Below are 56,650 nucleotides of genomic sequence, written 5' to 3'. Positions count from 1 at the left end.
GACGAGACCGCGTACTCAAAATCCAAGCTCTGACCAGAATTCAGTGCTTGAATGTCTGGATCGTCATTGTCGACGAAGAAATCCCAGTTCCCGTCTTCATCCATCGAAAAGCTGCTGCCAAAGCCGAGGCTCGTATCATTGGAAACGACGGTCCAGTCCCCGGTGTCATCCCCAAGAAAGTAGTTGATATCGCCACTTGTCGTCAGAAGACCGCCGACGACATCAGTGTCTTCTGTGACAGAACCCGTATCTGGGATTGGAACGCCCATATGCCTACGCTCTATCTAGCCCAGGCGGGTCAATGAAAGAGGACCGAAAAGCCCGGTGTGTGCGGCCCCCACTTTTGACCTCAACAAGCTTTCTGATTTTCCTATCCGCGCCGATCCGGGCAAAGGAAAACGCCTCACTTGGTGGGTTTCGCACCAGATTTCGTGCGATGTCTTTGCCGTGTCCGAATGGCGCAATAATGTCCAGAAACCAAAGATGCTCCCCGGAATTCCATTCTTTGGCCTTCGGCGGGCAGTGGTCGGTAAACATTCTGGATGAAACCCGCGATGACAGCCGGGCCCAGATGAGCGCGGCACAGGGCTGGTTGGTTGACGTGCGAAATATGCGAACAGATTTATGCTCAATAGCTGGCAGGAACAAACGGTTGAGAAGCTCCGCCGAGTAGGATTTGTGAAGCGGACAATGCGCCGCCAATAGCGACAACGCACCATAAGTCGCCATGCTCTCAGGCAAAGGCGGGCTGGGAAAGTCTCCCTTTTTATTAACGTCCTGGATGAGCATTGATGCCCTCCGTAGATGTAAACAGGTGGTCTATAACGCTGCGACCACGAGTGCGTTCAACCAAAAACATAGAATCCATTGAAGGCTCCAATTGGGCAAAGCCGTGTCCATTGTTTGCGATTTGGAAACAGACAACGGGCTCAACGCAGGTGGTTCAAAACACCACAAGGCCCCCCTTCGGGCTCGACGCCTCAGTCCCAAAACTCCGGTCATGCCGCATACAGCCGTTGCTCAAAACGCATCCATGAAATGAATTGTGGGTTTACTGCGTCGACAGTGATAGCTCGAAGGATACCGGTCTTTATCTGCGAAAGGAGAGCGCATGCCCGACAGAATTCAAATCCTAGAGGATATCTGCAAACAAGCCGGGCGTTTGGCTCTCAAGTATTTCCGCGAACAAGACACGCTTGTGATCGACCACAAAGGACATCAGGACTTTGTCTCGCAGGCAGATCGCAATGTCGAGTTGTTGACGCGCGATCTGTTGGCCAAGGCTTTTCCCCAAGACGCCATTGTCGGCGAAGAGCACGCTCCGACCCCCGGCACCTCTGGGTTCACCTGGGTCATCGATCCGATCGACGGCACCACGAACTTCATCAACGGAATTCCGGCATGGACGGTTGTCGTTGCGGGCGTTCGCGGCGCCGAAACCGAATGCGGGGTCATCCACGATCCGGCAAACGACGAAACGTTTGTCGCTGTAAAAGGCGAAGGCGCAAAGCTGAATGGAGCGCCGCTGAAACTCGAAGATTCACGGAAGATTTCCGAAGGCACAGTTGGCATCGGATACTCCAACCGAGTGAACAACCAAGGGATTGTTCGCCTCGTTGCGGCTTTGGTTGATGAAGGATCAATGTTCTATCGGAACGCGTCGGGGGCTCTTTCCTTGGCCTATGTCGCTGCGGGGCGGCTTTTGGGGTACTCCGAAGAGCACATGAACGCTTGGGATTGCGTTGCGGGTCAACTTATTGTTGCCGAGGCCGGAGGCTGCGTAGAGGTGCAGAACGCGGACGACATGATACGCGATGGCGGACGTGTCGTTGTGGGAACGCCTGCCGTATTTGATCGGCTACTTGAGCTGTCCAAAACAGCTTTCGAGCAAACTGATTAAGCCTCCGGCAGCAATACCGGCCCTTTTTGAGAAAACCCGACGGTCACGTCAGTGCCAACTTCCAGCGGCGTGTCCACGTCTTCGTGGACAGCGAACATAGAACCGAAACTGGCCTCAAGCGTGTATTCCATCCGCACACCGACATAGGTCGCCTTGGCTACGGTCGCCTTGAAACCATCTTGCGCACCAATCACCAATCTGGATGGGCGAACAGCAAGTTTTGCGGCGCCCACTGCTAGCCCTCGGGCTGGGAGCACATGAGCGTAGCTCTCAATGGAAATCGTCGCCATATCGCCATCCAAGCTCTCGATGGTACAGGGCAAGATGTTCGCTTCTCCGATAAAATCGGCAACAAAGCGGTCAACAGGCGCATCGTACAGACTGCGCGGCGTGCCAATCTGAGCGATGGAGGCGTTGCGCATAACCACGATTTCATCAGAGACGGCCAGCGCCTCTTCCTGATCGTGGGTGACATAGACAACCGTGAGGCCAAGGTCTTGTTGAATGGCGCGGATATCTTCGCGCACCTGACGGCGCAGTTTTGCATCAAGGTTGGACAGCGGCTCGTCAAACAACAGAACCTGCGGCTCCAACACCAGCGCACGCGCGACGGCGACCCTTTGCTGCTGACCACCCGAAAGCTCACTGGGCAAACGTGTGTCGAATCCCTTCAGCCCAACAAGCTCCAATCCGGCCAGCGCACGGTCGCGCGTTTCCGATTTCGAGTATCCAGAAAATGTCAGGCCATAAGACACGTTTTCCAGCACGCTCATATGAGGAAACAGCGCGTAGGACTGGAATACCATCGACACATCGCGATCTGTCGCGGGCAACGTTGTGACATCGCGGTCGCCGATCAGAATGCGCCCCGACGTTGCCATTTCCAAACCTGCAATCATACGCAACGTCGTCGTTTTCCCGCAGCCCGAAGGCCCAAGCAAGGTCACAAGCTTGCCCGCCTCCACATGCAGATCGATGTTGTCCACAGCGACAACGTCGCGTCCAAAGCTTTTGGTCACGTTCTCGAAACGAACCGGGGCGGCTTTACTGGCAATAAGTGTTTCGCTCATGTTTGTTCCTTTGCCCCGAATTGCGTGCGGCGTCCGATTTTCGTCCGCCCGACCAACACCTGTAGCAGGCCGACCGCAGCAAGCATGACGAAGATCAGCGTTGTGGAATAGGCGATCGCAAGGCCGTAATCGTTGTTCTCAACACGACCGATAATATAGCTCGTCGCCATGTCGTACTCTGCTGAGACCAGAAAGATCACGGCAGAAATCGCAGTCATGGCGCGCACAAAACTGTAAACCAGTGCTGCCAGAATTGCGGGCTTCAAAAGCGGCAAGATCACCCGCCGGAAGGTTTGCCACGAATTCGCACCAAGCGTGAGAGAGCTTTCGTCCAGCGATTTGTCGAGCTGGCTCATCGAAGCGATGCCAGCGCGGACCCCAACAGGCATGTTCCGAAAGATGAAGCTTACAATAAGTATGATGCCCGTACCGGTGATCTCAATCGGCGGCACGTTAAAGGCCAGAATGTAACTGACCCCGATAACTGTTCCCGGGATCGCAAAGCTCAGCATCGTTCCAAACTCGAACGCGTTTTTGCCTGCGAAAGACTGCCGTGTCAGCAGATAGGCCGTGATAAGACCAACGGCGGCCGTCAATGGCGCAGCGGCCGCAGCAATATAGATCGTCGTCCAGAAACTATCCCATGCCGCGCCTGTCCAGCGGATGCCTGTTTCTTCGAAGCGCACAGAAAACGCGGTGACATAGTGTTTGAAGGTGAGCGTGTTGTTGACGCCCCAAAGTTCGACCACGCTGCCGTAAAGGATCATGCCGTACACAACGACCGTGAACAGACCCCAGACGCCTGCCGCGATGAAAACAGGGACAGCAAGGCCGTTTGGCATCAGCGGATGGACACCAGCGTCGCCCTTGCCGGAAACGGTTGTATAACTCTTTTTGCCAAGCCACATGCGCTGCGCATAGAAGGCGGAGAGTGTGAAAAACAAAAGCACCATCGCAAGGACAGCGGCGCGGCCCTGATCATACTGAGCGCCAACAATTGCAAAGAATATCTCGGTCGACAGAACATCAAAATTGCCGCCCAGAACCAGGGGATTGCCGAAATCCGCCATGCTCTCAATAAAGCCCAGCAGAAAGGCATTTGCCAGCCCCGGCCGCATCAACGGCAGCGAAACTGTACGGAACGTTTGCCAACGGTTCGCACGCAGCGTCTGCGCGGCCTCCTCCATCGACGGCGACACCCCTTCGACAACGCCAATAAGGACAAGGAACGCAATGGGCGTAAAGGCGAGCGTTTGTGCAATAAGCACGCCGGGCATGCCATAAAGCCAGCGTGTCGGCTGGACCCCAAACAGATCGGCAAAGAACTGCGTGACCGTCCCGGACAGACCGAACAGCAGGATCAGGGCAAGGCCAATAACAAAGGGCGGCGTGATGATCGGCAGAACCGTCAACGCGCGCAGTGCCCGTTTGTAGCGGAAGCCCGAGCGCGTCACGACAAGCGCGAACACCAGCCCCAGAACAGTGGTCAGGATGCCAACCGTGATGGCGAGGAAAAGCGAGTTCCAAGCAGCCCCACAACGCCCCCCAGACAAACAGCCAAGGCCCCAAAGACGGTCATCAAAAAACTTGGACGCAAAGACCAAAGCAGAGTAGCCACCTTCCTCTGTGATGAAAGCGGCCAAAAGCATCTTTGCAATCGGGAAGAACACGAAAACCGTGACGATAACGATCACGCCACCAATCGCGCTGACAACAAAGACATCTCCGTTAATCGCACCCCGTGCAGCGATGCCTTGGGTGAACAGGAACAGGTACGCCGAGGCCAGCAACAGCGCGCCGTATCCCATACCAAACTGGCGGTCGCCAAGGTCTCCAAACAGCGCCGTCAGCCATTCAAAATTAAACCCCCTGATGCCGATGCCAAAGCCCTGAGCAATCAGCCACCCAAAGCCAATGGCCCCGGACGCAATCAGTATCTTTGCATAGAGCGGATCACTCTTTTTGCGGCGAAGCGCAAAAAGCGACGTGATCAACGGCAGTATAAGCGGCGCCAGCCAGAGCTTTTCGCCCTGTCCAATCAAAAACGCCGCAGGCGCGTAATCCTCATCAAAGGGATAGCCATCAACCAACCATTCAAACGCAAAGAATCCGTCTTCGACCCCGTACCAGGGCAAAATACAGAACCCGACCCACCCGGCGACGATCCAAAAGATCAAGGCCAGATGGGCGGTCATTTCAGTTGAAACGTTTCGCAAGTTTTACTGCGGCAACGTCGAGACGTCTTCGTCCCATTTCTGCAGCAGACGCTTGCGCTCGGCAGACGAGCCATAGGTCTTAAAGTCATAGTCGATCAAAGTAATCGTCGACATGTCCGGCGCAGACGGTGACGTCTCGGCACCAGTGTTCGACGGCACCTGGAACGCGTTCACTTCCAGCGCGAGGTTCTGCGCATCCGTGGACAAGGCCCAGTCATAGAACTTCTTGGCTTCGTCCTCATTTCGCGCGCCTTCAATGATCGACATCGAACCGATTTCATATCCAGTGCCCTCACAAGGTGCGACGACCTTCACAGGGAAACCCGAAACAGCCTGCTTCACCGCGTCGTGCATGAACACAATTCCGATGGTGTTTTCACCACGACCCGCCGCTTTGATCGGGGCAGAGCCGGACTTGGTGTACTGGTTGATGTTGGCATGAAGGCCTTTCATGAACTCAAAGCCCTCGTCTTCACCAAACAGCTGCACCATCGAGGCGAGCGTCGTATAGGCCGTTCCCGATGAATTGGGGTTCGCCATTTGAACGTGGCCTTTGTACTCAGGCTTCAAAAGGTCCTTCCAGCACGATGGCTCGGGCAGGTTGTTGGCAGCCAAAAGGTCGGTGTTATACCCATAGCCAAGCGCACCAGAATAAATCCCGATTGTTTTGTCACCAGCGGATGTCGCCTGACTGATCGCCCAGTCATGCAACTGGTCTCGCATCGGTGACACGTAGGCCATTGTCAGGTTCTCCTCGGCAGCTTGCAAATGCGGATCGCCCGTACCACCCCACCAAACGTCCCCTTTTGGGTTGGCAGATTCGGCTTTGATCTGCGCAAAGGTCTCGCCGGACGATTTGCGGGTCATGTTCACGTCAATGCCTGTGGCGTCTTCAAAGCTTCGCGCCATCAGCTGGCACCAGTCTTCTTGCGCCGAGCAATACAGCGTCAGTTTGTCAGCCTGCGCCGCAGATACGCCTGCGCCCAGCGCGACGATAGACGTCAGCGCAAGTGTGCTTAATCTCTTCATGGTAATCCTCCCTTGGTCGGGCTTAAGGCCCGGTATTAATCTCCTGTCACCGCCACCTTTGGCCGGACAAGACGTGTCGGAACGTCACATTTTTCGTGATCATGGCCCAACAGTATCAGCGTAACGAGTTTTACTGGTTTGGGAAGATAAATTACTCTGAGAGAGGTTGGGGCTTGCGGCGCTTTACGTGACCCGGGTTCAGGTTCAAACGATCACTGCGGCCAGGCGAATGAATATAAAGAACGTTGGGATTGCCGAACTTTTTTAACGCCTCGCACCTCTTGCGAAACCCTACGCAGGCGTTTTTGAGGCACAATTTTATGGCCGCCCGGCAACTCATGCCTCAGAGGCTCAAGGCAGTTGAGGCAAACACCACAAGGCCCCGCTGCCCCCCCTTTCGGGCTTAACGCCTCGAACCGGAACTTCTGGGCCAAAGGGGTGTCGATGATGTCAGGCTTTGTTGACGACCTCGAAGCGTTCAAGGGCCAAGGCCTGTATCGACACAGCAAACAGACACCCTAACTTGCCAAAAATGCCCGCATCACCCGTTCGGCCCCCTCCGGATCATCGCGGTGCGCGCCGTGCCCGCAGCCCCCAAACATCTCAAGGGTCGCGTTTTGGCCTACCGCCTTGGCGATCTCCTCTGAACAGATCGGCGGCGTCACCGGGTCTAGCGCTCCGCCCATCACCAATGTCGGGCAGGTGATCTGCGCCAGTTCAGGCCGCATATCCATACCCATCATCTCAGCAGTAAAGAAATGCACCGCAACCTCCGGGCGCTCGATCGCGCGGCCGCGAAATGTGGCTGCGCCCGGATCATAGGACTGGGTGTAGTGGGGCAGACAGGTCTCTCCATAGACCTCATAGCGCTCCAATGATGGGGCTGAGAAAAAGGCGTGCGATGCCTCTGCGGCCGCGTCCCCGCCAAGGCGGCGCATCATATCTACTGCTGCGTCCAGCCGAAACTGTGCCGCCGTGGACGACAGAATAACTTTGGATGGCCCTTCGGGATGACGCGCGGCGTAGTGCATCGCGACCATGCCGCCAAAAGACTGACCAAACACAACCGGCTTTTCGATGCCCAAAGCGATACAAAACGCAGCAATATCATCGGCCCACTGATCCAGCGTCCACGTCTCAATGTCTCCGGTCGAACGGCCACAGCCCCGGTGATCCAGATAGACCACCTGATGCGTGTCCGCGAAGCGGTCAAAATAGGGGCGCAGAGTGGTGTGATCATAGCCCGGACCACCATGCAGAACCAACAGCGTGGGCCGCTCCTTCATCGCGTCCGGGGTCAGTTCCAACCCGGTACCAATCACGTCAAAAAAGATACGCGCGGTCTCAAGTTCGATGAACATTCAATGTCACTCCATCTGGCGAATTTTGCACCCGGCACCGGTTAGTTCCCGAGCCGCAAGTCTTAACAGTACATGAACACGCTTCTGTAACCCATTGAAAATACGTGGGTAGGCGCATGTCCCAGCGTGGGACACCTCACTTCAACTGGGAATCCTTGCTGCCCCGCCGGTTGATCCCGCCACGCCGCTGAAAGGCCGCGTCCCGCTGCGCCACACAGTCCACACACAGCTTCACTCCCGGCACCGCAACACGGCGCGCCTCAGGGATCGGCTCCTCACATTCTGCACAGAATTCAAGGCTCTCACCCACCGGCGCCCGCCGCCCCTTCATCCGGGCCAACTCGTCTGAAATCGATGCCTCTATCTGCTCGGACACCGCGCCGTCCTTGGCCCAACCACCTGCCATGATCTCTCCTTCATCCCGCCGGCAAAACTCTCCCCGAGGAACAGTTCACCCACCCCGCGCCTTGGCAAAGACCGCATCAATCAAGCTCTGCGTGCCGCGCGCATCTTCCAGATGCCACGGATACGCCGCCCCGTCACGCACATGCGCCCCAAAGGCCTCGACCTGCAGCACGTACTGGTTCACGCCCGGAAACCGCTGTTCCGTGATCGCAGGGGGTTGATCTGCTGACCCTGCATTCTTTTGCAACTCCAATCGCGCCGTCCCAAACACACCTGCATTGAACGGGGCTGTCATCTTGATCACCCCTTCTGTGCCGACAAAAGTCATCTGCTGAAATGGATGCATCCGCATTGAGTTGACCCAGTGCGCCGAAAACGTCGGGAACCGCGCCGAGACACGGGCCAGCACGTCCACCCCATTCTCGAAATCGACATCCGCATGGGTGATCACATTCGGCTCCTCCCCGCTCAGCCAGCGGGTGGCCCCATAGGTGTACACACCGATATCTGGAATGCCGCCCCCACCGGTGTCGGGCTTGTTGCGCACGTTTCCGGGGTCAGATGCGTTGTCATAGCAAAACAGTCCCTCGACATGAATAAGCTGACCGATCTCGCCCGCCTGATAGAGCGCGCGCGCATGCTGCCACTGTGGATGGTGTACGATCATGTAGGCTTCGGCGGCAAAGCATCCCGACGCATCGCGCGCCTCGATCAGTGCGGCGTATTCCGACGCCGCCATCGCCATCGGCTTTTCACACAAAACATGTTTCCCGGCGGCAAGCGCTTTCAGGGACCACTCCACATGCAAATGATTGGGCAGAGGAATGTAAACTGCATCAATGCCCGGATCAGCCAGCAACGCCTCGTAACTGTCATGCACTTTCAGGCTGGGGCAAAACGCCTGAAACCCTTGGGCCTTGTCCGCAGACGACGTCGCAAGGGCGACGAGTTCGGCCCCTTTGGCCGCATGAATGGCAGGCGCCATGTGCTGACGCGCGAATTTAGCCGCGCCCAGTATTCCCCATCGAAGTGCATGCATCTGTTCAAATCCTCACTGTCCGGATCAAATTGCAACGGCCATTTGATCCCAAGTCCGCCGACCAGACGCGGCGCGTCTTGTCATAGTTGCACTATACCTTACGGTGGGATCCAGCCAACACAACCGCAATAGGGAGCGAGCCACATGACCAGCCCAAACCATTTCAAAACAAGGGTGTTGTCCGTTTTTGCCGCACTCGTCACTGCATCCACAACACTGGTGACAGCGCAACCTTACGACTTCAAATCCACCGAAGGCACTTGGAATATCTTCGTCAACGAAGCCACCCAAGGGTGTTTCATGGAGCACCAATCAGACAAGGGCATTGTCATGCAGATCGGAACCGAAGCCGCGATGCTTGGAACGGGTCCAAATGACAGCTTTGGGTTTGTCGCAATCTATGTACCGGGCGAACGCCCCGTTGACGTCAACCCAGAAGAGGTCGTTGTCGTCAAAATTGGGCCAAACACATATGCGGGGGTCGCATCGACGGTTGACCGGGACGGGTATCATGGCGGTGTGATTGTTTCGCGTGACCAAACGCTTGAGTTTGACCTCAAGGAGCGCCGCAGTATGGAGATCATTTCGTCTAGTGGCACCACCGTGACCGTGAACCTTGCTGCGCTCAAAATTGAACCCGGACTAGACGCTGTGATTGCCTGTCAGCGCGAAATCACCGGCTGATCAGCAGCCCTAAAGCAAAAAAGGCCCCGCAACATGCGGGGCCTTTCGCGTCTTTTGAGACTTCAGGTCATGCGGTGGCCATCAGCCCTTTGGTTTTGGCGATGTCACGCATCTTCTTCTGCAATTTTTCAAAGGCACGCACCTCAATCTGGCGGATACGTTCACGGCTGACACCGTATTGTTCTGACAGATCCTCAAGCGTGATTACCTTTTCGGACAGGCGGCGTTGGGTCAGGATATCCTTTTCCCGATCATTCAGCACCTCCAACGCTTCCGAGAGCATTTCACGGCGCACTTCCAGCTCGTCGCGAGCTTCGTAGTCCCCAGCCTGATCGGCACTTTCGTCCTCAAGCCAGTCCTGCCATTGCATCGTCCCCTCGCCTTCGGAACCGACGGTCGCGTTCAGCGACGCGTCCCCACCAGACAAGCGGCGGTTCATGCTGATGACCTCAGTTTCAGTCACACCAAGATCGGTCGCAATGCGCGCCACGTTTTCTGGGCGCATGTCGCCTTCTTCCAAAGCGCCGATCTTGTTCTTTGCCTTACGCAGGTTGAAGAACAGTTTTTTCTGTGCAGACGTCGTGCCGAGTTTCACAAGGCTCCAGGACCGCAGGATGTATTCCTGGATCGAAGCGCGGATCCACCACATCGCATAAGTTGCCAGCCGAAAGCCCTTTTCAGGGTCAAAGCGTTTGACCGCCTGCATCAGGCCCACATTGGCCTCGGAAATCACTTCGGCCTGCGGCAAGCCGTAGCCGCGGTAGCCCATCGCGATTTTGGCCGCGAGGCGCAAGTGCGACGTCACCATTTTGTGGGCGGCGCCGGTGTCTTCTTTTTCGACCCATGCCTTGGCCAGCATGTATTCTTCTTCAGGCTCCAGCAGCGGAAACTTGCGGATTTCCTGCATATAACGGTTCAACCCACCTTCGGGCGTGGGTGCGGGCAAATTTGCATAATTGGCCATGTATTATCCCTCCTGTGTACCCCATCCCTTACGAGGATGTTTATGGGCTTAACATCTATATGGGTGCGCTAACGGCCCCCTTCAAGGGCAAAAGCGGTTGAGAAGAAAATGCCACGTTTACAGGGGCGCCGGTAGCCATAGCACTGTGTTTTCACGCGCATGTGCTGTTCATTTCAGAATTGGCACATTTTTGGAAATTTGCGTTGTGTACCGACCAGTTTCTAACTCAAAATGTTATAAACCGGAGTGCTGATTCAGACCAGAAGGTCCAAGAGAGTCTGAAAATCGTGCGGCAACGGCGCCTCAAAGCGCATGTTTTCTCCGGAAACTGGATGTACGAATCCCAATACCGCAGCGTGCAGTGCCTGCCTGCCAAACCCCGAAACAGCCTCCACCGCCGCCTCACTTAACGCCCCACGCGCCAGTTTCCGCCGCCCGCCATAGACCGGATCGCCCACCAATCCGTGCCCGGCATGAGCCATATGCACCCGGATTTGATGCGTGCGCCCGGTTTCCAGCCAACATTCGATCTGGGCAAGCACTTCGGGAGTGCCGTATCGCGCGACGAGGCGCGCGCGTGTGACGGCATGACGCCCCCCCTGAAACAGCACTGCCTGCCTCTGACGGTCTGTCTTGTGCCGCGCCAGTTGCGTGGTCAGCTTCAACACATTGCCGGCCTCGAAACTGGCCCCTTTTATCCCCCGCAGGCGCGGATCATTGGCGTCCGGAACACCATAAACCAAGGCGCGATAATACCTCTCAACTGTGTGGGCTGCGAACTGAGCGGCCAGTCCGTGATGGGCTGCATCGGACTTGGCGACAACCAGCAATCCACTGGTGTCCTTGTCGATCCTGTGCACGATGCCGGGGCGTTTCATTCCCCCTACCCCAGACAGATCATCACCGCAGTGGTGCATCAGCGCATTGACCAACGTACCCGACGGCGACCCCGGTGCCGGATGCACGACCATGCCCGCTGGCTTGTTGACGACAATCAGGTCTGCATCTTCATAGACGACGTCGAGCGCGATCGCTTCTGGCAAGATGTGACTTTCCTGCGCCTCTTCGACCACAACACCAATTACGGCACCTGCCGCCACACGAGCCTTGGGGTCAGAGGCGGTAACCCCATCGACCGTCACCGCACCATTTGCAATCAGCCGCGCCAATCGAGTCCGGGACAAAGCAGCCCCCTCTGGCACGTCGCGCGCAATCGCCTTATCAAGACGCGCGGGCGGTTCGTCGGCGATAACAAAGGACAGGTGGTTGGACGACATCGAAACCCCTCTTGAACCGGCGAACCTACGGTTTTTGCGCCGACTGGTGACAGTACTGACCGTCATCATGATTGGCGGCGTTGTAACCGTGGTCTCGCTGCTTGTCATCCGCCTGAATGCGGACCCCGCGCCGCTGCCGTTGCCCGAACAGGTTACATTGCCGGACGGTGCAATCGCGACAGCGTTCACAGTGGGCTCAGACTGGTTTGGCATCGTGACGAAAGATGATCACATTCTGATCTACGATCAGGTGACAGGGACTCTGCGTCAGACAATTGTACTGGACTAAAGCAGTTTCTGCACAGTCAGACGCGCGCTGAGTTAGGGACCGTTTGCAGGGACAGGCTGTCAGATTTTCGTCTGGGAAATAGTCTTTGGGTCGGCGGGTGGGCGTATTTGCCGACAGGCAAACAGTCCAGCGCGACGTCCAAGTACATCAAAAGTCTATAGATCAACTGGGTGGTACCATGTGTTTTTTCGAAAACAGTCTTATCCCAGCACCTCCCGGTCTCGAAGCAGAGCCCTCTTGATCCGCCATCAGAAACATCCCCGCGCCCCACCTTCACCTGCCGCTTGCGCTCATTGACTGGTCTCGTCGCCCTGTCTGGCCGCTGCCCGCCGTTTCGGTTCCTGCCCCGGCCCCGTGTATACGACATACCGTCCAACCCGGACTCGCGCACCTGTAGCGGCGTTGACCACTTCGTTTGGACTTGGCCGCGCACTATTTCGACGAGTATTCTTCCGGCGTGAACCGGATGATTTTCATCTTGTCTTGCAAATTCGTTTCGCTCCGGCCTCACGATTCCCTGCGAGTTTCCCCGGAAAGCGTTGCAAAATGCAGTTTGCAGAACGTGTTGTCGGAACTTTAACCCTGTTCAGGATAGGCATGTTCTCAAGATTCTGATGAGCGTTTGCCTGATCCCAGCGACCCCATTGCGGTTTTTAAAGCAAAAAATCACACTCACAGTAAAAAAAATTGCACAAAGAGAATATTTCTGGGACGCTCTGGCAAGCTAAACCGACAACCGAAATTGGATTCCCTGTGAAAGATCGCGCTCTGAACACCAATCACATCGACGGGCGGGCCGTCGCAGCCAGCATCCTGGAAGACTGCCGGTCCTTTGTTCAATGCAACAGCAATATCGGCCGTCTTGTCTCCGTTTCTATTGGAGACGTTCCCGAAGTCGCAGTATATGTGCGAAATCAGGAGCGTGGTGCAGCCCGCGCTGGCCTTCCATTTGAATCGCAGTTCTGGCCAGGCGACATCAGCCAAGACGAGGCAAAAGTGCGCATACAGCGCATGAATGACGATGATGGTGTCCTTGGGATCATCCTGCAACGCCCAGTGCCAGACCATATCAACCTGCGGTCACTGCAATCCGCCATCCACCCGCTCAAGGATGTGGAGGGAATGAACCCTGCTTCCATCGGCAACATTGTTTATTCGGATGTAGCTTTGGCACCCTGTACAGCGGCGGCCAGTGTCGAATTGATTAAGGCTACTGGTCTTGACCTCAAGGGACTTGAGGTCGTGATGATTGGGCACTCCAAAATCGTGGGCAAACCGGCAGCAATGATGCTGATGGCGGAAGGTGCAACTGTCACTGTTTGTCACCATATGACACGCTCAGTCTCGATGCATTCGAGACGCGCAGACGTGGTTGTGGTGGCCGTGGGAATCGCGCATTTCCTAGGACCAGACATGATCAAACCAGGTGCCGCCGTGATAGACATAGGGATCAACCAAGTCGAAGGGCCGGATGGCACATCTTACATTGTGGGGGACGTTGATACCGATGCGGTCAGCGAAATCGCAGGTTGGATCACACCCGTCCCCGGAGGAGTCGGCCCGGTGACTGTGGCAATCCTGATGCGAAATGCCACCGTCGCATACCAACGCCAAATTTCAGCAGGATGGGTGGTTTAACATGGGCAAACAGGACAACCGCTTTGACGTCGCGGCCTCCGTCGACATGCACGCCAAGGCGCAAACCATTGAGATCCATGTCAGCAAAGGGTTCAATAGCCTGGAACTGACATCCGTCACGCATGTGCTTGCAACTGCCAACACATTGCTTGGACGCGACCTTTTTTCTTGGCGGTTCAGCACAGACAAGCCCGGTGTCGTTTCTGGTGATCATGGTGCTTTGGTTCGGGCCGAACCCGCGATCGCAGATCATCGCCTCGCGGATATGATGATCGTGATTGGGGGCAAGCGTACAATCGCAGACACTTGGCTGCCCCGGCTCCGCGCAATGCAACGCAAAGCGCGCACTGTCGTGCTGCTGTCAGACGCCGCGACAGCGTATATCAGGGCGACAAAGGCACCCGGAGGCCATGTCACGACCCATTGGCGCGACGTCACCGCGCTGGTCGAAACCGGGTATCATCCAAAACTAACGACGCACCTGAGTGAAAATTCAGACGGCATCATAACGGCTGCCGGCGACGGCGCCACGCTGGAACTGATTGTTGGGCTTATCTCTCCCTATCTGACGCGCCCACAGGTGGCGGAGCTTGGCAGTCATCTGATGCTCCAGACAATCCGCAAAAGCGACGCTGACCAGCCCAAATGTCTCTCTGACAATGAAGGGTTGTTTGATGCTCGCCTGACGGAAGTGATCCGTCTGATGGAAGACACAGTGAATGAACCCATGTCGATGGATGAGATCACGGCACATGTCGGGATTTCATCGCGCCATCTCGAACGGGTATTCCGCAAGACTTTCAACGATACGCCCGCGCGTTTTTACAAGCGTCTGCGGGTCAAACGCGTCAGGACAATGATCGAGGAATCGCTGTTGCCGATGATCGATATCGCCGTGGCTTGCGGCTTTGGCTCATGCACCACGATGGCAAAGGCCGTCAAAGTGGAATACGGCGTCACGCCGTCCCAGATGCGCGCTCGCAAAAGCATTCAGTTGCTGACCTACGATGGCCGTCAGAGCGCCAGATAACCGATTGCCACGAAAACTATAACGATCCCCATCCATTGGGATCGGGTCACCGGCTCCTTCAAAAAGATGGAGGCGAATATGATTGTCAAAACTCCAAAAATTGACGCGCCGACTGAGGCAAATGCAGGGTACGCGTAGTTGCCCGCAACCATCACCGCCCCTATGGCAATTGCATCAAGCAATCCCATGGCCAACAAGATCGGCAACGCCGACCGAACAGGCAGCACAGGTTTGCGCAGTATCAGAGCAATCAGCACCACAACCCCGACCGCGCCAACGCGGGCGATGGCAATCGCTGTCAATTCGGTGCCGTCTGCAACTGACAACTGGCCAAGGGCGAGGGACAGGGCAAACCCGACAGCGGCCAGCACCGACCACAGGACAGCTTGGAGCGTTGGCGGGGCCGCCTCTTCGTCGGCCGAAGACATTGCCGCAAATCCACATCCGCCGACGATCACCAGCACTGCCAGCCATTGCAACATCGTGACCGATTGTCCATTTGCTACAGCCCAAGCGACCGACAAGATCGGAAAGCTGGCCACGACCGGAGCCACGACCCGGACCGGTCCGATAGCGAGGGCTGCGAAAAACGACACCCCTGTTACCCCAAACACCAACCCCGACAAAAGCGCCATGACGCGCGCCTGGCCAGTCATACTGCCGGTGTCCAGCGCAAAGGCCAGTATGGTCGTCACCAACGTTCCGGTCAGCAAAACGGGGAACAAAGAACGGAACACGCCTACTTTTTGGGAGATGTAGCGCACCATCGTGTCATGCACGCCCCAGCTGAACGCAGCTATTAGTCCTAAGGTCAGTGCTCCCATGACAAGGACACCGTGCATGGATAGAATTTTTTCACGTACGATGTACCCTTCCCTTGCAGCATATGCGCTGCAAGAGTATTCTCACAGTTAAACAATTATTCCGCTAGTGCAAAATTTTGGCGGTTCGGGAGGTGACAATGCTTGATGACCCCTACCCCAGTGTTAAACCGGGCCCACCTCGCCCCAGCCAGATTATCCAACCAGCTCAGTTCTCGATGCCTCGCGGTATGGAACGGTATGTCGTACAGGGCGCGGGTGCCGTTCTCATTCCTGTTGAAACTGGTGATTGCCTGACGGTCATCAATGATGAAGGCGGTCAAGTCTGCGAAATTGTCAGTGCTGATGACAAAGGTCGGGTGAATGACAGCATCCTTGACCGCCCAGCAGACGCTCCTGCGGAAGGGTTGCGCGCGTTGTTGGAGGGCAGCGATCAATCGCTGCGCGGTCTTCGCATGGGTCTGGACGCACGCAAGATCGATCTTTCATCTGCGCAAGCAACTCGCCTGTTCGAGTTGGACACGCACGCCAAAGCCGAAGAGACGATACGCGTCTCCCGCGATGGCACGTTGATTATTGCCGCCCCCGGCGAGCCGATGGATGCCGAGGCACAGGACACCGTGACCCCGCTCACCGTGATGATCCAGCGCTCCACGATCAAAAGTCATACAAAATTTGAATTACCTGACCCGTTGGCCGACCCTGTTGCTGACATTCGCGTGCATACGCAGACGGCCGAAGCATTCTTTGTCAAAGCAGGGGATTACATTCAGATCATCGATGTCGATGGCCGTCAGTGTACGGATTTTGAATGCTTTTCTGCGCGCAAGCTCGACAAAGGCATCGAACACGCTTTGGACGTGACAACCACCCGCACGCTTATGGGCCATGCCTATCCAATGCCGGGCCTGCACGCGAAATACTACGATCAGGAAATGCTACCGCTTGTCGAAGCGGTGCAAGACACCTGCGGGCGCCACGACGCCTTCGCACTCGCCTGCTCGGCCAAGTACTACGACGACATCGGTTATCCGGGTCACGCCAACTGTTCGGAAAACTTTAACTCCGCGCTGGCCGAATTCAACGTCACGGGCCGGCCCGGGTGGATGGCCATAAACTTCTTCTTCAACACCTATCTCGACGAACACGGTGTCATGTATTCGGACGAACCATGGTCGCGCCCCGGTGACTATGTCTTGCTGCGCGCGCTCACAGACATTGTTTGTGTCTCGTCCGCCTGTCCGGACGACACCACTGCCGCCAATGGCTGGAACCCCACGGACATCCACGTGCGCACCTACAGCGGGCGCGAGACCTTTCAACGCAGTGTCGCCTACCGGCCTACCCCTGATGCGGACCCAAAAATGACCAAACAAACCGGCTTTCACGACAGCTTTGCCAAGCACACCCGCAACTTCATCGAATACAACGGCTACTGGCTTGCCAATTGTTTTGCCGAGGCGGGCCCGATTGATGAATACTGGGCCTGCCGCAAGCAGGCAGTCATCATGGATCTGTCGCCCTTGCGAAAGTTCGAGATTACGGGCCCTGACGCAGAAGCGCTCTGCCAATATGTGTTTACCCGCAACATGAAAACGCTGGCTGTGGGCGGCGTGGTCTACACCGCCATGTGCTATGAGCACGGCGGTATGATCGACGACGGTACGGTCTTCCGTTTGGGCAAGGACAATTTCCGCTGGATTGGCGGTAATGATTACGGCGGCGAATGGCTGCGTGAACAGGCCGAGAAACTGGGGCTGAAGGTGCTGGTGCGGTCTTCCACCGACCAACTCCACAACGTTGCTGTCCAAGGCCCCGAAAGCCGCGACCTCTTGCGCAAGATCGTCTGGACCGCGCCACACAATCCCGAATTCGACCAGCTTGGCTGGTTCCGCTTCACACCCGCGCGTCTGAACGATGAGGGCGGCACCCCCTTTGTGATTTCGCGAACTGGCTACACAGGCGAGCTGGGATACGAAGTCATGTGCCATCCCAAACATGCGCCCAAAATATTCGATGCTATCTGGGAAGCAGGGCAAGACCACGGCCTGCGCCCCATGGGGCTAGAGGCACTGGACATGGTGCGGATCGAGGCTGGGCTGATCTTTGCTGGATACGATTTTTCCGACCAGACCGACCCATTCGAGGCCGGGATCGGCTTTACCGTCCCACTGAAATCCAAGCCCGACGATTTCATTGGGCGCGACGCTTTGATCCGACGCAAGGAACACCCGAGCCGCAAGCTTGTCGGCCTCGACATCGACAGCAATGTGGGTGTGGATCACGCCGACTGCATCCACATCGGACGCGCGCAAATTGGCGAGGTGACATCATCCATGCGTTCGCCCCTGCTGGACAAGAACATCGCGCTGGCCCGGATTGATGTGGCCCATGCTGACATCGGTACACAGGTTGAAGTCGGCAAACTGGATGGCCATCAAAAACGCCTTCCAGCTGAAATCGTGCCTTTCGCCCATTACGATCCAAAGAAAGAGCGGCCCAGATCGTGATCCGGCGCGCGTTCCTTGCTTGCCTCTTGGTTCTGGCGTTGCCTGCGCAAGCCCAATCGGTAAAGCTGAAGGCGCACGAAATCGACGCGCTGCTGTCGGGCAACACGGCTGTAGGTAAATGGGACGGCACCATGTATCGTCAGTTTTTTGGCGCGGACGGCACGACCATTTACGCCCAAGAAGGTGCGCGCTCGACCCGAGGCCAATGGCGTATCGACGCGGACAAAGATGAATACCAAAGCCTCTGGCCACGAGATTCAGACTGGGAAGGCTGGTTTGTAATGGAATGGGATGGGACGTTCTATTGGGTCAGCAAGAAAACACCGCCAACTCCGTTCAAACTGCTTGAAGGCAAACAGTTGGTCTCGCCATGATCCGCACAGTTGTTCTTTGCATTGCCTGCGGAACAACAGCCCATGCAGATGGCTTCTGTGCGAGTCTTACTACTGACCGGCCAGCAGCCTTCGCTCTGCCAGACGGAACAGAGGGCACATGCAGCATGTCGCTTGACCTGTCAGGCGCGCGTGCCCAGAACTGCCGTTGGCCGTTCACATACCGCGCGCCCGAAGCCACAGAGGCGTTCGATGCAGTACTGAATGCCACAGCGGCGTGCCTAGGCGTGCAACCCGTCGCTGATCAAGACGTGAACCACCCTGACAGCTACGACCTGCGCACATTTCACACCGACACCGCGCAAGTCGCGGTGTCGATCAAGGACAAGGGCGCTTTGCAGCAGACCTATGTGTTCTTGCGGATCAGCACGCCCTAGTTCTGCAAATAGACTTCCAGACTGTCATCCAGTGCGTCGACCCACGGCGTATGGTGGATTGGGGCCATCGATCCGGTCATAACCGAAGCATAGCAATTGTCGCGGAAGGTCATGATGCCCTTTTTCTTGTGCCCCTTCCACGCCTTAAACGCCTGACAAGCCCCTTCGACATCAAAGGACGGGTAGTCCGTTTCGGCAATCAGTTCCTTGATGTAGTCGCCCTGATACCAGATCGCGTCGTAGTCATCCTCGCCCGCATCCTCGCGCGCTACGCGGTCCGCGACATCGGCGTCCATCTCGTCCTTGGACGGCATCGCAATCTTGCTCATGATCGCATCGCGGACCCACCAAGCTTGCGCATCGAACATATTGAACGTGAACCACTGGTCCTGCATGCCCAGATAAAACAGCGCAGGGTTATGCACCCATGCGACCCCCTTGTAGAGATCAGCCGTCGCCAGCCGGTTTGCCGTCTTCAGGCGCAATTCTTCAGCCATGAAAGGGAAGTGGTGTTGGTACCCTGTGCACAAGATCACCGCATCGACATCGCGGCTGGTACCATCCTTGAAGTGCGCCGTCTTCCCGTCGACATGGGTCAACAACGGAACCTCGCTCCAGCTGTCCGGCCAGTCATAGCCCATAGCCGCCGTGCGGTGTGACACAGTGATGGACTTGGCCCCGTACTTCCAACACTGCGACCCGATATCCTCAGCAGAATAGCTGGTGCCGACGATCAGGATATCCTGATCCTTGAACTCAAGCGCATCTCGGAAATCATGGGCGTGCAACACACGTCCTTTAAAGGATTCAAAACCAGGAAATTCTGGCACGTTTGGTGTCGAAAAGTGCCCAGAGGCACAGATCACGTGGTCAAAGACCTCGGTGTACTCGTTGTCCGCAGGCAAATCCTTGACCGTTACACTGAATTTTCCATCTTCGAATTCGACGCGGCGCACAGCGGTTTCAAAGCGAATCCAATCCCGTACGCCCGCTTTTTCCACACGGCCCTGTATGTAGTCGAACAGCACAGCGCGTGGCGGGTAGGATGCGATCTGTTTGCCGAAGTGCTCCTCGAAGGAATAATCAGCGAACTCCAATCCCTCCTTTGGCCCATTCGACCACAGGTAACGGTACATGGACCCATGCACCGGCTCTCCATATTGATCGACACCGGTGCGCCACGTGTAGTTCCAAAGCCCGCCCCAGTCGGACTGTTTTTCGAAGCACACAATCTCGGGGATGTCCTCACCGTTTTGCTTGGCGGACTGGAAGGCGCGTAACTGTGCCAGACCCGAAGGCCCCGCCCCTATGATGGCGATACGTTTAGGCATTTTGCGACTCTCCCGGCTGAATTGTTCATTTATTCAATTCGAGCGGGATCGCCCCTACAAGTCAACTAATTTTAACCATAGTAAAACTCATTCAAGAGTTTTGCAGTGTACTTGCAGGCGTTTTGGGATGATGATCATGACAAGCAAAGAGGACAGACGATGGCAAAACCGCATTTCAGCTTCTGGATCATCGCTGGGCTTTGTCTGGTGTGGAACCTGATGGGGTGCCTCAACTTCATCACTCAAATGAACGCCGATGCCGTGGCAAAAATGCCTGAGCTTTATCAGCTGATCATCTCAAGCCGCCCGCTTTGGGCAACGCTGGCCTTTGGCTTGGCCGTGTTTGCCGGGGCCGTGGGGTGCATTTTGTTGTTGCTGCGACGTGATATGGCCCGGATCGCCTTGCTGGTTTCATTGGTTGCGATTGTCTTGACCGTGGTTCAGACGATTTCAGCAGTCGGTCTTGCTCCCAGCACGATCCTTGCCTTGCTGGTTGGAGCGGCCCTGTTTTGGTATTCTTCGATTGTTCACCGGGCAGGCTGGTTGCGCTGACCCGCCCGGCAAGCACGCTCAGATATCGAGCGTGTTGTCCTTTTCCCATTGAGAGAAGTGCGACGTGAAATCGTTCCATTCCTGCTTTTTCATCTTGATGTAGGAGGACGAGAATTCCTCTCCCATGGCAGCCTTCAGGCCCTTATCCTTGTCGTATTCGCGCAAGGCATCCAGCATGTTCAGCGGTAGCTTGGGCGCGCCGCGCACCTTGTGGCCCTCGGCATACATGTCGATGTCGTGGCGCTTGCCGGGGTCCGCCTCTGTGCGAATACCGTCAAGGCCAGCCGCGATGATGACGGCCTGCAGCAGATAGGGGTTTGTTGCACCATCAGGAAGGCGCAATTCGAACCGACCGGGACCAGGCACGCGCACCATGTGTGTGCGGTTGTTGCCAGTCCATGTGACAGTGTTGGGTGCCCATGTGGCCCCGGACATCGTGCGTGGTGCATTGATACGTTTGTAGCTGTTCACCGTGGGGTTGGTGATCGCGGCAAGCGCGGAGGCATGTTTCATGATCCCGCCAAGGAAATGGCGGCCCTTTTCGGACAGGCCCAGTTCGGCAGTCTGGCTGCTGTCATTGGGTTCCATTGCAAAGACGTTGGTCTTGGCAGCAGCACCGGGTGCGTCCCAAACAGAAATGTGGGCATGACAGCCATTCCCGGTTAGCCCCTCGACCGGCTTGGGCATGAATGTCGCGCGGAAGCCGTGTTTTTCCGCTACGCTCTTGGTCATAAACTTGAAAAATGAGTGCTTGTCGGCGGTGCGGAGCACGTCATCGAATTCCCAGTTCATCTCGAACTGCCCATTCGCGTCCTCGTGGTCATTCTGATACGGACCCCAACCCAAATCGAGCATGTAGTCGCAAATCTCGCGCACAACATCATAGCGGCGCATCACCGCCTGCTGGTCATAGCAAGGCTTTGCGGCAGTGTCGTACTCATCGCTGATCTGGCTGCCATCTGGCGTCATCAAAAAATACTCGGCCTCGATCCCGGTCTTGACGTGCAAGCCTTCGGCGGCAGCCTCATCAATCAGGCGGCGGAGCACATTGCGAGGTGCTTGTGCGACGTCTTGGTCTTCCATCACACAGTTTCCCGCGACCCACGCAACCTCAGGTTTCCAAGGCAATTGAATGACCGAAGATGGGTCCGGCACGGCCAACATGTCAGGATGTGCGGGCGTCATGTCGAGCCACGTAGCGAAACCGGCAAATCCTGCGCCATCCGCTTGCATGTCGGCAATGGCCTGGGCAGGCACCAGTTTGGCGCGTTGACCTCCAAAGAGGTCGGTGAACGAAATCATGAAGTATTTCACGCCATTTTCGGCAGCGAATTTTGCAAGATCAGTGGTCATATATCTGTTCCTGTTTGACTTAATGTGGTGAGGGCGCGTGCCGTAGTGGCCGCGCCCTTCATTGAAGTATTTAGTAGGAAGTACCGGGTTTGCCGGGGTACCAGTCGGTGCCAGCAAGTGGAATTTTCGCCATGGCCGCGGCCTCGAGCGTGAGGGCGCACAAATCTTCGGGTTCTAGGTTGTGCAGGTGGTTCTTGCCGCAGGCCCGCGCGATGGTCTGTGCCTCAAGTGTCATGACCTTGAGATAGTTGTTGAGCCTCCGCCCACCCTCAATGGGGTCGAACCTAGCCATCAGGTCGGGGTCTTGTGTGGTAATCCCGGCGGGGTCTTGCCCCTCATGCCAGTCATCATAAGCGCCTGCTGTGGTGCCGAGGGCGTTATACTCAGCTTCCCATTTCGGGTCATTGTCGCCAAGCGCGATCAGCGCCGCGGTCCCGATGGCGACGGCGTCTGCACCCAAAGCCATGGCTTTGGCCACATCGGCACCCGTACGGATGCCGCCCGAGACAACAAGTTGCACTTCTCGGTGCATGTCGAGGTCCTGCAATGCGCGCACCGCCTCGCGGATACAAGCAAGGATGGGCTGGCCGACATGTTCGATAAACACGTCTTGTGTGGCGGCTGTGCCGCCCTGCATCCCGTCGAGCACGACAACGTCCGCGCCCGCCTTTACGGCAAGTGTGGTGTCAAAATACGGGCGCGCGCCGCCGACCTTGATATAGATCGGCTTTTCCCAATTGGTGATCTCGCGCAATTCAAGAATCTTGATTTCCAGATCATCGGGCCCGGTCCAATCGGGGTGACGACAGGCCGAGCGCTGGTCGATCCCTTTTGGCAAATTACGCATTTCAGCCACGCGGTCGCTGATCTTTTGGCCCAAAAGCATGCCGCCGCCGCCGGGTTTGGCCCCCTGCCCCACAACGATTTCAATGGCATCTGCGCGGCGCAGATCGTCCGGGTTCATCCCATAGCGCGAAGGCAAATACTGATAAACCAGCTTGTTAGAGTGTCCGCGCTCTTCTTCGGTCATGCCGCCGTCGCCGGTGGTGGTCGACGTGCCCGCCATCGTTGCTCCGCGCCCCAACGCTTCCTTGGCCCCGCCGGACAGCGCACCAAAGGACATGCCCGCAATCGTTACGGGGATATCAAGCTGGATTGGGTTCTTGGCAAACCGGGTGCCGAGCGTGACGGACGTTTCGCATTTCTCGCGATATCCTTCGAGCGGGTAGCGGGAAATCGAGGCACCCAGAAACAGCAGGTCGTCGAAATGGGGCAGCTTGCGCTTGGCCCCGCCACCGCGGATGTCATAGATCCCCGTTGCGGCGGCGCGCCGGATCTCGGCATTCACAGGGTTGGAAAAGGTCGCCGATTGTATCGGCATCGTGCGCGGCGCGCCCTTTTGCTCGTCTTTCATGTTCCGACCCTCAATACGCGTTATCGATGTTGAAATTATAGAGTTGCCGCGCCGATCCATAGCGTTTGAATTCGGACGCTTTGGCATCGCAACCGCCTCGCTCCAGCAACTCTTCGAGGATAGCGATATGCTCGGGGCGCATCTCTTTCTCAATACAATCAGCGCCAAGAGATTTGACTGATCCGCGCACGAATATCCGCGCCTCATAAAGCGAGTCGCCCAGAGCTTCGCCTGCATCACCACAGACGACCAGATTGCCCGATTGCGCCATAAAGGCTGACATGTGACCGATGTTGCCGTGCACGATAATGTCGATGCCCTTCATCGAAATGCCACAGCGCGAAGAGGCGTTCCCCTTGATCACCAGCGTGCCACCATGACCGGTTGCACCGGCATATTGTGAGGCGTCCCCTTCAACTACAACCATCCCGGACATCATGTTTTCTGCTGTGCCGGGGCCAACAGAACCGTGCACATTCACAGTCGCCTGTTTGTTCATGCCCGCACAGTAATAGCCCGTTGACCCTTTGATGTTGATCTCGATCGGAGCGTCGAGGCCGACTGCGATCGCGTGGCTGCCCTTGGGGTTCACGATTTCCCAATGCGTCTGATTGGTATTGGCGGCCTGCGCATGCAGGGTGGAGTTGAGTGCGCGGAGTCCCTGCGCTTCCAAATCAAATGTTTGCATTTATGCCGCTTTCTCTTGCGCGGTTGGAGCCGCATTGTGCGACCAGAAATATACTGTTGCGGGCTCGGGCTCCCAAACCTTCGCGTCTTCGATGCCAGGCAGGTTGACCAACGCGCGATATTCCGAACCGAACGCCACGTACTGATCTGTTTCTGCCATTACTGCAGGCTTGCACGCGATAGGGTCACGCACCACGCCAAACCCGTCCTTGGTACCGACCACAAACGTAAAGAACCCATCCAGATCATCGAGGCTTGAGGTCAGAGCCTCACCCAATGTCGATCCCGTTTGCATTTTCCACGTCAGGTATGCGGCGCCAACTTCGGTGTCATTCTCGGTCTCGATGTGAACGCCAAGCCGGCGCAGTTTGCGACGCAGCGAGTTATGATTTGACAGTGATCCGTTGTGTACGAGGCACTGGTCGATACCGGTGTTGAAAGGATGCGCGCCCATTGTCGTCACGGCCGACTCAGTGGCCATCCGTGTGTGCCCAATGCCATGTGTTCCGGACATTTTGCGAACATCAAAACGGTCTGCCACATTTTTAGGCAACCCGACCTCTTTATAGATCTCAAGCGTGGATCCGTGACTCATCACGCGAACATCGGGGCGTATTTCGGAAAGAATTTCGCGGGCAGAAGCCACCTGATCCGCCTGCAATGTGATCACTGCGTGGGTGTCTTTGAGGGTGATCGAAACTTTGCCTTGGACCCTCTCGCTCAGGTCACTATCAAGCTTGGCAAAGTCGACATTCGGCGTGTTCGATTGCACGGTTAACCGAGCGTTTCCCTTTGATTCATCACCATAAATTGCGATACCCGCGCTATCGGGTCCGCGATCGGTCATGGTGATCAGCATGTCGGTCAGCATGTCACCAAGTTGCGGTTCCAACGTGGCATCTTTTAGAAAAAGTCCGACAATTCCGCACATGGCGCTGCCCCTCCCAAAAAGTGATCTGTCGTTCGACTCGAACGCTAGCATCGTTACATCACATGCTCAACCGATGGGAAACTATTTTTCACAACAGTTAAAAAAAGAGTCGCCAGATGAAACAACACGTGGTTCAATTTGGCCAGCGCCGCGCACTCCATATGACGGCGCACGAAACCAACAGTCCAACACGGGGGTTCATCGTGGAAGAGCAAATCGCAGAATTGACGGCTCAGATTGCCGCACTGCAGAGTAAGGGTGGTGTGACCAACACCATGTTTGCCGAGACATTCTATTATCTAACCATCCCGCTGATGATCATCATCCATGCGGGATTTCTAGCTTACGAGATGGGGGCGTCGCGACTCAAGAACGTGCTGAGTTCGGGGGTCAAGAATATCCTCGCTTTCGCGTTCATGATCCCAACCTTCTATTTCTTCGGCTGGTGGGTGTATTGGGGCTTTCCCACGGGCTTGCCCGGCGCACCGGGGCCTGCGGGCATCTCAGGTGTTGAATATGCCAGCGCGATTGCGTGGGGCTGGGGCGAAAGCGCGCAATACATGGGCCCGAACATCGCGGATCAGGCATCCGGCGTGTTCTTTGGTGCCTTTGCGTTGTTTGCCGCCACAACAGCATCCATCATGTCGGGTGCCGTGATCGAACGCATCCAGACCGTAGGGTTTGTTATCCTCGCCGTTGTCCTTGGCTCGTTTGCCTGGGTCGTTGCGGCTGCTTGGGGCTGGCACGCAGATGGCTGGCTGGTCACGCAATGGGGCGTGCATGACTTTGGTGCGGCGGGCCTTGTGCACGCGGTTGCAGGGTTCTTTGCCCTTGGGGTTCTCATCAACCTTGGACCACGCATCGGCAAATTCAACGCGGACGGTTCGGCCAACCACATTGCAGGGCACAACATGCCGCTGACGGTGACGGGCCTTATGCTTATCATCGTAGGCTTCTGGGGTTTCCTCATGGCTTGCGTGATCGTGCCGGGCGAAGCGTGGAGCTGGTTTGCTGACAAGCCGTCCACAATTTACGGAACACCCATCACCTTGTCGGCGCTGGCCTTCAATATCCTGATGGCGATTGCAGGTGGGATCATTGGCGCATGGGTTCTGACGCGTGATCCGTTCTGGATGATGTCCGGCGCACTTGCTGGAATTATCTCGACCGCATCCGGTCTGGACATCTACTATCCTGCACTTGCGTTCATCATCGCCTTCTCGGCGGGTTTGATCCTGAAACCCTGTGCCACATGGCTGGAAAACCGTGGCATCGACGATGCTGTCGGCGCTGTCACGGTTCACGGCACTATCGGCCTTTACGGTGTGGTCCTGCTTGGGATCTTCGGTGCTGGATATCCGTCGCTGCAAGGCGCTGCGGGCGAAGTACCGACGATTAGCCTGATTGGTCAGATCATCGGTGCGGTCGTGTTCTTCCTCTTGGGTTTCGTCCCTGGATACGCGGTCTCTTACGTCCTGAAGATGATGGGCATGTTGCGCATCCCTGAAGGCGCAGAGATTGCTGGTATGGACATGGTCAAGGTCCCTGCCGAAGGCTACCCTGAAGGTATCCCCGCACCTGGCGTCAATCTGGCGCCGGGCGAGTAATCGAACAGAAAGGAAGAAATCATGGGCTTTCCATATGACGAAGCAAGCTGGTCGGTTGTCGACGGGGCAATGTTCATGGGTTGGGGCGGCGCGATGCCAGGCCTGTACACCCTGATTGCAGCCGGGATCTGTGTCGCCGTGTTGCTGTTCGGTCAGAAGACCGAAAGCGCCAAGACCAAACAATTCGAAAAGTAAATTTCGAACAACAAGAAGGGGCGGCCATTGGTCGCCCTTTTTTGCATCCTATATTTGCCCAACAGGAAAAAAAGTTGCACCGCATTCTTGCTTTTTGCAATGCACTGTTGCTCAATACTGCTCAATAAGACTCATAACGAACAGGGAAAAACACCATGGCCATTCTATGGAGAAACTCCGCCCTCGCGGGACGTCACGCTGAAATCGGCGGCGAGCTTGAAGATTGGAATGGTATGGGAACGGCGTGGTTCTATGACGACACGCCAGAACGCGCCAAAGCCGACTATGAAGCGATCCGCACCAAAGCCGGTCTCATGGACGTGTCTGGTCTGAAGAAGGTGCATGTCGTGGGCGAAGACGCCGCCTATGTCATCGACCGCGTCACAACCCGCAATGTCGAAAAAATTGCGCCGGGTCGTGCTGTTTACGCCTGTATGCTTGATGATCGCGGCTTGTTTGTGGACGACTGCGTGATCTACCATCTCGCCGTCAACTCCTGGCTGGTGGTGCATGGCACCGGCATCGGTATGGAGCAGCTTACAACGGTTGCTGCTGCCAAGAACTGTTCGGTCATCATGGATGACGACTTGCATGACATGTCGTTGCAAGGGCCCAAGGCAGTCGACATTCTGGCCAAGGATATCCCCGCAATCCGTGATCTGGCCTATTTCGGGATCATGCAGACGCGCTTGTACGGGCGCGATGTGATGATCTCGCGCACCGGTTACACAGGCGAACGAGGGTATGAAATCTTCTGCCGCGCCAAGGATGCTGTTCACATTTGGGACAATGTATTGGCGGCAGGCGGCGACGATGTGCGCCCGACGCAGTTCTCCACCCTCGATATGCTGCGGATCGAAAGCTATCTACTGTTCTATCCCGGTGACAATTCCGAAACGTTCCCGTTTGCGGACGGCTCTCCAGCTGGCGACAGTCTGTGGGAATTGGGCCTCGACTTCACCGTTTCACCGGACAAAACCGGCTTTATCGGGTCCGAGAACCACTATGCCATGCAGGGTAAAGAAAGATTCAAGATTTACGGCGTGCAGCTATCAGGCGACGCCATGGATCAGATGGAAATGTTCGCCCGTGTGCATCACGACGGCAAGGATGTGGGCGTAATCACCTATGGCCTGTCGTCCGAGCTGAACGGTTATTCCGTCGCCATCGCGCGGCTTGACCCATCTGTGGCAAGCCCCGGCACCCAGCTGACCGTCGTTCAACCGGACGGTACAGAGTTGGCCGCGACGGCGGAAGAAATGCCGTTCTATGACAAAGACAAGTCGATCCGCACCGCCAAGGGCTGATCGACGGGGGCGCGGTGGGCAAACCCCTTTCGCGCCCTTTTCATGTGACGAGGATATCTATGTCGAAATTCGAATTCCCCCCGTCGATCAAAAGCCGTCCGGTTTACGGAACGCTTGAGGCGCGCCTGGGCAAGGGACACCTAATGATTGCCGATGGTGAGGGGGCCGAGGCGATCCTTGGCATCGCCACACCTGATTTGATGGCTAAAACCCACATTATCTACATCCCTCGCGGGACACAGTTGGCCGACAAATTGCGCGGCGCAAACCCAGCACAATTTTACGAAGGCCCCAGCTATGCCGCCGCTGTCTCTCGTATCCGACGTGTCTTGCAGGATGCGCATATGGGCTTGCAGGTTTACCTCAGTGGCACCGAGGGACTGATGGGTCAGGCCCAAAATGAGGCGATGAAAGCGGGCATCCCTCATACAGCCATTCAAACAGAACATCGCGGATCGGTGTCCCGTCGGATGCAATGCGTCCATTGCAAGGGCATCACCGAAGACGTGGAAACCGACCCGTTCGTATGCAGCCATTGCGGATTGAACCTGTTTGTGCGGGATCACTATTCGCGCCGCCTCGCCGCTTATCAGGGCGTATGCATCGACGCCGAAGATCCGGGCAACGTGCCCGCACCAAAGGGGATTTACGAATGAGCGCAGCCCCACAAAAAGCAAAGCCAGGTGCGGAAAAGATCGAAGTGAGTGTGTCGGCCATTGTACCGCTGAACGAACTGGTGACCCGGTTCGAGTTCAAGCGCCGTGATGGCACACAATTTCCACCGTTCTCCGGCGGTGCGCACACGGTTGTCACAATGAACGACAACGGTCGGTCCCGTTTGAATCCTTATTCTCTGATGTCGGACCCGGCTGACTTGGACACTTATGCCATATCCGTGCGCCGAGACGACGAAGGACGCGGCGGGTCGCTGTTCATGCACCGAAACGTGTCGGTTGGCGACGAAATGACAATCACCTATCCGGTGAACCTGTTTTCGCTCGATCTGCGCGCGCGCAAACACTTGTTCTTTGCCGGCGGTATTGGAATCACACCCTTCATGTCGATGATCGCACAGCTTGAGCGGTCGGGCGGCGCGTGGGAATTGCACTATGCCTGCCGCACAGAGGCGCTTGGAACCTATGTGGAGCAGTTGACTTACAAGCATCCCAACAAAGTGCATGTCTATTACGACGACCAGACCCAGCGGATTGACCTTGAAAACCTACTGGATGGGCAGCCTTTGGGCACACATGCCTATGTCTGTGGCCCCAAAGGGATGATCAACTGGATACATGCAACAGCCAGTGCCTCAGGGTGGCCGGATGCCCATGTACATTCCGAAGAATTCCTTGCCCCTGAACCGGGCGTGCCCTTTGAGGTGCGGCTGTGCAAGTCTGACAAGACGATCACCGTCGGCGAACACGAAAGCCTTCTGGAAGCGATCGAACGAGCGGGCGTCGAAGCCCCGTTTCTGTGCCGTGGTGGATCATGCGGACAATGTGAAACGGATGTCGTCGCTCATGCGGGCGACTTCGTGCACCGGGACCATTGGCTGGACGATTCAGAGCACGCCAGCGGCAAGAAAATCATGCCATGTGTAAGCCGTTTCGTCGGCACCTCATTGGAGTTGGACAGATAAGATGACCATTCAATTCAACGACGAGACTTTTCGCGACGACTACTCGTTCCATAACACTGATTGGGCCATCAAACGGTTCCCGTTTCCGTTCCATGAAGACAGCTACATGTATGCCGTCAATATGGAGCAGCACCGCGGCGGGCCCGAAGGGTCGGTCTATGAGAAAAGGTTCGATGTAGACGAACACTATGTGTCAGAGATGCGCGACCGCGCGATGGTGCTGGCGGACGATCCGCTGCGTTGCCAGTCTCTGCCGCACATGACACTCGCAGGGTGGGACTTGCTGGAATTGATCATGGTTTCCAAGTCTGAGGACTATCCCGATTTGTTCGAATTGCACCGCGACGGGGACACCTGGCGCTGGGTCAACAAACCACTGGGCATTGATGACACATTCACCTTCCTAGACGAAACCACCCTGCCCTATGGCCCGATGGAATATATCACCCGCCAGACCCAAGGGGACTTCTGCGTGCTGGATCAGCGCGACAACAACCTGTGGATGGATGCAGGGACGGTCACAACGCAAGCCGACTGGAGCCTTGATTTTGACATCGGCATGAACTTTTTCGAATGGCACGCGCCCGTCCCGCTGGCCCATGAAAAGGGTATCTTTGTTCGTGCCCTGAAATTCTTGCTAAACATTCAGCAAGGGGCACCTGCCCGCCGCCTGAACTGGACAATGACGGTTAATCCGCTGTTGGACACCAGCCCCGAAAATTACCACAAGTGGGGTATCCAGAAGACCACCCTAACCCCCGAAAATATTGGTGCCAAACAGCACTTGCGGGTCGAGTTGCAGACATTCTTCCGGTTGCCTCGCTCGAACGGACTGGTTTTTCCGATCCGCTGCTATCTGTGCAGTTTTCAAGACCTGATGACGATGCCCAAATGGGGCCGACGCCTGCACCGCGTTGTGCGCGATCTGCCTGATGAACTTGCGACATATAAGGGGTTCATCGACAACCGGCCTATGATGTTAGATTACCTGTCGCAATTCGACGACGGTCAGCCCACATCGCCCGGCGTCTGGCCCGACTTCGAAACCGAGCCGCCGCTGACCAAATGATCAGGCGTTCTGTGGGTAGCTGATAATCGACAGGTAACGCGCAGGCAGTTGGACCAACTTTTCGGGCCCGTGCGGCGCATCCGCGTCAAAGAACAATGTGTCGCCGGATTTGAGTGAATACACATCTTCGCCGTGTCGATAATCAACCGCACCTTCAAGCATGTAGATCGTTTCGATCCCACCATGCTGGAACGCTGGGAAAACGTCGGATTCTGCCGTCAGAGTAATCAGGTACGGTTCGACCATCACGCCCGATGCGTTCGATCCGATATGACCCAGCAGGTTGTATTGGTGATTGGCACGCGTACCTTCGCGGTCGATCGCAACCCCTTCACCCGATTTCGTGTGAACCGCCTGGCGGCTTTCCTCGAACCGGCGGAAAAAGCTGGTCAACGGCACCGACAGCGCATTCGCCAACAACTGAAGTGTCGTCAGAGATGGAGACGTGTTGCCGTTCTCGATTTTGGATAACATCCCGATGGACAGCCCCGTGATCTGGGCCAGCTCAGCAACGGTGATTTCCTGTTGCCGGCGAAACGCGCGCACCTCGCGGCCAATAGCCACTTCCAGAACTTTCTCCCGTTCACCTTCGCGCGTCCGGTGTGGATCTTGGGTGAGTTTACTGACCATTTTGACATCTACTTTTTCAATGTTCACGACGCCTGCCTTTTATGGGGTCCTATACCGCTAAACAATTCGGTTCTCAGGTTGAATTGCACTACCATAGGCCAAATTTTTCCTGAGAGAATGCAAAAGTTGAACGACAGTAAAAAAATCCAGCTCGGTTTTCTGATCTTTCCAGGTTTTCCGATGGCATGTCTTACATCGATCATCGAACCCCTGCGTGCTGCAAACGAGATTGCGGGCATGCATGTTTTTGACTGGCAGGTCATCTCCGAATCTGGCTCTCGAACAACATCCAGTGCGCGCGTCGTGTTTGAGCCAGATGCAAAACTGCAGGATGTCACGACTGTGGAAATGCTCTTTCTCTTGGGCGCCCCCACAAGCGTCTTTGAGAACGCAAAACAGTCTAATGGCACGCTGCGCCGTTTGGATCGCCATGGCGTCATTCTCGGGGCGATCAGCGGCGGTGTGTTTCCTCTTGTCCGCTCTGGTGTGATGGATGGACATTACTGCTCGGTGCACTGGTGTTATGAGGCTGCATTTCGCAGTGCCTTTCCTGACATTGATATGACGGACGATGTCATCGCCGTGGATGGCCGCCGGTATACGGCGTCTGGGGCGGCTTCTGCTTTCGATTTGGCATTGCGGTTGATTGAAGATCGTCTGGGTGCTGACATCGCGCACGAGGTTGCCTGCTGGTTTCAACATCCAACCATGCGTGGTGAAGGCGTTCGGCAGCGAATTCCGATGCGCCCAAGTGCCGAGCCTGACCTGCCGAAACTTGTGGCACAGGCCGCCGCCCTATTTGCCGATCATGTCGAACATCCAATTTCAGTAGCCGACGTGGCGCGCGCGGTGAACGTTACACCGCGCCAGATCGAGCGCGCCTTCAAAAAAGCGACGGGGCAAAGCCCAACCCATTACTACCGCAGTATACGGATGAAGGCCGCGCGCCAGTTGGTCCTGTATTCCAAGCAAAGCATGCAAAGTATCGCGCAGGCCGTTGGTTATACGTCGGCCACCCCTTTGCTGACCCATTACAGGGATGCATTTGGAGTGAGTCCTCAAGAAGACCGCAAACAGATCAATTCGTTTCGCGTTCAGGGTGACGTCCCGCTGCCGCCAGCCTAAAGGGCTGAGGCCATCGCTGTGGTGATCGCGTGGTGCAAAGACCCAGCGGAAGCGCGCGGGCCAAGGATGCGCACTGAATGACCTTTTTCCAAACAAATTACGAAACATCCCAGATGATGAATCGAGGTCCGCGTGGCGTGCCCCGTCTCGAACCGAGTCAGATCAATGTTGCAGAGCAGCTCAAGTACGGCGTGAACATCCGGTCCGGTCAAGTCAAAGCAACACCACGCATCTGTTTGTTCAGTGACCGAGGCCGTGTCGCCAAGTTTTGATTTGAGCTGTGCTGCGATGTCTTCATGTGTTTCAAAACTGGCGCTCAGCAACCATTGGTCTGGCCCCACCCAAACGGCAGAGTACGGCTCGCCAAGTTTGGCCCGCCCCGCTTGCGGTGGCGGCCCACCCAACAACGCTTTCAGTTGAGCGGCACAGGTACTTTCCTCTCGGGTTCGCGCCGCGACTGAGGCAAGGGCAACATCCGGTATTTCGCTCAACGTCACCTCGCCGACGGTGTCCACTTGAGGTGCTATACCTCCAAGTGCAGTGATGGCTGTCAGATCATGCACGGACACGCTCTCCTTCGGGATCAACAAAATGGGCTGATACGACTTCGACCTCGACAGTCAGATTCGTGACGGGTGAGACAAGCCGCAGTGTTTCACCATTGCGATTACCACCGTCCTTGAGGAAACCAAGACCGATCATGCTGCCCAGAGTTGGAGAAAAGGCTGCTGAGGTGACGTAGCCTTGGTCATGTGCCGCATCAACTGGCCCGTTTGTGTTCATCAAGTGGCCACCAGCGGTTACCTTGTCATCCTTGTTCACAGGACGCAGGCCGACCTGCATCAACGCATCAGGCTCATTCAGGCCTGGACGTTCTGCGAGTTTTGAGCCGATGCTATCTTTGGCCTTGGATACCATGCGCCCCATCCCGAGGTTCAGCGCTGTCGTGGTGCCGTTAAGCTCATTGCCTGCCGCGTGCCCTTTTTCGATGCGCATAACGCCAAGCGCTTCTGTGCCGTACGCGGTAACGTCGAATTCTTCGCCTTCCGCCATCAGCTTGCGCATCAACGCATCACCATAGCGCGACGGCACCGCAATTTCGAAGGCAAGTTCGCCCGAAAACGATATGCGAAACAGCCGGGCGCGCAGCCCGCCACAGACGGTGATGTTGGCACAGGCCATGAAGGGAAACCCTTCGTTCGAGATATCGAATTCGGCATCTACAATCTTTTGCAGCAACTTGCGCGAATTGGGTCCCGCGACAGCGTATTGGGCCCAAGCTTCGGTCGTCGAAATCAATTGCACATCTGCCTGCGGCATCAGGCATTGGCGGACGAACTCCATGTGTTGATAGACCCGTGCGGCGTTGGCGGTCGTGGTCGTCACAACAAACTGATCCTCGGCAAGACGTGCGGCAGTGCCGTCATCCAGCGCGATCCCGTCTTCACGCAACATCAACCCATAGCGGGTTTTACCGACGGCCAGCTTGGCGAAGCCATTGCAATAAACCTTGTTCAGGAAAGTCGCCGCATCCGTGCCCTGCACGTCGATCTTGCCCAATGTGGTGCAGTCACACACTCCAACTGACGAGCGGGTGGCCAAGACTTCGCGATCCACCGACTGCCTCCAGTGAGTTTCGCCGGGCAGCGGAAACCACTGCGCGCGCAACCAATTTCCGACCTCCACAAAAACTGCGCCTCGTTCCTTGGCCCAGAAATGCGAGGGCGTCAGACGGGTCGGATGGAATTCCTTGCCCCGCATACGGCCCGCGAGCGTGCCAATGGCCGTCGGCGTGTAAGGCGGGCGAAAGATCGTCGTGCCGACTTCGGGGATCGACTTGCCCGCAAGTTCGGCCATGATGGCGAGGCCGCCCATGTTGGATGTCTTGCCCTGATCCGTGGCCATGCCCAGTGTTGTATAGCGCTTGAGGTGTTCGACCGAGCGGAAGCCTTCCTGATGGCTCAGCTTTACGTCTTTGACCGTGACGTCGTTCTGCTGGTCAAGCCAGGCACGGGAACACCCGGTCACGTACCAAAACGGCGTCTGGTTTACGGGCGCATCTTCAGCTTGCGGAACAGCGGGTGCGCGGCCCTTGAGGCCCAACGCCTTGCGCACAGCATCCGCACCGGACTTGAGCGCGCCATGAGTGGAGAACGTACCAACCGCTGCCCCGGCCACAGACATATATGGCGGTAACGTACCGCCGGGAACGAAAGCGGCCAATTCTTCCTTCCAAATCGGTCGGCCGCGCTGATGACAGGTCAACTGCACGTTCGGGTTCCACCCCCCCGATACGCCAAGCGCGCCGCACTCAATGGTCCGGTTGGTGCCATCAGCGCGTGCAACCTCGACAAATGTCAGGCCCAAACGCCCCTTTGTGTCCGCCACCTGTGCACCTTGCAGGACCTCGTAGTCCATCGAGCTTGGAGCGTCAGGGCGCGTGTCAATGACGGCTGCAATCTTGACCCCTTTTGCGTGCAAGTCCTGCGCGGTGCGATGCCCATCGTCGTTATTGGTAAAGATCGCGACTCGTTGCGCTGGTGTGGTCGCCCAGCGGTTAGCATAGGAGCGCATCGATGCGGCCAGCATGATGCCGGGCCGGTCATTGTTTTCAAAGGCAATGGGACGTTCAGTGGCACCGGCGCACAACACGGTCTGTTTTGCATAGATGCGCCAAAGGATTTGGCGGGGTTTCCCGGTTGGTGATGTGGCCAGATGATCAGTGATCCGCTCGACTGCGCCATAGATGCCATGATCGAAGGCCCCGATAACGGTCGTGCGAGGCATCAGACGAACATTGGGCATGGCAGAGAGTTCGGCCACTGTTTGTGCGGCCCAGTCGGCCCCTGCCAAATCTGCGACAGCGAAGGTTTCGGCATTCAAGCGTCCCCCCATGCGAAAATCCTCGTCTGCGAGGATCACTTCAGCACCTGATCGGCCCGCGATGAGGGCTGCGTTCAGGCCAGCGGGGCCCGCGCCGATGATCAATAGATCACAGTGGCGGAACCCCTTGTCATATTCATCCGGGTCAGCTTGCATCGAAAGCGATCCGAGGCCAGCAGCCTTGCGAATGATGGGCTCGTAAATCTTTTCCCAGAATGCAGCGGGCCACATGAATGTTTTGTAGTAGAACCCCGCCGTCAGGAAATTTGAAAACCTGTCGTTGATCGCCATCGCATCGAAGGCGAGGCTTGGCCACCGATTTTGCGATTTGGCCGCCAGCCCGTCAAACAGTTCGGCAGTCGTGGCGCGCGTATTGGGTTCCTGCCGGGCGCCACTGCGCAGTTCGACAATTGCGTTGGGCTCCTCGGATCCTGCCGTTAGCGGACCGCGCGGGCGGTGATATTTGAAAGACCGCCCCATGAGGCGAACGTTGTTGGCCAAAAGAGCCGAAGCCAACGTATCACCGGGATGGCCCGTGTACTTCTTGCCATCGAAGTTGAAGTTCAGTGTCGTGTTGCGGTCAATCTGCCCACCGTTGAGCCTGTTATTCTGTGTCATGCTTGCGCCCCCGAGTTGCGGGCCAGTTCCACGGACGAGATTTCGTGCGTAGTGGTGTCGCGCGTGACAATCAGGATCGACCGATCACCTCCTTCGTGAAACCATAACTCGCGATGCGGGCCAGCAGGGTTGTCGCGCAGATAGGCATAGTCATGCCAATCTTCGGGCGTGGCCGTGTCGGGATCGGGCCTGTCCATCAAGTTTGCCGTACCAAGATAAACAAATTCTGCGCTATCGCGGGGCCCAAGAAGAGGGTGATTGATGATCATCTTTGGCCCCTTCGTTTGGGCATGGTGTAGTGCATATTGTTAGAGCGATAAGGCATAGGATCAGTGCAGATTGGGCTGATTGCCCATCCCTTTTTCGTCTATCATGTGGCCAGTGCGGAAGCGGTCGAAACGGTAGGCGGTCGCGGTTTCATGCGGCTCATCCCGTGCAAGTAGATGCGCGAAGGCATAGCCGGACGCTGGCGTTGCTTTAAATCCGCCATAGCACCAGCCGCCATTGAAATAGAGCCCGTCGATATGCGTGCGGTCGATGATAGGCGAACCGTCCATGCTCATATCCATGATCCCGCCCCACATGCGCAACAGTCGAGCGCGTCCAATCATTGGCATGATGGCCATGCCACCCTCGCACACGTCCTCGACCACCGGCAGGTTGCCGCGTTGCGCATAAGAGTTGTAGCCGTCGATGTCGCCGCCGAAAACCAGCCCGCCCTTGTCGGATTGCGAAACATAGAAGTGGCCAGCCCCAAAGGTGATCACGCCGGGCAAGACAGGTTTCAGCCCTTCTGAGACGAACGCCTGAAGGACATGGGATTCAATGGGCAGCCGCATTCCAGCCTTTGCCATCAGACGGCTGGAATTGCCCGCGACAGCACATCCAACCCGACCCGCACCGATGAACCCCCGGGACGTTTCAACGCCAAGACACTTACCATTCTCGACGCGAAAGCCAGTGACTTCGCAATTCTGGATGATGTCTACGCCTCGGCTGTCAGCAGCTCGGGCATACCCCCATGCGACAGCATCGTGTCGCACTGTACCACCGCGCCGCTGGGCCAACCCACCCTTGATGGGAAAGCGCGCATCATCAAAGTTGAGGAAGGGATACTCCTGCCGGATTTGTGCTTCTGACAACAACTCGGCATCGGCACCATTCAGGATCATCGCGTTGCCACGTCGGACGAAAGCATCACGCTGTGCGTCCGAATGGATAAGGTTCATGATCCCACGTTGGGACACCATAGCGTTGTAATTCAGGTCCTGTTCCAGCCCCTCCCAGAGCTTGAGGGAAAACTCGTAGAATGGTTCATTGCCATCCAACAGATAGTTCGAGCGGATGATCGTCGTGTTGCGCCCGACGTTGCCGCCACCGATCCATCCCTTCTCGATCACTGCGACCCGGTGCTGACCATAGACCGACGCAAGATAGTGCGCTGTGGCCAGCCCATGCCCACCGCCGCCAATGATCACGATGTCATAGTGCGCCTTTGGCTCTGGATCGCGCCACGCGGGCAACCAGCCTTTGTGGCCCGTCAGCGCTTCCTTTATGACCTTGAACCCAGAATAACGCATGAAATCGGACCTCCTACGCCTAAATACGCCTTTTTACTCATATTTTCCCCTCCAATACCCGACATCTTTTCTTTCAAATCGGACATATCTTGTGTTTTTTTTGGCCATCAGGCGTTCGCAAATGTAACTCATCAAGAAAAAAACTTGATTGATAGGAAAATAATGCAAGACTGATTTCACCAAGAATTGGCCTGCATCCGGGATTCGAAATGTCCTGATGTGCGTGCAAACCATTCAAGTTGATCAAGCGGCGAAACAGCGGCGCACCAATAGGGAGACTATCAATGAACAAGTTTACAACGGCGTTGACGGCCGGCGTTTTGGCATTCGCGCCAATGACGCTTCTGGCTGAAGACAGCAGTGATCCAATCGTGATCCCAATCCACAACTGGTCGTCACAGATTGTGATGAGCCATGTTGTTGGTCAAATTTTTGAATCCATGGGCAACAATGTCGAATTCGTCACGACAGACAGTCAAGCGGTGTATGAATCCGTTCGCCTCGGTGACGTGACGCTGGAGCTTGAAGTGTGGGAAGGCGCATTTGGCGCATCATTCCGCGCCGCTCTGGAAAAAGGCGGCCTTCACGATGCAGGCGATCACGACGCCGTAACGCGTGAGGACTGGTGGTACCCGATGTGGACCAAAGACGCCTGCCCTGGCCTACCAAGCTGGGAAGCGCTCAATGACTGCGCCGCCGTATTCGCGACTGCGGAAACCGGTGACAAGGGCCGCTATCTGGACGGTCCTGTGGATTGGTTGAAGCATGGTCAGGAACGCGTTGAGGCGCTTGGCATGGACTTTGTTGTTGTGAACGCAGGTTCTGCCGCAGCGCTTTGGGCCGAAATCGGTGCTGCAGAAGCAGACAAGCGCCCTGTCGTTGTGTTCAACTGGACACCCAACTTTGCCGAAGCAGTTTGGCCTGGCGAATTCGTCGAGTTCCCAGAGTGGGTTGATGGCTGTGACAAGGACCCCGCCGTGGGCCCGAACAAAGACGCGCTTTATGACTGCGGCAACCCTGCCGACGGTTACCTCAAGAAAGCGGCCTGGGATGGCATGAAAGACAAGTGGCCCGCCGCTTATGATGTGCTTACAAAAATCTCGTTCACCAACCCACAGATCGCTGAAATGGCACGGTTGGTCGACGTAGAAGAAATGGAACCCGAAGAGGCAGCGGCCGAATGGCTGGAAGCGAACCCGGGCGTTTGGCAGGGCTGGGCCTCCTAAGGTTCACACGAAACTGTTGAAGACTTTCGCCCGCCCGGGGTTACACTCCGGGCGGGCGTTAAATTGCCGGTGCCCCAGCCGACAAGGAGAGAGTAGAGCATGACCGCTGACACCGTGATTTCCTGCAAGAACGCGTGGAAAATTTTTGGGTCCAACCCGGAAGCGTACCTCAAATCAATGCCTGCTGGCCGCAGCTTTGATGAGATCCGTGCAGATGGCTACATCGCTGGCGTCAAGGACGTGACGATTGATGTGACAAGGGGCGAAATGCTGGTCATCATGGGCCTTTCCGGGTCGGGCAAATCGACGCTGGTACGCTGTTTTTCCCGGCTTCACGATATCACAGGTGGATCAATCTCTGTCGAAGGACAGGACTTGATGTCTTTGTCCGAAAAAGAACTCATCGAGTTGCGCCGCAGCAAAATGGGCATGGTGTTCCAGTCCTTTGGTCTGCTGCCGCACCGCACCGTTCTAGACAATGTCGCCTTTCCCCTCGAGATGCGCGGTCAGGACAAACACACTCGCCGGGAACGCGCGCTGGAAGTTGTCAAACTGGTCGGTCTTGAAGGGCGCGAAGAGTATTTCCCGCGCGAATTGTCGGGTGGTCAACAACAACGTGTCGGCATTGCACGGAGCCTCGCCATCGAGCCCGACATCTGGTTTCTGGATGAACCGTTTTCCGCGCTCGACCCGCTCATCCGACGCGAGATGCAGGACGAATTCTTGCGCCTGCAGGGCATGCTGGGCAAGACAATCGTCTTTATCACCCACGACTTTGACGAGGCGTTGCGCCTTGCAGACCGCATTGCGATCATGAAGGACGGTGCTGTCGAACAATGCGACACCCCTGATCAAATCGTCTTGCACCCTGCAACCGAATATGTCCGCAAATTTACTGAAGACATCGACAAGGCACGGGTGGTGCGCGCAGGAGCATTGGCACGCGCAGACAACGCCGGAGAGGGCGAGCCTGTAGATACGGCGGCCTCCGTTCATGACTTGGCGCGCCTGCTGGTACAAGATTCTCGGGCTATTATCCCCGTCGCAAGCAGTGGCAAAGTGGTTGGCGGCATGGACCGCACAGCCGCATTGGATATCCTTCTGGGGGCCGGTTAGTGGCCGATATCGCCGACAATCTAAAGACAGACACGTCTGGCATCGCTCTGTGGACGCGGGGCAGATGGGTCACTGTCATTCTGGCCGTAGCAGTCGCACTGACTCTATTGCGATATGGCGGGCTTTTGCCCGACGCGCTGCATCGCATCCCCGAAACAATGATCCCGCCATTTGCGACGTGGCTCGACGCGTTCTTCAATTTTGTCAAAGACGACCTTGGCCTGCTGACTTTGACCCGGACATTGACGGAAGGGCTCGAGTGGTTGTTGGATGTGACGGCGAACCTGATGTTCGGCAAGCGTCGTTGGCCTCATATCGGGCCGATCCCGTGGACGGCGGTGGCTGGGGTGGCGGCTGTTATCGGTTACTACCTTGGCGGCTGGCGCATGGCCGCGCTCGGCGCTGGCACATTCATCTGGACTGCTCTCATCGGGCAATGGACCATCGCAATGGAGACCATGTCGGTGCTGATGGTTGCCGCTCCTCTGGCCTTCTTCATCGGTCTGGGACTTGGCATTCTTGCCTGGAAATACAGGGCCGTAAACCAAGCGATCAAACCGATCCTGTCAGTGCTGCAAACCCTACCATTCTTTACATACCTGCTCCCGGCAGTAATCTTTTTCAAGGTTGGCCCGACGGCAGGTGCGGTTGCGACGACAATCTACGCTATTCCTCCGATGATCCTGATGACGACACTTGGCTTGCAAAAAGTCTCGCCTGAAGTCGTCGAGGCTGGCAACATGAGTGGCTGTACCAAATGGCAACTGCTACGCCATGTCTACCTGCCTTCGGCCCGCACCGAGATTCTGGTGGGCGTCAATCAAGTCATCATGCTGTGTTTGGCCATGGTTGTGTTGACGGCCTTTATCGGGATGCCGGGATTGGGCGCCAAGCTTTTGGCGATGATGGGCAGTTTCAAACTGGGCCGTTCGTTCGAGATTGGTGTGACCATCGTGTTGCTCGCGGTCATGCTTGATCGAATGTCCAAGGCATGGGTCGTCAAACAGCCCGAACATTTCGAACGCGACACACCTTGGTGGCGCAAGCACGTTTTCCTACTGACCGGTATCGCCGTCTTCATCTTCTTTTGCATCGCGGCTCAGTTTGTTCCGATTTTCGCGGAAATCGGACGGAAACAGAATTTCAGCCAAGGCAAAGAGATCGACACATTGATCAAAGGTTTCCTGGCCCTCGATCCAGTTCAAAACACAACGCAAACCATCCGCTACGTGTTGAACGTTTGGATTCTGAATCCCTTCCGTGATTTCCTTCTTTCGATCCCGACGCCGGCGTTCATCCTCTTGGTTGTGGCCTTTGCACTCTCCCTTGGCGGAAAACGCCCGGCGATCTATGCAGCCATTTTCTTTGGTTTGGTTGCGCTGTCCGGATGGTGGGATAGATCCGTTATCACGCTCTATTCCGTGATTTCTGCGGTGACCTTGGCAATTTTGATTGGCGTGCCACTGGGTATCGTCGCCGCACGATCCGAAAAGTGGTCCCAACGCGTTCTGCTGGCCTGCGATACGGCTCAGACCTTTCCCAGCTTTATCTACCTGATACCTGCCATCATGCTGTTTGGCATTACGGCGACATCCGTCGTGATGTCGATCTTGATTTTTGCGATGGTGCCCTTGACCCGCTACACGATCGAGGGCCTGCGCACAGTGCCGCCGGAAATGACCGAAGCCGCAGATATGGCGGGTGCCACTCGGATGCAAAAACTGCTCAAGGTACAGCTGCCTCTGGCCTTGCCCACGATGGCAGTTGGCTTCAATCAGGCGATCATGTTCGCATTCTTCATGGTGATCATTGCCGCCTTCATCGGCACCCAAGATCTGGGACAGGAATTGCAGCGCACACTGGCTGGAACTGATCTCGGCAAAAACTTTGTTCTTGGGATTTGTGTGTCATTGATGGCGCTGACATTTGATCTGACAATCATGAAGTGGGCAACGGACAGGAAAAAGGCATTGGGATTACCGGACTGACTCCGTTCCGTCGAGCCAATCATGTACGACACGATCCAATGCTCGTGGGCGGTTGGTTTCCGGCGGATGCTTAAGGCCCATTGCCAACACCTGCGGACAAAGGAATGACGGAAATTTAGACAGGGATTTGCGTGGTCCGCCCTCTTCGGTTTGGAGCAAATTTGACAGCCGCAAGATGTAGTTCCCGACGAATGAATCCGCCTGATGACGCCAGCAGATCAAGTATACATTGTTCCGGGTGGTGCCTGTGGCGGGGCGCAATCACCAAAAGCCGTTATTGAGGCAGGGCGCCGCGAAGGCTCACATTCGCCGAACGTTGCGCCGTGTTCCAACGTCCGCGTGTCGGAGGGCAGCCAAAAAATGTGCCAAAATCTAGGGTGGCCTGCCAAGGGTTTGCGGCACAAAGATCTTCCAATAATTGGTATACGACCCACCTTTGCCGGAAACGACCGTCTTCGCCTCATGCGTTGTGACAGTAGGCTACGTCCGATTGGCTAAAAATGCGGAAACCCGGTTCAGCCCTTCTATGAGGATCGACTGGTTGTTTGCGTATCCAATTCTCACATAACCTTCCATATTTAGCGCAGAGCCAGGAGTGAACATGACCCCTGTTTCTTGCAACAACGCGACGCAAAATTCCCGCGATGACATTGCCAAATCGAGTTTCAACAATGCGGTCGTGCCTGATTTTGGTTGCACCCAAGAGACCAGCGGCTGCTCTGCGACCCAGTCTGACAAAATTGCCAAATTGTCGCGTGTGATTGTGTGACTTCGGGTTAAGATTTTCTCGTAGTTTTCAAGTGCGAGCGTCGCGAAATGATCGTCGATCATGCCTACAGAAATCGTGTCGTAATCACGATGGATCGCAACGGCTTCGATCACTTCGCGCGATGCGGCAATCCAACCAAGGCGCAATCCTGCAAGCGCGTAAGTCTTAGACATGCTGGCGGTGCTGATCCCTTTTTCATAGATATCCGCGATGGACGCGGTCATGCCGGATCCTGTTTGATCCGTGCCACGATACACTTCGTCACACAGCACCCAAGCGCCGACTTCACGAGCAATCGCGGCGATCTGTTCCAGCATTGCGCGGTCCATCAACGCACCGGTGGGATTGTTCGGGTTATTGATTGCGATCAATTTGGTGCCCGGAATGACGAGCGCTCGCAATTCATCAAAATCAGGCAAGAACCCGTTTTCCTCGCGCAATTGCAGCTGGTGCACATCAGCCCCGATGCTGGCAGGGATCGAGTAATGCTGTTGATACGTCGGCACGACGGCCACGACACGATCATTCGCGGACACCAAGGTTTTGTGGACCAACATATTGGCGCCAATAGTGCCGTGCGTGACGACCACATTTTCTGGCTCTTGGTGATCGTAAAGCGCGCAGATGGCCTGGCGCAGGCGCATCGATCCCTCAATCTCGCCATAAGTCATCTTCATCGACAACAGCTCGGACAGGTCAGTGTCGTTCTTGCCTGCCAAAGCCATCAGTTCAGCAATCGTGAGGCTCGCGACGCAGGTTTCGGCCAAGTTCCATTCACACTTGGTTTCCCACTCATTCATCCAGATTTCGACGCCAAACGGTTCGATGCGCATTATATGATTCCTGTGTATCAACCAATTTCGACTCTACGCCATCACCCTACCTTTTGGTCGAGCCAGTGCACCCAAAATTCGTTTTGGCGATACGTTTTTGGCAACGTCAAAACCGACCGTTTTGGCCCAGTTTCTGATCCTAAAGCAAATTTTAGTGTCGCAGCTGATGATTTGGTCAAACAGATTGCTGCATCTGCAAACATCCGCACTGTTGCAGGGATTGTTCGATGCAGATGCTACTTCAGACTTTTCAATAGATTACGAAATTTCTGCAATGCACTATGATTGCTTTGATCTTGCAGAATTATTCCCGCCCAACAGGGGAAGGATCATGTTAAACAGTTCAGCTTGTGAACTGATGCCACATTTTCTGTAGAGCTGTTTGCGAAAGACTTTCACAGTTTCAGGACTGATGGCCAGCTTCAAAGCAATCGACATTGATGAGTGCCCTCGTAAAATCATTAATCCAACTTCAGCCTGACGGGGGCTTAGCCACACGTCGTGTTCGGACCCCAAAGCTCGGATCAGGCGCGCTTCGATATCATCCTCCTGCGATCCATCTGACGCATCCAATTCCGACCAATGCCGTTCAATCAAGGCCAACACCACAGGTGCAACACGTTGGGTCGCCGCGATTTGGCGCGCCGAAAACCGGGAGTTGGATGAGGCATCGCGGCCTAAGCAAACATGAACCGACGTCCCCTTTGCGGGATAACTGACAAATGCGAGCTCATCCGTGAGTGACGTGTTGCTATAGTAGTCTCGAAAATAGCGGTTTCGATGAAACTGATCGGGTGCGATATCGTTCAGCCTGTATACTCCTGCTGGTGCTCTGGAAATATGCAGGTCATAGAACGGATCAAGCAGGTAAGCGCCCGCCATATAGACGTTCTCAAAGTTCGCATGAACGGATTTCCTATTTGCCTTTGCAAAGAGCATTTTGGGTTGGCGTGCTGAAAAATACGCCAAAACCGTGATGTTATCAAAAGGGACAATCGTCTCAAGCCAATCGGACAGCGCTTGCGAAAACCTCTCATCCCCTTGATAAGAAATAATTTTCGCCAGAAGATGTTCAGACTTACCGGTCATATCAGCCTTTATACCACCCAAGGGGTATATACCCCCTAAAAGATCAATCGTAACCTTTCTTCGTTCAATCGAGGGGTATGCCCCTCACGTCAGTACAACGGGGGACGTGTTGGCTAATTCTGACCGTCAAGTCGCAGTCAAGTTTGAGACCGTGTCCAAGCGCTATGGGACGTTCACCGCGCTGAAGCAGGTGTCGCTCGATATTTTTGACAATGAGTTCTTCACACTTCTGGGTCCGTCGGGGTGCGGAAAGACGACGTTGCTGCGGTCGATCGCTGGCTTTGAAGACATTCAAGACGGTGCGATCCGCCTTTTTGGTGAGGATATCGCGGAGCTTCCCCCGAACAAACGTTCGGTCAACACGGTGTTCCAGAATTACGCGCTGTTCCCGCATATGGACGTCACCGAGAACGTGATGTTCGGATTGCGTATGCTGGGAACTTCTGAGGCTGAAGCCCGAAAGCGCGCGCAAGAGGTTTTAGATCTGGTACAGTTGCAGTCCTTCGCCGATCGGATGCCAAACCAGCTTTCGGGCGGGCAGCAGCAGCGTGTGGCTCTGGCCCGGGCCCTTGCCCCCAATCCGCGTGTTCTGTTGCTGGATGAACCCTTGTCCGCCCTTGATCTGAAACTGCGTCAAGCAGTGCGCTTGGAGTTGCAGGAATTACAAAAGGACACCGGCATCACTTTCATTTTCGTGACCCACGATCAGGAAGAGGCGCTGACGATGTCCGACCGGATCGCTGTGATCAATGCAGGCGAGGTCCAGCAGGTCGGTAATGCTCGCGAGATTTACGAAGAACCAAACAATGCCTTTGTGGCAAGCTTCATTGGCGAAACCAATTTGATCAAAGTGGACGTAGGTGAGCCGCAAGATGGGAAAGTCGCAGCCACATTGCCAGGCGGCGTTCAACTGAACTGTTCGGCAGCAGTGGGTGCCCACGCCGGGTCAGGCCATTTGTCCATTCGTCCAGAGCGTGTCAATTTTTGCCCACTGGATAAAGCAAATTTGACCGGCACCGTTCAGCGCGTTGTCTACTTGGGCACTGACATGCAGGTGGAGGTCGCCATCCAAAGCGGCCAGACAATCAATGCCCGCGTCCAAAACACCCAAATGGCCGTTATCCCGTCCATTGGTGAAACTGTTGGTATGCAACTTGATGCGGCGGCCGCCCGCGTGTTGGGGGCTTAAATGGCGGCTGACATCTCTTCTGGCGGGTCTTCAACCATTACCACCTATCAAGGACAAGGTGCGCGGATGATGTTGCCCGCGTGGGTCATCATCGGGTTTTTCCTGGTTCTCCCCGTTGGCATGATGTTGGTCTATTCGTTCCTGACGAAGGAATTTCGAGGCGGTGTGATCTGGGACTTCAGCCTGGCGGCATATGATCAGTTCTTCTTTGATCGCGGGTTGTTTGGAGATGAGCCGCCAAAGATCGAATGGACCTACATCACCATTTTCTGGCGGTCGATCTGGCAGGCCGCTGTAGCCACTGTTCTGTGTCTTTTGATTGGCTTTCCAACCGCATGGTTTATTGCAACACGGGCCGGGCCGGCGCGTTCGATCTGGCTCTTTGCGATCACGATCCCTTATTGGGTCAATCTTTTGATCCGCACAATTTCGATGAAATTCCTGATCCGCGACAATGGCCCGCTGAACGAATTTCTGCTGGCAATTGGTGTGATTGGTGAACCGATAGGCCTGATCAATACGAACTTTGCAGTGCAACTGGGCCTGTTTTATTCGTACCTGCCTTTCATGGTCTTGCCGATCTACGCCAGTGTCGAGCGCTACAACATGGCCTACTCCGAAGCGGCGGCAGACCTTTACGCCAGCAAATGGGCCGCGCTGCGCTTTGTGGTTTTGCCAATCGTCAAACCCGGCATCATTGCTGGCTGCATTCTTGTCTTTGTCCCCTCGCTCGGTGCGTTTCTGGCCCCTGACCTTCTTGGGGGGGCCAAGAATTTCATGATTGGCTCATTGATTGAAGAGCAATTCAAGGGCAATGCTGGGAACTGGCCCTTTGGGGCCGCCGCGTCGATGATCCTTCTGTCGATGGTTCTGGTGGTGCTGGCGTTCTATGCGCGCGCGCAAACCAAAGCAGGAGATCGCTGATGGCGGCCCGGCTTGATCTGCGGCGGTTTCCAGGCTTCCTGCCCATCACTTGGCTGTGCCTGGTTTTATTGTACGCACCATTGATCGTGGTCATGGTTTATTCATTCAACGACAGCAACTCGGTCACCTTGTGGGGTGGGTTCACCCTGCGCTGGTATGTCGAGGTCTTTACCGGCCCCGAAGCGCCAAAGTTCAAGGCCGCGGCCCTCAATTCGCTGGCCATTGCCATTTCGGCTGCAATCGTTGCGACCACCATCGCCACTGCAGCGGCTACTGCGATGCTACGCTCTGGGCAGTTTCGCGGGAAATCCGTCAGCTTTGTACTGATCAATCTGCCACTGATGGTCCCCGAGATTGTGACTGCCGTGGCCTCCCTTGTCTTCTTTTCAGCCATAGGGTTTCAAGCCGGGTACCTGACGATCCTCGTGGCGCATATCGTTTTTTGCATTCCCTTTGCCTACCTGCCCATAGCCGCGCGCATGCAAGGGATCGAAGGCGCTTACGAACAAGCCGCGCAGGACCTTTATGCAACGAAGTGGCAGACCTTTCGGCTGATCCTTCTGCCCTTGATGGCTCCTGGCATAATGTCCGGCTTTTTGCTGGCATTCATCATTTCACTAGACGATTTCATTATCACGAATTTCGTCAAAGGCGCAGGGATTGAAACCCTGCCAACCGCGATCTTCGGATCGGTGAAGCAGGGCATCAAGCCCAACATCATGGCGATCTCCACCCTCTTGCTGCTCGTCTCGGTCGTACTTGTGACCGTGTCGTATCTATTGGGGCGGAAAGGTCAGACAACTCCAACCAACAAAGGAACTTGATATGAAACTTGCACTGAAACTCGGCGCTTCTGCCTTGGCTCTGACGCTGGCTGCGACATCGGCCAAAGCCGAAGGCGAACTGTCGCTCTACCACTGGTTCGAATACATCCCGCAAGAGCTATTGGACAAGTTCTCGGCGGAATATGACGTCACGGTCACGATGGATACGTTCGACAGCAATGAAGCGATGCTGGCCGCTCTCAAGGCGGGCAAGTTGGGGTCCTATGACGTAGCCGTTCCCGGCGACTATATGGTCGAAATCATGATTGGCGAGGGCATGCTGGACAGCTTTGAGCCATCGGAGGTATCGAATTTCGGCAACATAGCCCCCCAATGGGTAGACGTGAGCTTTGATCCCGGGCGCGCCCATTCGATCCCCTACCAGTGGGGTTCGACCAGCTTTTCGGTCAACCGTGACGTCTATGCCGGAGACATCAACACGACGTCGATCCTGTTTGATCCGCCGGCTGAGCTGAAGGGCAAGATTAACATGCTCGACAGCCAGGGCGAAGTTATGGCCCTCGCCTCGCTGCACCTGGGCATCCCGCAATGCACGAGCGATCGTGACCAGCTCAAGGCTTTGAACGATTTGCTGCAAGCGGCCAAGGCGGACTGGGCCAGCTTTGGCTCTGACGTGGCCAAGGATGTTCTGGTATCAGGCGACGCAGCGGCCGGCATGATCTGGAACGGCTTTTCCGCCAAAGCGCGCGAGGAAGGTGCGAACATCGAATATGCCTTCCCGAAAGAAGGTTTCGTTGTCTGGATGGACAATGTTGTCTTGCTCAAAGACGCTCCAAACCGGGACAATGCGCTCAAGTTCATGAACTTCCTGCTTGAACCTGAGAACGCAGCAGCCGTCACGAACTACGCCCAGTACACCGCTGGCGTGACAGGCGTTGACGGGTTCTTGTCTGAGGCCGTCACGGGCGCGCCCGAGCTGAGCCCGCCCGCCGATCAGGCCGGTGAATTCGTGATGGCCTGCGACCAAGATGTGCAGGAAGTCTATGACACGATTTGGACAAACCTGAAGAAGTAACCAATCCTGCCGGGGCACGCCGCCATGCGTGCCTCGGTTCTCTAAATGCGTATCTCAGCGGGGGGCCAATCCACATGAATAAACCTACAACAGACGAAATCCTGACAAAGGACGCGCACCTCATTCAATCCTTTGCCAATCTGCATGCTCTGAAACAGGATCAGGCGCGCACCGCGATTGTTTCCGCCAAAGGCGCGTACGTGACCGACAGCGAAGGAAATCAACTGATCGACGGGATTGGCGGGTTGTGGTGCGTGAATGTCGGCCACGGGCGGCACGAGATTATTGATGCTATTACAGAGCAGCTGAAAACGCTGGACTACTATTCGACCTTTTACAACTTCACCCATCCGCAAGCAGCCATGCTTGCCGAAAAGGTGGCCGGGCTGGCTCCGGATGGGTTGAACCATGTGTACTTTGCAAACTCGGGCTCTGTGGCAAACGACACTGCAGTGCGCATCTTGCATCACTACAATATCCTGCGCGGCAAGCCGGAAAAGCGTCTTATGCTGTCGCGCATAGGTGCGTACCACGGGTCCACTCACATGGCGATGGCGCTGACGACGCCAGCCTATGCGGAAGGTTGGAGTGTCACAGAGGGGATCGTTCATCACCTGAAATGCCCCAACCAGTACCGCGAAGCACCAAACATGACCGAGGCGGAATTTGTCGAAGTTCTGGCCCAAGATATGCTGAACAAGATCCACGAACTTGGGGCCGAGAACATCGCTGGCTTCTTTGCGGAACCCGTTCAAGGCGCGGGCGGTGTGATATGCGCGCCGACAGGTTATCACAAACGCATGCGCGAGATTACAGCCGCCCATGACATCGCCTATGTGGCGGACGAGGTTGTCACGGCCTTTGGTCGATTGGGCCATATGTTCACAAGTGAAGATGTCTATGGCTACGTCCCCGATATCATCACGACCGCGAAAGGACTTACGTCTGGGTATCAGCCCCTTTCAGCGACGATCATTTCGGATGAAATTTATGATGTGATCTCCGGCCCTGACGCGATGTTCTTGCACGGAATGACGTATTCTGGGCATCCGGCAGCTGCAGCTGCAGGGCTGGCCAATATCGACATCCTCGAACGCGAAGCCATCCCGCAGCGGGTTCAGACCACGGGCAAGGTTTTTGAAAACGCCTTGCGCGGTCTGGCAGACCTCGACCTGGTAGGAGAAGTGCGCGGCAGTCATTTCATGATGGGGATCGAGTTTGTAAAAGACAAAGCAACCCGCGAGGAATTCCCGCCAGAGGCGATGATCGGATCCCTTGTGGCCCAGCAGGCGCAAAAACGCGGGCTGATCGCGCGAGCCCTTGGCAATATCCTGATCCTGTCCCCGACGCTGATTATGGATGAGCCAATGATCCACAATATCGAAGGTATCTTGCGCGAAAGTATTGAAGTGGCGACCGCAAATCTCACTTTAGGTGGTTAGAAAACTGGCAAACGGTAGGGTGAAAACTAACGCCTGCACGCCGATGTTTTAGAAGTCACGACGCCTCTATAAACGGTCCGATCTCTTGCGAGTGGAGAAGGACAATGAGAATAGCGAAACGAGACAGTGTTTGTTGAGGCGTCGTCCTGCACCGCGTTGGAAGGGGCGCAGTCCATCGCTTGCCTTGGATTTTCGTCTAAACTTTTTAATATGGCGGACAAACACAGTTTAGTTCGGTCTGGGCGATGCGGTCCGACATGACAAAGGCCAAGGGAGCACACCATCCCCCTTTTTCGATTCGTGGTTTAAAACGGCAGGAGAATAGAGTTACCTGCGATCGACCCGAAGCACGGATAGTCTGGCAAAAAGTCTCCTAGAAGTCTCTTAGAACGCGACTACCCCGATAGGGTCCAGCGATCCGAACCCTTAAGCATCTTATTTTTAGGGGGTTTTTGGTACCACCTCCTGGTCTCGAACCAGGGACCTCTTGATCCACAATCAAGCGCTCTAACCTACTGAGCTAAGGCGGCACTGACATCCAAATACTCTCGAGAATGCGCGATTGCAAGACCGTCAAAACCGATAAATCCACGTCTGCTCCACCAGATCCTGACCAAAAGACCGGACGGGGTGAGACTCGGTCAGCATCCATCCGGCCCGGCGATAAAGTGCGCAAGCCGCAGAGTGACTTTCATGGGTCCAAAGCTGCATCCCTTCGTATCCGTTATCACGCGCGAACCCCATGCATTGTTCCAACAGGCGCCGACCAACCCCTTTGCCACGCGCCTCGGGCACCAGCAAAAACAGGCGCAACTTGGCGGTCTCCGCGTCAAGGCGCACACAAAAAACAGACCCAAGTCGCTGGTCACCTTCCACGGCAATCCAACCCTGTTCGCACGTCGGATCATGCTCAGCACAGAAGGCTTCAAGGATATTGCGGACAAGTGGGCCAAACGTATCATCAAAGCCCTCGTCGCGCGCATAAAGTGTGGCATGTCGCTCGACCAGCCAGTCAGTGTCGGCAGGTTCGAAAGGACGCAGGATCACATTGCTCATGGCCCCGACTGTGCACGGCGTCACCTTGCGTTTCAAGGGAACAGACGCTAGCAGAAAAAACGGCCAGCCAGGAGGCGCACATGGGTATCAACAACGAACGCGACATCGAAGCAAACATGCAGATCGGTCCAACCGATCAGGGCATGGTGCGCATTTTCATCGAATCCAAGGGCGTCGAAATCCCGATGGATTTTGACCCGGATGAGGCCAACGAAATCGCCGATGAAATCCGCGCAGCGGCCAAGGCCGCTGGTGCCATGCGGCGCTAAGATACTGCTTATCCGAGACTGTTTTTCCTAAGTGCCCGCCGGCATACTAAGTGCCCGGTGGCATCAGTGCAGCTTGGTCGATCAGCGCTGCTTGATCTGTGCGCATCGCGCCCTGACCGGGATTGTCGAGATCAGTAATGATCGTCAGGATGGCCGAAAAGGTCAGCACCAGCGCAAACGTCGGATAGATATTACGCCCACCACTGTTCGCGGCCAGAAACCCGGATGCTGCCATTCCGACAGCCGCCAGCACATACAGACACACCCATATTTCTGTTGGAATAGTGCTGCGGGTCCCAAAAATGACCCGAACCGAATGAACGTCGATAACCTCATTGATCGATTGTACGAAGTAGCCAGAAATCGGCGTCGGCGCGCTTTGCGCGACCTCCGTCGCAACGGCCCATAGCGCGGCTTGAAGGTCTTCGGATTCCGAGATCACCTGATCGACTTCTGGGTCGGTAGAACTGAACGCGTGGGTTACGATCCGAAGTTCGATATATTGCCGCAGTAATTCTCTGGCCTCTGCCCCTTTTGGCTCGGGCAATAGGTCGGTACGCAGATACGCAGTTCCAATGGCGTTCGCCTCGATCAATACGGTTTGCCTACGATCCTCAAACCGCGCGTTAACCATGCTGAATGTGAACGCCAGCAAGAAACCCGTCAGGCTGAGCAGTGCACCTACCGTAATCCCGATCGACGGGCCTTCCACTTCGCCGGACCGCTCAAAGCTGCGCGCGCCCACCGTCCACCCTGCGTAGACAGCGATGCCGATAAAGGCCACCGTAATGGAAAAATATGCCCAGAGAGGTAGAAATTCCAATGGATTGACGGACATCGCGGCTAAGGCCTCTTTGGATGATAACGGTCTTTTTGTTGACCAATGCGCAACCCTCCGTCAACCGTGTCATCCACATCTTGGTCACATCCTGTGCCCGCATGAGAATTGCGCAACACCTTCCCCGCAGAGAAAGCACGTGTCGACAAGCTTTGCCCGATAGCTACCAGCCGAGCCCAGCACCTGGATCACGCAAGCCATGCAGGCGACGTGCCGCGTGGGTGGCAAAAGTGTGAACCATTGCTTTGCGCCTCGCTGGCGCAAGCTTGTCCTCATCCCCCACACGGATGATTTCAGCGTCATAGGCATCTGCGATGATTAGCCCACTGTCCTCGGGCAACAGATCGACCGGAAAGTCGGCTTCGACTGCCCAAAAGAACCGGTCGCACCACTCCAGATACCCTTCCCACTTGGAATCACCGACGAAATCCGCGCGGCTAGACTTGCACTCGACCACCCAGATTTCTCCCTTGGGTCCAAGCGCCATCACATCCACCCGCAAACCTCGAGTCGGCACCAGCTCTTCGACAGTGACCCAACCCAGGCTGGCCAGATGGCGCGACACGCCACGTGCAAGCAATTGGCCCGGCATCAGGTCGGTTACCAAAGCAACGGGATCAAGCGGATTTCGCATGAAACCGAATATGAACAAAACCTGAACAAAAGCAAGCGTGCATCCCCAACCCTTGGCGTCAGCGACTTGCACCCCTACCTTATCCCCAACGAACCGGGGGACAGGTATGACAGACGACACTCGCTCTGACGCAGCGCAAGCGCGCGGCGTTCGCTATGCCCGCGAGCTTGAAGGGCACCTTGGCTGGCTGGATACGTTTTCTGGCACAGCACTCGGCGTGCTTGCCACCGCCTCCGGGATCTACACCTACCTTGGAGTATCTTCTCTGCTCGATGAAAACGGGGCCATGTCCGTTTTTGCTGCCATCGCCTATTCGGTGGCCGTCTCCGTGGGCATCTTCGTGTTTTGGTCGTACATGATGCGCCTTTTTCCGGCCGTCCGTTCGGCGCGCGCCCGCATCGGCCTGATGCTGGCCATGGGTGCCGGATCTCTCGCGATTGTGGCCATGTCGTCCTGGCTCAACGCCGCCGCGCTCGCAGGATCGGCCGCCGTAGAACAGCATTTGGCCAAGACCGTTCAGGATTATCAGGTCAGCCTTGAGCGGGCCCATGAGGTGGCACTGACGGGCCAATCGCTTGAACGCGATGTTGCGCGGGTGCGCCAGTCCTTCGAAGATCTCTCGGAGCAAGAGGCCGCAGGGTCTCTGTCGGGCCTTGCCGGGCAAGGTGCCGTTTTCCGCGTATTGCGTCAAAAATCTGCGGAACTCTCCGGGCTTGAGGGGCAAATCAGCGCCCAGACCCCACTGGTTGAGGCCGCCTTTGCTGAAGGCAACGCGATCTTGTCGCGCATGCGGGCCTTGACCGTTGAACCCGGCCCTGTCGAGGCCCGGAGCGTTGAATTTTCAGAACAGGCCGTACGCTTGGCCGGGCTGATCACGCAACTGCGCCAACTCTCTGTCGCGCCCCTCGTCGAGCGGGCGGCCCAAGACCTTGCCGCCTCTGTCGTGTTGCCCGAACTTGATGGCAGCACAACTGAAGGTCGCGCGGATCAGGCCGCAACGATCTCCTCGGTGCTCGAAGTGCTAGCCCAGCGCGCCAACACGCTGGAACGCGCCGCGCAGACCGTACAGGCCCTGCAACCGGCCAGCGATGTAACCTACACACCAATCTCTTCGGCCGATGCTGTCATCCTTTATGCCCGCAACTTCGTACCTTCATGGGCCGGGGCTATCGCCATCGACCTTTTGCCGGCAGTGTTGGTCTTTATCCTTGCGATCACCCAATCGGCCATCCGAGGGGGGCGCGAAGGGGCGGCCATCGAAGACACGCTGACACTGGCCGAATTGCGTGCCGCAATGGCCGCGATGCGCGACGTCGAAAACACGCTGCACGAGCGTGACCAGCACGAACCACCGCGCCCTCTGCCCCATCGGGCAGCCGAATGAATTCGGGCACAGGCAAAGAACGCGGCCCCGTTGCGCGGGTCCTTATGGGTATCCTGATCTTCCAATTGGGCCTTGGCGGATTGCTGGTGCTTGGCGATATGCAAGGGCTGCGCCTGCCTCAGTTTGGGCCAAACGCGCCTCGCCTTACAGAACCCGTTCGCCCCGGCGACCAACGGCGCACCTTCCGCCCAGACCGGGACCGACCCGTCGTTCAACCCGCCCGCGATCCCGGTCAGTTGCCCAAACGGCTGGTACTGAGCGCGACCGGTGACGGCACCTATCGGTTGGAAGGCGCAATCGGCGGCGGCGACGCCGAACGCCTGATCAGCCTGATCGATGCCGCCGACCCCGCACCCGAAACGTTAATCCTGCAATCTCCGGGTGGTTCAGTCGTTGACGCGCTGGCCCTTGGCCGCCACATCCGCGCTGCAGGGATCAACACGCAAATGCTGGCAGGGGAATACTGCTATTCCGCCTGCCCTTACGTGTTGGCCGCGGGGGTCACCCGGGACATCGACGCTGACGCCTACATCGGCGTGCACCAGCACTACTTCGGAGAAAAGACATTCCTGCCTGCAGCCTTCGCGGTAGAAGATATTCAGCGCGGTCAGGGCGAGGTCATGACATATCTGGATCAGATGGGAATCGACCCCCTTTTGATGCAGCAAGCGCTGTCCACGCCACCAGATGAGATCTACGTTCTGCTTCCCGAAGAGCTGGAACGATACGGTTTTATCCAGACTTCTGAATAACTTAGACCTTAGGTTCTCAGGCGCATTCGCTGGGGTTGACATGATACCAAAAGGTTTCGCATTATCGTGATACCAAAAAGTATCACGTTGCGAGACCATGCCCGACCAAACCCAAAACGCCTTTCGCGCCCTTGCCGATCCGACCCGGCGGGACATCATGCGACTGCTCAGCGCCAACGCGCTGACCATCGCCGAAGTCTCTGCTCATTTCGACATGACACGCGCCGCCGTCAAAAAGCACCTGACCGTGCTCAATGATGGCGGCCTCATCACTGTCGAAGCCCGCGGTCGCGAACGGATCAATCAGATCAACCCCTTAGGCCTCGCGCCAGTGCTCTCATGGCTCGAATTCTTCGACCACTTCTGGGACGACCGCCTTGCCGACCTGAAAACTGCCATCGAAAAGGACATCCAATGACCGACACCACGCTGAACAAAACGATCTTTCTCAAAGCCCCACGCGAGTTGGTCTGGGACTATCTCACCCAACCCGAACATCTGGCCAAGTGGTTCCACGCCCCGAAAACGCCAATCGCTGCGGGTGAAAAGCTAGAGATGTTTGGCACGACCAGCGGCGATTTGTTGATCTGGGGCGACGTGATCAAGGCGCAAAAGCCCGACTATCTTGAATACACGTTCACAGTGGGCCCAATGGGCGATGCGGTCAGTACGGTTAAATGGGCGCTCAGCGATGTGCCCGGCGGCACTCAATTGTCGCTGACACATGAAGGCCTGCCCCAAGGTGCGGAGGCCTTCGGTCTCACGCTCGCTCTGGACAAAGGTTGGGACGACCACCTCATGCAAATGCGCGGCGCCCTACACGGTGATAACTAATGGACTACAGCGCAACCATATCGACCACTGCGTCGCCCGAAAGGGCGGCGCAGGCCATCACGAACGATCTGGAACAATGGTGGTCCACCCGGATTGAACGGCGCACAAACGGATTCACCACACGGTTCAACAACAGCCATGCGACATTTCACTTTGAACCTGGGGCTAGCCCATTGTCCTTTGAATGGAAATGTACCGACGCGCATATGATCATTGAGGATGTCGAGGACGCAGCCGAATGGGTGGGGACACGTCTCCTTTGGCAGATCACGCCAACCGAAACAGGGTGCAAAATCCAATTAACTCATGAAGGCCTCGGCCCCACCCTGCCCTGCTTTGACGTCTGCCAGCGCGGGTGGCAGCACTTCTTCGAAACCAGCCTGCGGGACCACCTGAACGCAAACACAGGTGCACCCAACACCACCTAGCGTTAAATGCGCCGGGCTCCTTCTCTGTTTCCAAAATCCTCTCTGAAGGGCCGGTCGGCCAAAGGCACAATTGCCACACTTGCCGCGCCGATACAC

The 56,650-nt window shown here is 56.2% G+C and carries 56 protein-coding genes and 1 tRNA gene (1 of these 57 running past the window's edge); 30 read left to right on the top strand and 27 right to left on the bottom strand.

Annotated elements, in window-relative coordinates; translation table 11 throughout:
• Together DHN60_RS11200 and DHN60_RS11195 are read right to left on the bottom strand one after the other, a co-directional pair.
• Positions 1 to 269, bottom strand: partial view of a Hint domain-containing protein gene (locus DHN60_RS11200; RefSeq protein WP_108837394.1) — the 5' portion only. The gene continues 637 nt to the left of window position 1, outside the view; only the first 269 of its 906 coding nucleotides appear in the window; its start codon is at positions 267 to 269; its stop codon lies beyond the left edge, outside the window.
• Positions 270 to 273: 4 nt separating this feature from the next.
• The gene (locus DHN60_RS11195) at positions 274 to 789 is read right to left on the bottom strand and encodes a toxin-activating lysine-acyltransferase (RefSeq protein WP_108837393.1); all 516 of its coding nucleotides are present in this window, start codon (positions 787 to 789) and stop codon (positions 274 to 276) included.
• A 322-nt stretch (positions 790 to 1,111) separates the two neighbouring features.
• Here DHN60_RS11195 and DHN60_RS11190 point away from each other — a divergent pair, with 322 nt between their 5' ends.
• Complete coding sequence (locus tag DHN60_RS11190) at positions 1,112 to 1,900, top strand: inositol monophosphatase family protein (protein WP_108837392.1); 789 nt, start codon at positions 1,112 to 1,114, stop codon at positions 1,898 to 1,900.
• Here DHN60_RS11190 and DHN60_RS11185 read toward each other — a convergent pair.
• The 6 genes from DHN60_RS11185 to DHN60_RS11160 all read right to left on the bottom strand — a co-directional run bounded on the left by DHN60_RS11185 (position 1,897) and on the right by DHN60_RS11160 (position 9,020).
• Positions 1,897 to 2,970: an ABC transporter ATP-binding protein gene (locus tag DHN60_RS11185; RefSeq protein ID WP_108837391.1), complete on the bottom strand. Its 1,074-nt coding sequence runs from the start codon at positions 2,968 to 2,970 to the stop codon at positions 1,897 to 1,899. The genes DHN60_RS11190 and DHN60_RS11185 overlap by 4 nt on opposite strands.
• Positions 2,967 to 5,165 (bottom strand): iron ABC transporter permease, encoded by a 2,199-nt coding sequence (locus DHN60_RS11180; protein WP_199913661.1) that lies wholly within the window; start codon positions 5,163 to 5,165, stop codon positions 2,967 to 2,969. The genes DHN60_RS11185 and DHN60_RS11180 overlap by 4 nt, the downstream gene beginning before the upstream one ends.
• 24 nt (positions 5,166 to 5,189) lie before the next feature.
• Complete coding sequence (locus DHN60_RS11175) at positions 5,190 to 6,215, bottom strand: ABC transporter substrate-binding protein (RefSeq protein WP_108837389.1); 1,026 nt, start codon at positions 6,213 to 6,215, stop codon at positions 5,190 to 5,192.
• Between the two features lie 518 nt (positions 6,216 to 6,733).
• Complete coding sequence (locus tag DHN60_RS11170) at positions 6,734 to 7,576, bottom strand: alpha/beta fold hydrolase (RefSeq protein WP_108837388.1); 843 nt, start codon at positions 7,574 to 7,576, stop codon at positions 6,734 to 6,736.
• Between the two features lie 136 nt (positions 7,577 to 7,712).
• Positions 7,713 to 7,982, bottom strand: a complete 270-nt coding sequence (locus tag DHN60_RS11165; protein ID WP_108837387.1) for a DksA/TraR family C4-type zinc finger protein — start codon at positions 7,980 to 7,982, stop codon at positions 7,713 to 7,715.
• A gap of 45 nt (positions 7,983 to 8,027) precedes the next feature.
• A complete protein-coding gene (locus DHN60_RS11160) occupies positions 8,028 to 9,020 on the bottom strand; it encodes a Gfo/Idh/MocA family protein (protein WP_108837386.1) in 993 nt (330 codons plus the stop codon).
• A 144-nt stretch (positions 9,021 to 9,164) separates the two neighbouring features.
• Between DHN60_RS11160 and DHN60_RS11155 the strand changes: the two genes are divergently transcribed.
• Positions 9,165 to 9,704, top strand: coding sequence for a hypothetical protein (locus DHN60_RS11155; RefSeq protein ID WP_159089186.1), 540 nt, complete (start codon positions 9,165 to 9,167; stop codon positions 9,702 to 9,704).
• A gap of 67 nt (positions 9,705 to 9,771) precedes the next feature.
• On the opposite strand, the gene rpoH is transcribed toward DHN60_RS11155, so the two are convergent.
• On the bottom strand, positions 9,772 to 10,668 hold the full coding sequence (gene rpoH, locus DHN60_RS11150; protein WP_108837384.1) for an RNA polymerase sigma factor RpoH: 897 nt from the start codon (positions 10,666 to 10,668) through the stop codon (positions 9,772 to 9,774).
• A gap of 254 nt (positions 10,669 to 10,922) precedes the next feature.
• Complete coding sequence (locus DHN60_RS11145; RefSeq protein ID WP_108837383.1) at positions 10,923 to 11,945, bottom strand: RluA family pseudouridine synthase; 1,023 nt, start codon at positions 11,943 to 11,945, stop codon at positions 10,923 to 10,925.
• On the opposite strand from DHN60_RS11145, the gene DHN60_RS11140 reads away from it, so the two are divergent.
• The 3 genes from DHN60_RS11140 (at position 11,935) to DHN60_RS11130 (ending at position 14,902) form a co-directional block, all read left to right on the top strand.
• Positions 11,935 to 12,234 carry a DUF6476 family protein gene (locus DHN60_RS11140; RefSeq protein ID WP_108837382.1) on the top strand — a complete coding sequence of 100 codons (300 nt, stop codon included), beginning with the start codon at positions 11,935 to 11,937 and terminating at the stop codon, positions 12,232 to 12,234. The genes DHN60_RS11145 and DHN60_RS11140 overlap by 11 nt on opposite strands.
• A gap of 753 nt (positions 12,235 to 12,987) precedes the next feature.
• Positions 12,988 to 13,872, top strand: coding sequence for a bifunctional 5,10-methylenetetrahydrofolate dehydrogenase/5,10-methenyltetrahydrofolate cyclohydrolase (locus tag DHN60_RS11135; protein ID WP_255415565.1), 885 nt, complete (start codon positions 12,988 to 12,990; stop codon positions 13,870 to 13,872).
• A 1-nt stretch (position 13,873) separates the two neighbouring features.
• Positions 13,874 to 14,902 (top strand): GlxA family transcriptional regulator, encoded by a 1,029-nt coding sequence (locus DHN60_RS11130; RefSeq protein WP_159089185.1) that lies wholly within the window; start codon positions 13,874 to 13,876, stop codon positions 14,900 to 14,902.
• Here the strand turns inward: DHN60_RS11130 and DHN60_RS11125 are convergent.
• Entirely contained in the window at positions 14,887 to 15,726 is an 840-nt protein-coding gene (locus DHN60_RS11125) for a DMT family transporter (RefSeq protein WP_159089184.1), read from the bottom strand. The two genes, DHN60_RS11130 and DHN60_RS11125, sit on opposite strands and share 16 nt — an antisense overlap.
• A 137-nt stretch (positions 15,727 to 15,863) precedes the next feature.
• Between DHN60_RS11125 and DHN60_RS11120 the strand changes: the two genes are divergently transcribed.
• The 3 genes from DHN60_RS11120 to DHN60_RS11110 all read left to right on the top strand — a co-directional run bounded on the left by DHN60_RS11120 (position 15,864) and on the right by DHN60_RS11110 (position 19,002).
• The gene (locus DHN60_RS11120; protein ID WP_108837379.1) at positions 15,864 to 18,233 is read left to right on the top strand and encodes a DUF1989 domain-containing protein; all 2,370 of its coding nucleotides are present in this window, start codon (positions 15,864 to 15,866) and stop codon (positions 18,231 to 18,233) included.
• Positions 18,230 to 18,607, top strand: coding sequence for a hypothetical protein (locus DHN60_RS11115; protein ID WP_108837378.1), 378 nt, complete (start codon positions 18,230 to 18,232; stop codon positions 18,605 to 18,607). Before DHN60_RS11120 ends, DHN60_RS11115 begins: the two co-directional genes overlap by 4 nt.
• Before the next feature lie 125 nt (positions 18,608 to 18,732).
• Entirely contained in the window at positions 18,733 to 19,002 is a 270-nt protein-coding gene (locus DHN60_RS11110) for a hypothetical protein (RefSeq protein ID WP_159089183.1), read from the top strand.
• Here DHN60_RS11110 and DHN60_RS11105 read toward each other — a convergent pair.
• Positions 18,999 to 20,333 (bottom strand): NAD(P)-binding domain-containing protein, encoded by a 1,335-nt coding sequence (locus DHN60_RS11105; protein WP_108837376.1) that lies wholly within the window; start codon positions 20,331 to 20,333, stop codon positions 18,999 to 19,001. The two genes, DHN60_RS11110 and DHN60_RS11105, sit on opposite strands and share 4 nt — an antisense overlap.
• Before the next feature lie 159 nt (positions 20,334 to 20,492).
• Between DHN60_RS11105 and DHN60_RS11100 the strand changes: the two genes are divergently transcribed.
• Positions 20,493 to 20,885, top strand: coding sequence for a hypothetical protein (locus DHN60_RS11100; RefSeq protein WP_108837539.1), 393 nt, complete (start codon positions 20,493 to 20,495; stop codon positions 20,883 to 20,885).
• 18 nt (positions 20,886 to 20,903) lie between these two features.
• Here DHN60_RS11100 and glnT read toward each other — a convergent pair whose 3' ends face one another.
• The 4 genes from glnT to DHN60_RS11080 form a co-directional block, all read right to left on the bottom strand.
• Complete coding sequence (gene glnT / locus DHN60_RS11095; protein WP_108837375.1) at positions 20,904 to 22,238, bottom strand: type III glutamate--ammonia ligase; 1,335 nt, start codon at positions 22,236 to 22,238, stop codon at positions 20,904 to 20,906.
• A gap of 70 nt (positions 22,239 to 22,308) precedes the next feature.
• The gene (locus DHN60_RS11090) at positions 22,309 to 23,652 is read right to left on the bottom strand and encodes an FMN-binding glutamate synthase family protein (RefSeq protein WP_108837374.1); all 1,344 of its coding nucleotides are present in this window, start codon (positions 23,650 to 23,652) and stop codon (positions 22,309 to 22,311) included.
• A 10-nt stretch (positions 23,653 to 23,662) separates the two neighbouring features.
• Positions 23,663 to 24,340 carry a GXGXG domain-containing protein gene (locus DHN60_RS11085; protein WP_108837373.1) on the bottom strand — a complete coding sequence of 226 codons (678 nt, stop codon included), beginning with the start codon at positions 24,338 to 24,340 and terminating at the stop codon, positions 23,663 to 23,665.
• A complete protein-coding gene (locus DHN60_RS11080; protein WP_108837372.1) occupies positions 24,341 to 25,270 on the bottom strand; it encodes a glutamine amidotransferase family protein in 930 nt (309 codons plus the stop codon).
• Between the two features lie 203 nt (positions 25,271 to 25,473).
• Between DHN60_RS11080 and DHN60_RS11075 the strand changes: the two genes are divergently transcribed.
• The 6 genes from DHN60_RS11075 to DHN60_RS11055 all read left to right on the top strand — a co-directional run bounded on the left by DHN60_RS11075 (position 25,474) and on the right by DHN60_RS11055 (position 31,087).
• Positions 25,474 to 26,877 carry an ammonium transporter gene (locus DHN60_RS11075; protein ID WP_108837538.1) on the top strand — a complete coding sequence of 468 codons (1,404 nt, stop codon included), beginning with the start codon at positions 25,474 to 25,476 and terminating at the stop codon, positions 26,875 to 26,877.
• 21 nt (positions 26,878 to 26,898) lie between these two features.
• Entirely contained in the window at positions 26,899 to 27,072 is a 174-nt protein-coding gene (locus DHN60_RS22500) for a hypothetical protein (RefSeq protein WP_199913660.1), read from the top strand.
• 155 nt (positions 27,073 to 27,227) lie between these two features.
• The gene (locus DHN60_RS11070) at positions 27,228 to 28,379 is read left to right on the top strand and encodes an aminomethyltransferase family protein (RefSeq protein ID WP_108837371.1); all 1,152 of its coding nucleotides are present in this window, start codon (positions 27,228 to 27,230) and stop codon (positions 28,377 to 28,379) included.
• 59 nt (positions 28,380 to 28,438) lie between these two features.
• Positions 28,439 to 29,035 carry a dimethylamine monooxygenase subunit DmmA family protein gene (locus DHN60_RS11065; protein WP_108837370.1) on the top strand — a complete coding sequence of 199 codons (597 nt, stop codon included), beginning with the start codon at positions 28,439 to 28,441 and terminating at the stop codon, positions 29,033 to 29,035.
• On the top strand, positions 29,032 to 30,018 hold the full coding sequence (locus DHN60_RS11060) for a PDR/VanB family oxidoreductase (RefSeq protein WP_108837369.1): 987 nt from the start codon (positions 29,032 to 29,034) through the stop codon (positions 30,016 to 30,018). Before DHN60_RS11065 ends, DHN60_RS11060 begins: the two co-directional genes overlap by 4 nt.
• A gap of 1 nt (position 30,019) precedes the next feature.
• A complete protein-coding gene (locus DHN60_RS11055; protein WP_108837368.1) occupies positions 30,020 to 31,087 on the top strand; it encodes a DUF3445 domain-containing protein in 1,068 nt (355 codons plus the stop codon).
• On the opposite strand, the gene DHN60_RS11050 is transcribed toward DHN60_RS11055, so the two are convergent.
• Positions 31,088 to 31,717: an XRE family transcriptional regulator gene (locus tag DHN60_RS11050; protein WP_108837537.1), complete on the bottom strand. Its 630-nt coding sequence runs from the start codon at positions 31,715 to 31,717 to the stop codon at positions 31,088 to 31,090.
• A 117-nt stretch (positions 31,718 to 31,834) separates the two neighbouring features.
• Between DHN60_RS11050 and DHN60_RS11045 the strand changes: the two genes are divergently transcribed.
• Complete coding sequence (locus DHN60_RS11045; RefSeq protein ID WP_108837367.1) at positions 31,835 to 32,842, top strand: GlxA family transcriptional regulator; 1,008 nt, start codon at positions 31,835 to 31,837, stop codon at positions 32,840 to 32,842.
• Here DHN60_RS11045 and DHN60_RS11040 read toward each other — a convergent pair.
• From DHN60_RS11040 to DHN60_RS11025, 4 genes are read right to left on the bottom strand one after another with little or no spacing between them, the layout of a single operon-like run.
• On the bottom strand, positions 32,839 to 33,405 hold the full coding sequence (locus tag DHN60_RS11040) for a sarcosine oxidase subunit gamma (RefSeq protein ID WP_108837366.1): 567 nt from the start codon (positions 33,403 to 33,405) through the stop codon (positions 32,839 to 32,841). The genes DHN60_RS11045 and DHN60_RS11040 overlap by 4 nt on opposite strands.
• Positions 33,398 to 36,343 (bottom strand): sarcosine oxidase subunit alpha family protein, encoded by a 2,946-nt coding sequence (locus tag DHN60_RS11035; RefSeq protein ID WP_108837365.1) that lies wholly within the window; start codon positions 36,341 to 36,343, stop codon positions 33,398 to 33,400. Before DHN60_RS11035 ends, DHN60_RS11040 begins: the two co-directional genes overlap by 8 nt.
• On the bottom strand, positions 36,340 to 36,612 hold the full coding sequence (locus DHN60_RS11030) for a sarcosine oxidase subunit delta (RefSeq protein ID WP_108837364.1): 273 nt from the start codon (positions 36,610 to 36,612) through the stop codon (positions 36,340 to 36,342). Before DHN60_RS11030 ends, DHN60_RS11035 begins: the two co-directional genes overlap by 4 nt.
• Before the next feature lie 60 nt (positions 36,613 to 36,672).
• Entirely contained in the window at positions 36,673 to 37,923 is a 1,251-nt protein-coding gene (locus DHN60_RS11025) for a sarcosine oxidase subunit beta family protein (protein ID WP_108837363.1), read from the bottom strand.
• A 284-nt stretch (positions 37,924 to 38,207) separates the two neighbouring features.
• Here DHN60_RS11025 and DHN60_RS11020 point away from each other — a divergent pair, with 284 nt between their 5' ends.
• The 3 genes from DHN60_RS11020 (at position 38,208) to DHN60_RS11010 (ending at position 42,253) form a co-directional block, all read left to right on the top strand.
• On the top strand, positions 38,208 to 39,149 hold the full coding sequence (locus tag DHN60_RS11020) for an ABC transporter substrate-binding protein (RefSeq protein ID WP_108837362.1): 942 nt from the start codon (positions 38,208 to 38,210) through the stop codon (positions 39,147 to 39,149).
• Positions 39,150 to 39,248: 99 nt separating this feature from the next.
• Positions 39,249 to 40,265 (top strand): glycine betaine/L-proline ABC transporter ATP-binding protein, encoded by a 1,017-nt coding sequence (locus tag DHN60_RS11015; RefSeq protein ID WP_108837361.1) that lies wholly within the window; start codon positions 39,249 to 39,251, stop codon positions 40,263 to 40,265.
• Positions 40,266 to 40,306: 41 nt separating this feature from the next.
• Entirely contained in the window at positions 40,307 to 42,253 is a 1,947-nt protein-coding gene (locus DHN60_RS11010; protein WP_234423620.1) for an ABC transporter permease subunit, read from the top strand.
• A 480-nt stretch (positions 42,254 to 42,733) separates the two neighbouring features.
• Here DHN60_RS11010 and DHN60_RS11005 read toward each other — a convergent pair whose 3' ends face one another.
• Together DHN60_RS11005 and DHN60_RS11000 are read right to left on the bottom strand one after the other, a co-directional pair.
• The gene (locus DHN60_RS11005) at positions 42,734 to 43,855 is read right to left on the bottom strand and encodes an aminotransferase (protein ID WP_108837359.1); all 1,122 of its coding nucleotides are present in this window, start codon (positions 43,853 to 43,855) and stop codon (positions 42,734 to 42,736) included.
• Positions 43,856 to 44,134: 279 nt separating this feature from the next.
• On the bottom strand, positions 44,135 to 44,965 hold the full coding sequence (locus DHN60_RS11000) for a helix-turn-helix transcriptional regulator (RefSeq protein WP_234423607.1): 831 nt from the start codon (positions 44,963 to 44,965) through the stop codon (positions 44,135 to 44,137).
• 88 nt (positions 44,966 to 45,053) lie between these two features.
• Between DHN60_RS11000 and DHN60_RS10995 the strand changes: the two genes are divergently transcribed.
• From DHN60_RS10995 to DHN60_RS10975, 5 genes are all read left to right on the top strand, one after another.
• Positions 45,054 to 46,133, top strand: coding sequence for an ABC transporter ATP-binding protein (locus DHN60_RS10995; protein WP_108837536.1), 1,080 nt, complete (start codon positions 45,054 to 45,056; stop codon positions 46,131 to 46,133).
• Complete coding sequence (locus DHN60_RS10990) at positions 46,134 to 47,057, top strand: ABC transporter permease (protein ID WP_108837357.1); 924 nt, start codon at positions 46,134 to 46,136, stop codon at positions 47,055 to 47,057. It abuts the gene before it with no gap.
• Complete coding sequence (locus DHN60_RS10985) at positions 47,057 to 47,881, top strand: ABC transporter permease (RefSeq protein ID WP_108837356.1); 825 nt, start codon at positions 47,057 to 47,059, stop codon at positions 47,879 to 47,881. The genes DHN60_RS10990 and DHN60_RS10985 overlap by 1 nt, the downstream gene beginning before the upstream one ends.
• 1 nt (position 47,882) lies before the next feature.
• Positions 47,883 to 48,917 carry an extracellular solute-binding protein gene (locus DHN60_RS10980; RefSeq protein ID WP_108837355.1) on the top strand — a complete coding sequence of 345 codons (1,035 nt, stop codon included), beginning with the start codon at positions 47,883 to 47,885 and terminating at the stop codon, positions 48,915 to 48,917.
• Positions 48,918 to 48,991: 74 nt separating this feature from the next.
• Entirely contained in the window at positions 48,992 to 50,359 is a 1,368-nt protein-coding gene (locus DHN60_RS10975) for an aminotransferase class III-fold pyridoxal phosphate-dependent enzyme (RefSeq protein ID WP_108837354.1), read from the top strand.
• A gap of 453 nt (positions 50,360 to 50,812) precedes the next feature.
• Here the strand turns inward: DHN60_RS10975 and DHN60_RS10970 are convergent.
• A tRNA-His gene (locus DHN60_RS10970) sits at positions 50,813 to 50,889 on the bottom strand.
• Between the two features lie 43 nt (positions 50,890 to 50,932).
• Entirely contained in the window at positions 50,933 to 51,415 is a 483-nt protein-coding gene (locus tag DHN60_RS10965) for a GNAT family N-acetyltransferase (RefSeq protein ID WP_108837353.1), read from the bottom strand.
• 80 nt (positions 51,416 to 51,495) lie between these two features.
• On the opposite strand from DHN60_RS10965, the gene DHN60_RS10960 reads away from it, so the two are divergent.
• Entirely contained in the window at positions 51,496 to 51,684 is a 189-nt protein-coding gene (locus tag DHN60_RS10960; protein WP_108837352.1) for a DUF6324 family protein, read from the top strand.
• Between the two features lie 46 nt (positions 51,685 to 51,730).
• Here the strand turns inward: DHN60_RS10960 and DHN60_RS10955 are convergent, their stop codons facing one another.
• The gene (locus tag DHN60_RS10955; protein WP_108837351.1) at positions 51,731 to 52,522 is read right to left on the bottom strand and encodes a DUF4239 domain-containing protein; all 792 of its coding nucleotides are present in this window, start codon (positions 52,520 to 52,522) and stop codon (positions 51,731 to 51,733) included.
• A 163-nt stretch (positions 52,523 to 52,685) separates the two neighbouring features.
• The gene (locus tag DHN60_RS10950) at positions 52,686 to 53,156 is read right to left on the bottom strand and encodes an MmcB family DNA repair protein (protein ID WP_159089182.1); all 471 of its coding nucleotides are present in this window, start codon (positions 53,154 to 53,156) and stop codon (positions 52,686 to 52,688) included.
• A 106-nt stretch (positions 53,157 to 53,262) separates the two neighbouring features.
• Here DHN60_RS10950 and DHN60_RS10945 point away from each other — a divergent pair, with 106 nt between their 5' ends.
• From DHN60_RS10945 to DHN60_RS10925, 5 genes are all read left to right on the top strand, one after another.
• Positions 53,263 to 54,540, top strand: coding sequence for a hypothetical protein (locus DHN60_RS10945; protein ID WP_108837350.1), 1,278 nt, complete (start codon positions 53,263 to 53,265; stop codon positions 54,538 to 54,540).
• A complete protein-coding gene (locus tag DHN60_RS10940) occupies positions 54,537 to 55,292 on the top strand; it encodes a hypothetical protein (RefSeq protein WP_108837349.1) in 756 nt (251 codons plus the stop codon). The genes DHN60_RS10945 and DHN60_RS10940 overlap by 4 nt, the downstream gene beginning before the upstream one ends.
• A 97-nt stretch (positions 55,293 to 55,389) precedes the next feature.
• Positions 55,390 to 55,710: a helix-turn-helix transcriptional regulator gene (locus DHN60_RS10935; protein WP_108837348.1), complete on the top strand. Its 321-nt coding sequence runs from the start codon at positions 55,390 to 55,392 to the stop codon at positions 55,708 to 55,710.
• Positions 55,707 to 56,126 carry an SRPBCC domain-containing protein gene (locus DHN60_RS10930; protein WP_108837347.1) on the top strand — a complete coding sequence of 140 codons (420 nt, stop codon included), beginning with the start codon at positions 55,707 to 55,709 and terminating at the stop codon, positions 56,124 to 56,126. The genes DHN60_RS10935 and DHN60_RS10930 overlap by 4 nt, the downstream gene beginning before the upstream one ends.
• Positions 56,126 to 56,554: a hypothetical protein gene (locus DHN60_RS10925; protein WP_108837346.1), complete on the top strand. Its 429-nt coding sequence runs from the start codon at positions 56,126 to 56,128 to the stop codon at positions 56,552 to 56,554. The genes DHN60_RS10930 and DHN60_RS10925 overlap by 1 nt, the downstream gene beginning before the upstream one ends.
• The last annotated feature ends 96 nt before the right edge of the window (positions 56,555 to 56,650 follow it).

The organism is Tateyamaria sp. Alg231-49 (assembly GCF_900143535.1).
GTDB lineage: Bacteria > Pseudomonadota > Alphaproteobacteria > Rhodobacterales > Rhodobacteraceae > Tateyamaria.
This window is presented reverse-complemented; position numbering and strand designations above follow the sequence as displayed.

Excerpts from the sequence above, each read along its gene's own strand:
- DHN60_RS10980 (WP_108837355.1), top strand. The coding sequence starts at position 47,883 with ATGAAACTTGCACTGAAACTCGGCGCTTCTGCCTTGGCTCTGACGCTG.
- DHN60_RS10935 (WP_108837348.1), top strand. The coding sequence starts at position 55,390 with ATGCCCGACCAAACCCAAAACGCCTTTCGCGCCCTTGCCGATCCGACC.
- DHN60_RS11050 (WP_108837537.1), bottom strand. The coding sequence starts at position 31,717 with ATGGTCAGTAAACTCACCCAAGATCCACACCGGACGCGCGAAGGTGAA.
- DHN60_RS10940 (WP_108837349.1), top strand. The coding sequence starts at position 54,537 with ATGAATTCGGGCACAGGCAAAGAACGCGGCCCCGTTGCGCGGGTCCTT.
- glnT (WP_108837375.1), bottom strand. The coding sequence starts at position 22,238 with ATGACCACTGATCTTGCAAAATTCGCTGCCGAAAATGGCGTGAAATAC.
- rpoH (WP_108837384.1), bottom strand. The coding sequence starts at position 10,668 with ATGGCCAATTATGCAAATTTGCCCGCACCCACGCCCGAAGGTGGGTTG.
- DHN60_RS10925 (WP_108837346.1), top strand. The coding sequence starts at position 56,126 with ATGGACTACAGCGCAACCATATCGACCACTGCGTCGCCCGAAAGGGCG.
- DHN60_RS11155 (WP_159089186.1), top strand. The coding sequence starts at position 9,165 with ATGACCAGCCCAAACCATTTCAAAACAAGGGTGTTGTCCGTTTTTGCC.
- DHN60_RS10965 (WP_108837353.1), bottom strand. The coding sequence starts at position 51,415 with ATGAGCAATGTGATCCTGCGTCCTTTCGAACCTGCCGACACTGACTGG.
- DHN60_RS11035 (WP_108837365.1), bottom strand. The coding sequence starts at position 36,343 with ATGACACAGAATAACAGGCTCAACGGTGGGCAGATTGACCGCAACACG.
- DHN60_RS11175 (WP_108837389.1), bottom strand. The coding sequence starts at position 6,215 with ATGAAGAGATTAAGCACACTTGCGCTGACGTCTATCGTCGCGCTGGGC.
- DHN60_RS11020 (WP_108837362.1), top strand. The coding sequence starts at position 38,208 with ATGAACAAGTTTACAACGGCGTTGACGGCCGGCGTTTTGGCATTCGCG.
- DHN60_RS11170 (WP_108837388.1), bottom strand. The coding sequence starts at position 7,576 with ATGTTCATCGAACTTGAGACCGCGCGTATCTTTTTTGACGTGATTGGT.
- DHN60_RS10960 (WP_108837352.1), top strand. The coding sequence starts at position 51,496 with ATGGGTATCAACAACGAACGCGACATCGAAGCAAACATGCAGATCGGT.
- DHN60_RS11030 (WP_108837364.1), bottom strand. The coding sequence starts at position 36,612 with ATGATCATCAATCACCCTCTTCTTGGGCCCCGCGATAGCGCAGAATTT.
- DHN60_RS10945 (WP_108837350.1), top strand. The coding sequence starts at position 53,263 with ATGACAGACGACACTCGCTCTGACGCAGCGCAAGCGCGCGGCGTTCGC.
- DHN60_RS11090 (WP_108837374.1), bottom strand. The coding sequence starts at position 23,652 with ATGAAAGACGAGCAAAAGGGCGCGCCGCGCACGATGCCGATACAATCG.
- DHN60_RS11085 (WP_108837373.1), bottom strand. The coding sequence starts at position 24,340 with ATGCAAACATTTGATTTGGAAGCGCAGGGACTCCGCGCACTCAACTCC.
- DHN60_RS11190 (WP_108837392.1), top strand. The coding sequence starts at position 1,112 with ATGCCCGACAGAATTCAAATCCTAGAGGATATCTGCAAACAAGCCGGG.
- DHN60_RS10955 (WP_108837351.1), bottom strand. The coding sequence starts at position 52,522 with ATGTCCGTCAATCCATTGGAATTTCTACCTCTCTGGGCATATTTTTCC.
- DHN60_RS11100 (WP_108837539.1), top strand. The coding sequence starts at position 20,493 with ATGGCAAAACCGCATTTCAGCTTCTGGATCATCGCTGGGCTTTGTCTG.
- DHN60_RS11080 (WP_108837372.1), bottom strand. The coding sequence starts at position 25,270 with ATGTGCGGAATTGTCGGACTTTTTCTAAAAGATGCCACGTTGGAACCG.
- DHN60_RS11165 (WP_108837387.1), bottom strand. The coding sequence starts at position 7,982 with ATGGCAGGTGGTTGGGCCAAGGACGGCGCGGTGTCCGAGCAGATAGAG.
- DHN60_RS11125 (WP_159089184.1), bottom strand. The coding sequence starts at position 15,726 with ATGGGAGCACTGACCTTAGGACTAATAGCTGCGTTCAGCTGGGGCGTG.
- DHN60_RS11130 (WP_159089185.1), top strand. The coding sequence starts at position 13,874 with ATGGGCAAACAGGACAACCGCTTTGACGTCGCGGCCTCCGTCGACATG.
- DHN60_RS10985 (WP_108837356.1), top strand. The coding sequence starts at position 47,057 with ATGGCGGCCCGGCTTGATCTGCGGCGGTTTCCAGGCTTCCTGCCCATC.
- DHN60_RS11070 (WP_108837371.1), top strand. The coding sequence starts at position 27,228 with ATGGCCATTCTATGGAGAAACTCCGCCCTCGCGGGACGTCACGCTGAA.
- DHN60_RS11195 (WP_108837393.1), bottom strand. The coding sequence starts at position 789 with ATGCTCATCCAGGACGTTAATAAAAAGGGAGACTTTCCCAGCCCGCCT.
- DHN60_RS11105 (WP_108837376.1), bottom strand. The coding sequence starts at position 20,333 with ATGCCTAAACGTATCGCCATCATAGGGGCGGGGCCTTCGGGTCTGGCA.
- DHN60_RS11110 (WP_159089183.1), top strand. The coding sequence starts at position 18,733 with ATGTCGCTTGACCTGTCAGGCGCGCGTGCCCAGAACTGCCGTTGGCCG.
- DHN60_RS10930 (WP_108837347.1), top strand. The coding sequence starts at position 55,707 with ATGACCGACACCACGCTGAACAAAACGATCTTTCTCAAAGCCCCACGC.
- DHN60_RS11060 (WP_108837369.1), top strand. The coding sequence starts at position 29,032 with ATGAGCGCAGCCCCACAAAAAGCAAAGCCAGGTGCGGAAAAGATCGAA.
- DHN60_RS11185 (WP_108837391.1), bottom strand. The coding sequence starts at position 2,970 with ATGAGCGAAACACTTATTGCCAGTAAAGCCGCCCCGGTTCGTTTCGAG.
- DHN60_RS11005 (WP_108837359.1), bottom strand. The coding sequence starts at position 43,855 with ATGCGCATCGAACCGTTTGGCGTCGAAATCTGGATGAATGAGTGGGAA.
- DHN60_RS11160 (WP_108837386.1), bottom strand. The coding sequence starts at position 9,020 with ATGCATGCACTTCGATGGGGAATACTGGGCGCGGCTAAATTCGCGCGT.
- DHN60_RS11025 (WP_108837363.1), bottom strand. The coding sequence starts at position 37,923 with ATGCGTTATTCTGGGTTCAAGGTCATAAAGGAAGCGCTGACGGGCCAC.
- DHN60_RS11145 (WP_108837383.1), bottom strand. The coding sequence starts at position 11,945 with ATGTCGTCCAACCACCTGTCCTTTGTTATCGCCGACGAACCGCCCGCG.
- DHN60_RS10975 (WP_108837354.1), top strand. The coding sequence starts at position 48,992 with ATGAATAAACCTACAACAGACGAAATCCTGACAAAGGACGCGCACCTC.
- DHN60_RS11045 (WP_108837367.1), top strand. The coding sequence starts at position 31,835 with ATGCAAAAGTTGAACGACAGTAAAAAAATCCAGCTCGGTTTTCTGATC.
- DHN60_RS11120 (WP_108837379.1), top strand. The coding sequence starts at position 15,864 with ATGCTTGATGACCCCTACCCCAGTGTTAAACCGGGCCCACCTCGCCCC.
- DHN60_RS11180 (WP_199913661.1), bottom strand. The coding sequence starts at position 5,165 with ATGACCGCCCATCTGGCCTTGATCTTTTGGATCGTCGCCGGGTGGGTC.
- DHN60_RS10950 (WP_159089182.1), bottom strand. The coding sequence starts at position 53,156 with ATGCGAAATCCGCTTGATCCCGTTGCTTTGGTAACCGACCTGATGCCG.
- DHN60_RS22500 (WP_199913660.1), top strand. The coding sequence starts at position 26,899 with ATGGGCTTTCCATATGACGAAGCAAGCTGGTCGGTTGTCGACGGGGCA.
- DHN60_RS11055 (WP_108837368.1), top strand. The coding sequence starts at position 30,020 with ATGACCATTCAATTCAACGACGAGACTTTTCGCGACGACTACTCGTTC.
- DHN60_RS11065 (WP_108837370.1), top strand. The coding sequence starts at position 28,439 with ATGTCGAAATTCGAATTCCCCCCGTCGATCAAAAGCCGTCCGGTTTAC.
- DHN60_RS10990 (WP_108837357.1), top strand. The coding sequence starts at position 46,134 with ATGGCGGCTGACATCTCTTCTGGCGGGTCTTCAACCATTACCACCTAT.
- DHN60_RS11015 (WP_108837361.1), top strand. The coding sequence starts at position 39,249 with ATGACCGCTGACACCGTGATTTCCTGCAAGAACGCGTGGAAAATTTTT.